We start from the raw sequence: 57064 nt of genomic DNA on the forward strand, positions 1-57064 counted from the left end.
CTGGTCACGCTGTACCGGGACGACGCCACGGAGACCGTCGCCCTGGCCCGCCGCGCCCAGAGCGGCACACTGCCGCCCAGGATCCGCGGGCTCGCCGCCCAACGCGAGGCCCAGGGCCACGCGTTGGCGGGCGACCGCACCGCCTGCCTCCATGCCCTGGACCGGGCCCGCGACCTGCTCGCCCGGCACGAGAGCGATGCCGACGAGCCGGTCATCGGCACCATGCACCTGCCCGACTCCGTCGCCATGGTCACCGGCTGGTGCCTGGTCGACCTCGGCCGGCCGAAGGAGGCGGGCGAGGCGCTCGACCGGCAACTCGCCCTGGTCGGCCCGGACGCGGTGCGCACCCGGGTGCGGTACGGGGTGCGCCGCGCGCTCGCCTACGCCTCCGCCGGAGAGATCGACCACGCCTGTGCGCTGACCGAGCCGCTGCTCGACGGCGTGGCGGCGGTGCGTTCGGCGACCGTCATCACCGATCTGCGCCGCCTCGCCCGCGTGCTCGCCCGCCACGCGGATCACCCTGCCGTACGCCGACTGGGCCCGCGACTCGGCACGTTGTCACGCCTGTCCACTTCCTGAAGGAGACGTCACCATGCACGAGGTTTTCATCAACTACCGCACCGGGGACGGGGACAAGACCGCCGCACTGATCGACGAGGAGCTGAAGCGCCGCTTCGGCCGTGACCGCGTCTTCCGCGCGTCGAGGTCCATCACCCCCGGCGAGGCCTTCCCCGACAAGCTGCTCACCACGGTGCGCCGCGCCTCCCTCCTCCTGGCCGTCGTGGGACCGGACTGGACGAACTTCCGGTCCCGGCTGAACAACCCGGAAGACTGGGTGCGCAAGGAGATCGAGGAGGCGTTCGCCTGCGAGGTTCCCGTCGTGCCCATCCTGGACGGCCGCAAGACCGCCCGGCTGGACAAGGCCGCCCTGCCGGACGCGCTGTCCCGGCTCGCCGACCTCCAGTCCGTCCCGTTCGACACCCAGGACGCCGAGACCGGCCTGCGGCGCGTCGGCGACCTCGTGGCCGACCTGGTCCCCGGCCTGACCGACCTGACCAGGGCCGAGGAGAACGCGTCACCGGGCTCCGTCACCAACTCGATCGACGACATGAGCGGAACCGCCGTACAGAGCCGCGACTTCACCGGAGACGTCGGCGGCACCGTCATCAAGGACGCCCACGGTCCCGTGCACACGGGCGGCGGCAGCATCTACCAGAACTCCCGCCATGTCTCGGGCGGCCGGCACTTCTCCGGCAACGGGATGACGTACTTCGAGGGCGACAACCACGGCGGCGTCCAGCACCGTTACGACGCGCCCGAACGGTGCGGGGACGACGGCCGGTGAGCCGGTTCGGCGGTACCCGCATCGACAGCTCGAACGCCTTCACGCACACGGGCGGCGGCGACTTCCATGTGCACCTGGGCACCGAGTCGCGGAATCCCCATGGACCTGCCTTCCACAAGGTCGCGGACGACCAACTCGTCTGGTTGCGAAGGATGCTGGTGGCCCCGGACAACATGGGCGAGGCCCGCGCCACGCTCGCCGACACCGGCACCGTCATTCTCGACGGAGCCCCGGGCAGCGGCCGTAACTCGGCCGCCAAGGTGCTCCTGTACGAGTACCACCGGGAAAGCGGCGTCTACAGCGAGCTGGTGCCCGGCGATGACGAGCAACTCCCCCTGCACGACCCGAGTTTGGTCGGAACCGGCGACCGCTTGCTGCTCGACCTGTCCGACGCCGCCCGATGGTCCGCCTCGCGGGCCGGCCTGTCCACCCTCCGCAAGTCCGTCCACGAGAAGAACGCACGCCTCGTGGTCGTCATGCCGCACCGCGACACGCTCGACCCCGATCTCCAGCGCTTCCGGGTCGAGATCCGTCGGCCCCCGGGCCGTCAGGTGCTCAGACGGCACCTGCGCGTGCACGGGCTGCCGTACGAGCAGTACATGCAACAACTCGACCCGGAAACGGAAGAGTTCGTCGCCGAGCGGCCGATGCGGGAGATCGCGGACCTCGCCGACCTGGTGCGCCGGGCCCGCGCGTCCGCTCGCCCCGGCGACGGGCTGGCGCAGTGGTGTGCGATCGCGAGGGGCGCGCGGAACGACCGGCGCGAGGAGGTCGCGGGGCTCGTGACCCGGCTGCCAGAAGCGCCCCAGCGCGCGCTTCTGGTGACCGTCGCCCTGCTGCACGACGCACACGCCGACGTCGTGCACCGCGCGGCCGCACTCCTGCTCAAGGCCCTCGGCCCGGGCTCGGGAGAGATCCCGCTGCTCCAGCACAAGGATCTCGCCGAGCGGCTCAAGGAGATCGGGGCCGGCACGGACGCGGACGGTCACGTGCGGTTCACCGAGCTGGACTACGACTCCGCCGTCCGCGCCCACTTCTGGGACCACATGCCCGACCTGCGCCCCTACCTCGGCACATGGGCGGCAGACGTCGTGGAACTCGACGATCCACACCTGACGCCGGCCGTCCGTGACGGACTGGTGGCGCGGCTGGCCGGTCAGTACCTGCGCACCGGGCGCCCGGAGGGGCTCGCGTCGCTCGCCGAGAACTGGAGCGCCGAGTCGGCGGCCCAGGTGCGTCTGGAGGCCGCGGTGCAGGCGCTGACCCGCGGCCTCGACGACCCGGCGCACGGCGGGACGTTCCGGAAGCGGATCTACCAGTGGTGCGCCTACAACCGCCTCACGGCAGAGTTCGCCCAAGTGCTCGTCCAGGTGTGCGCGGATGTCCTCGCGTCCAACCACCCGGACATGGCCCTGGTCCGGCTGTACCACCTGGCCCGGCGCGAACGCGGAACCACCCGCGCCTTGGACGCGCTGCGCGCACTGGTGGCGAAAAGCGGCCGGCTCCACCGCACACTGCTCGACCGCCTCACCAGGTACGGCGGCCCCACGCCCCCCGACCTCACCATCTTCCTGCACGTCAGCGACCCGGAGCTGCTGACGGACACCACCCGTACGGCGTGCGCGCTGGTGGAGGAGGCGGGCGTACGACGCTCCCTGACCGCCTGCTGGTGCGCCGTACTCGCCGGGTTGCCCCGGACGACATGGCAGTCGCAGGCGGCGGCCTGGCTGCACCGGGCCACCGAAGGTGCCGACCGCGTCGACGCGTCGCTGCTCGACCTTCTCGTCGACGCGGCGGAACAAGGCCGGGAAAGGCGCGGTGAGTTGTTCGCCGCGCTGTACGCGGCCGCCCGCGCCGCCGAACGTACGGCTCCGGGGGGACCCGTGCGGGCCGCCGAGACGACCGGGCTGCTGCTGCACAAGATCGGCGCGGCCCAGGGCCTCCGCCCGGCCGGCCCGCCACCGTCATCGACCAGGGGGACACGACCGTGACGACCGCGCGCAAGACGACGACCGTCTTTCTCACCATTCTGTGCGCCCTGCTGCTGGCCATCGTCGGCCTGACCGAGCGGTGGCCCGCCTGGACGTGGGCCACGCTGGCGGTTCTGCTCGTCGTCGTCCCGGCCGCCGCCATGAAGATCGCCGCCGTGCGCCGCGGGCCGGTGCCGGTCGTCTTCGAGGAACAGCTCACGGCACCGCCCGTCGAACGTACGGACTGCCAGGTGAGCCAGGTGGCGTTGCCCAGTCTCTGGGAGGACTACGACTTCGTCTTCTCGGCGACCGTACGGTGGTACCTGGTCGACTCGCCGGGCAACGCACCCGTCCTCAACCCCCCGGGGCTCGCCGCGGAAACGGTCCTGAACCGCGCCCGCGTCCTCACCGAGAAGCGCGAGCCGGGCCAGGCGTCGCTCGTCCAGCACGAACTCGGCGGCCTCCTCAGCCGGATGTTCCCCGACCCCACGGGACAACTCCAGGCCATGGCCGAGAACATCAGCCTCACCCTGCGCCCGCAGGACCAGGAACGCCTGGACCGGCTCGCCGAGGTCCGCAAGGACAAGGCGGTCTGGGAACACCAGCGCACGTACGAGCAGAGCAAACGCCAGTACCTGGGCGAGGACGTGCTCAAGGACACGGGCAGCGCCGTGGTCTGGTGGCTCGCCAAGAACGACGAGCACGTGGAGAAGACGGTCGCCGACCTCGGCCTGCTCGCCCGGCTCACCTCGGCGGCCAACGACTCGGACATCCCCGAGCGTCTCCAGGACCTCCTGTCACCGCCCCGTCCCGACGAGCCGATCGCCCCGGAACACCCCGAGGAACCCACGCGACGGCGGTCGGCGGCGGATCTCGTCGCGGACCTCTTCGACGCCATGGGCTTCACGGACGGAGATCCCCGCCGAGAGATGCTGGCCGCCCAGCTCGCCCACATCATCAAGGAGCAGAACCGCTACGAGACGGCCGAGGAACTGCTCCGCCGCTTCGCCCCTCCGGGGGACGAGGCCGCTTAGAAGGGTGCCGGAGGCGTGTCACCGACGCCGTCGGCGGCGGGCCGCATGACATTCCGGAGGCGCTTTCATCACCATGCGATGGTGCGCGGTTGGGGTGGCGTCGGTAGCGTGCGGTCTCCGGCCCGATCCGGCAGCCTCGGGTGATCCGGGCACGCGGCCGGGAGGAATCGGCTGTGGCGGATGAGTAGGCTGCGGTGCCGTTCTGTCAGGTCTGACATGCACCCTTCGAAAGGTCGCAGTTGAGCACGCCACCGTCGTATCCCGACCCTCGGCAGATGCCGGGACCGTATCAGCAGGGTCCAGGGCCGTATCAGCAGGCGCCCGGTCCGTACGCACAGGCTCCGGGGGCGTACGCGTCCGCGCCGGGGCAGTACGCGCAGCAGCCGGGGCCGGCTGCATACGCGCCCGCGCCCGCGGGACCGTACGGGCAGGCGCCCACGCCTGGTCCGTACCAGCAGGCACCCGCGTCCGGGCCGTATGCGCAGGCACCGGGGCCGTACCAGCAGGCGCAGCCGTACAGCGGTCCGATGGAGGGGTGCCAGATATGCGGGGCGGCGCCCGCGGCGCCCGTCACGGTGCGGGGGCATCAGGGCATGATCGTGGTCATGCGTTCCCTGCGCCGCAAGGGAACGATGTGCCGTACCTGTGGGCTGGCCACCTTCCGGGAGATGCAGGCCAACACCATGGTGCAGGGGTGGTGGGGTCCGATGTCGGTGGTCATCACGCCCATCACGCTGCTGATCAACCTCGCCTCCCTGTCCACGATCCGCCGTATCCCGGAGCCGGTCTCGGCCGGGCACCGGCCTCCGTTGAACCCCGGCAAGTCGGTGTTCGCGCGCCCGCAGGGAATCCTGGGGCTGATCCCGCTGTGCCTGGTGCTCGCCGTGGTGCTGCTCGCCGTCATCGGCATGGCGGCCGGGTCGAGCGAGGACGACGGCGCGGCGCCGGCCGTGAAGGTGGGGGCGTGCGCCGGCGCTTCGTCGTGCGTGGACCCGTTGAGCAGTTAGTCCCCGTTGGTCAACGTGGTCCAGGCCGCAGCCGGGGCCGGTGGGAAGGCCCCGGCTGTTCTCGCCCGGCGGGCGGTTACGCCCGTCGTCCCCGGGGAGGGGATCAGAAGTCGTCCGCGCCGTTGCGGAGTTCCGGGGTCCAGTAGCCGGTGAGGGCCTTCGCCGGGTCGACGGCGATACCCTCGCTGCCCGGGGCGGTGACGGCGATGACCGTCGGGTCGCCCGCGAGCATGACCGAGAACGCCGTCACGGGCTCGTTGTCCTCGTCGCGGCCGCCGTCGGACAGCTTGACCAGGGCGTAGGCCGGAGCGCCCGCCGCGAGCACGACCGGCCCGGCCGGCTTGCTCTTGGCGACGGCCGGGACGTCCTGCTTGTGGCTCTCCAGGAACTGGATGTGCGGGAAGCTCGTCAGCCGGCAGGAGCGGCGGGAGGTGTTCTTCGCCGTGAGCACGATGTGGGTGTAGGGGGGGCCGCCCTGCGTGGCGGCGGTGATGTGGACGTCACGCGCGGCACAGACGGGGGTGGAGGCGGACGCCTGCTCGCCGGTCGAGCCGGTCGAGCCGGTCGAGCCCGATGAAGTCGACGAACCGGTCGTCCCCGTGGAGCCGCCGGTGCCGGTGGAACCCGTGGAACCCGTCGGACTCGCGGAGCCGTTCGAACCCGTCGTGCCCTTGCCGCCGCTGTCGCCGCTCGGCGACTCCACCGTCACCGAAGAGCCCTGCGTGGGCGACGACTTGGTGTCCCCGTCGCCCTGGCAGGCGGTGAGGGACAGGACGAGGGCCGTGCCCGCGGCGGCGAGCAGGGCGGAGCGGTGCAGCGTGTTCATGGAGATCTCCCCCGTGAGTGGTTCGGGGCCGCGGCTCGGTGGCCGCGGCCGAAGTCATACCGCTGGTGTCGGTTCTCGATCGCCCTTGCCCGGCCGTTAGTCGGACGGCGGGCGCACGCGAAAGCGGACGGCAGGTGCACACGGCGTCGGACCGCGGGTGCACCCGGAATCGGACGGCGGGTGCACGCGAACTCGCCGAACCCGACATCGCGGAGTCCGGCAACTCGGTGTCCTGCGCCCTGCCTTGAGTTCACCACCTGCGGGTTCCGCGTCCCAGGCGGTTCTCCCGGCAGAAGTACCGTCGGCCATACTTCTGCCGGGGCTCGCATCCGTACGAGCCGGACGATCGGGGACGTCGACGGTGCGTGATGGCACGCCCCTCACGGGGGACTTCGGGCAGCGGCTGCGCCGGCTGCGGGCCCGCGCCGGGCTGAGCCAGGAGTCGCTCGCGCACACGGCCGGGGTGAGCGTCAGGGCCCTGGCCGACATGGAACGCGGGCGCACCCGGGGGCCGCAGCGCCGTACGGTCCAGGTCCTGGCCGAGGCGCTGGGCCTGGACGACGACGAGGCGGCGGCCCTGGAGAAGTCCGCCGCGCTGGGCCGCCCGCGCCCCCGTGCGGCCACCGGCCCGATCGCCCCCGGCACCCTGGCCCTGCCGCGCGACATCCAGGACTTCACCGCCCGCGGCCCGGCCCTCGCCCGGCTGCTGGAGCTGGCGCGCGACACCGGTCCGGACCGGCCGGCGGTCGCGGTCGTCGCCGGGCAACCCGGGCTGGGCAAGACCGCGTTCGCCGTGCACGCCGCGCACCGCCTCGCCCCGCACTTCCCGGACGGGCAGTTCGCCCTGGACCTGCACGGCATGGATCCGGAGCCGACCGCGCCCCGGGACGCGCTGGCCCGGCTGCTGGGCGCGATGGGGATCGCCGACGCCGCGATACCGGCCGGCACCGAGGACCGCGCGGGCCTGTGGCGATCCCTGGTCGGCGACCGGCGCGTGCTCCTGCTCCTGGACAACGCCGTCGACGAGTCCCAGGTCGGCCCGCTGCTGCCGGGCACCGGCGGGTCGCTGACCGTCGTCACCAGCCGCCATTCCCTCGCCGGTCTGGAGTCCGTCCACCGCAGTGATCTGACCCTGCTGCGGCGCGAGGAGGCGGTGGAACTCCTGACCCGCATCATCGGCCCGGACCGGGTCCGGGCCGAGGCACAGGCCGCACGCGATCTCGCCGACCTGTGCGGACATCTGCCGCTGGCCGTGCGGATCGCCGGGCAGCGGCTCCTCAGCCGCCCGCACGAACGCCTGAGCAAGCTCGTCGCGCGCCTCGCCGCCGAGGGCAGGCGGCTGGACGGACTCCAGGCCGGAAGCCTGCGGGTGCGCGCCGCCTTCGCGCTCTCGTACCGTCAACTACCTCCGGATTCACGGACGTTCCTGCGCCGTGCGTCGCTGGCCGCCGGAGCGGACTTCAGCCCCGAGACCGGCGCGCTCCTGGCCGGGCTTTCCTACGGCGAGGCGGTCGCCTGCGCCGAGGAACTGACCGACGCCGGACTGCTGCAGAGCGACGCCACCGCCGAGCGGTACCGCTTCCACGACCTGCTCAAGCTCTACGCGGCCGAACAGGTCGCCGCCGAGGACGGCCCCGAGATCCGCGACGAGGCCCTCGACCGGACCGCGCGCTGGATGCTGCGCCGGGCCACGGCGGCGGCGCTGCACTTCGACGTCGAACACGACGGGAGCGCCCTCGGCGAGAGGGACGGTGACCCGGACCCGGACGGAGCGCCCGCCGGCCGGGAGGAGGCGCGGGCCTGGCTGGAGGCCGAACGGGCCCAGTGGCTCGCCGCGCTGCGCCGGGCCCACGGCACCGGCCGGCACCGGCAGGTCGTGGACACGGCGCAGGCCATGCACTGGTTCTCCGACCTCAACCAGCACTGGGAAGAGTGGGTCGAGGTGTTCCAGCGCTCCGCCGACTCCGCCCGCCTGCTGGGCAGCAGCCGGGACGAGGCGGTCCACCTCAACTACCTCGCCTGGGCCTACAACATGTGCCTCTACGATCCCCACACCGCCCTGTCGACCGCCGACGCCGCGCTCGTGGCGGCCCGCGACTGCGGCGACGGCCTCCAGGAAGGCTGGGCACTCGGCTACGGCGCGGGCGCGCTGCACCGGCAGGGCCGGATGGAGGAGGCTCACGCGAGGCTGCGCGAGGCGGCCGGCTGCCTGGCCTCCCAGGACTCCCCGCAGGCCCGGCTGGGCGAGCTGACGATCCTCAACTCCCTCGGCACACTGCTCCGCCAGGCCGGCCGGGCGGCGGAGGCCCTGGAGGCCCACCGCCGCAGCGAGCGGATCTGCCGCGCGGGAATCCCGGGCCGTACCGACGAGTTGATCGCGCTCTACCACGCCGTCGCCCGGCAGCAGATCGGCAACGACCTCGCGGCCCTGGAACGCTGGTCCGAGGCCGAACCGCCCCTCCGCCAGGCACTCGCCGCCTTCGAGTCCGCCCACATGCCGGCCTGGGCCGGCCCGGCCCGCCTCGACCTGGGCCACGTCCTCAGCGCCCTGGCCCACCCGGAGGCCCGTGCGACGCTGCGCACCGCCCGCGACGACCTCACCGAGCTACGAAACCCACGCCAGGCCGAGGCCACGGCCGCCCTCACGGCCCTCGACGAGGCGGGCGCCGCCATGTGAGCGGCGGCGGGGGGCTCTGGCGCCGGTGACCGGGCATAACGGCGAATCACCTGGTCAGGCGCCTTTCGCCGCGGGCTCCGGAATCGCCACCCGCTCCGTCTGGTGCGTCGTCCGAGAGGTGTCGGCCCACCCGGGAAGCCGCCTGCGGTCACCGCCGGCGCCGCGAACCGGAGGCCGTCCGGTGCGCGACCGGGCGGCCGCCTCGCGTCCGGGGGCACGGGCCCGAACGGCGGTGTTCTCTAACCCGACTTCCGAGTGGCCGGCGCGCCCTCGGCGATGGCGCGCCACACCTCCGCGCTGAGGTCGGGCATCCGCGCCGCCTGCACCTGGGCGGCCAGTTCCCGCAGCCGGTGGTCCGCGCCCGGGTCGCCGGCGTGGGCGGCGAGCATCTCGCGCAGCAGCCGGAAGCGGATCTGGTCCCGGTAGGTCAGCAGGTGCACATCGCCCTCGGCGGCCGCGACAAGCTCGCTGGAGCGCTCCATGTACCCCTGCCGGTAGGCAAGTTGAGCCTTGAGGAGGAGCAGTTCCTGCACGTTCCTCGGCGGGCCGGCGAGCTTGAGCGCAGGCTCCACCTCGGTGAGCAGGCACTGGGCCCGTTCGAGGCGGGGCGGCAGGGACTGGAGCGACAGGCTTGCCGCGGCCAGCCTGAGGCGCATCCACAGGGTGAGTTCCTCGCGGCTCTCCACAGCCGCGAGCGCCTTCTCGATTAACTCGAAGGCCTGGCCGAAGTTGCCCTGCCTGGCTCGGACCGTCGACGCGGTCCAGTAGGCCTCGGCGGCGAGCACGCCCTCGCCGTGCGGCAGACTCTCGCACACTTCGGTGCTGAGGGCGGCCGCTTCCGCGAGGTTGCCGAGTTCCGCCTCGGCGGAGATGAGCAGGAGCTTGACGCGGACGAGGTCCGCGGTCAGGACGCGCAGTTGGTGCCGCCGGGTGAGTTCCAGCGCTTCCTGGGCCGAGCGCCGGGCCCCCTCCATGTCGCCGAGGTTGCGGCAGCATCGGGCGATGCGCTGGAGGATGTAGACGTGCAGCGCGGGGCGGTTCAACTCGCGGCTCATCACCTCCAGCTTCTCCAGGACGGCGCGCTCCTCCTGGAACTCGCCGAGTGCCGAGTGCTGGCGGGCGAAGAGGTCGAGGGCCTCCCAGCGCGTCGTGGCATCCACGTCGACCGCGGTGCTCAGCGCGTCGTTGAGGAGGTCCCGGATCTCTCCGTCACGCTCGCCCTGGGGCCGTGAGGAGAGGGTCATGACCAGGTCGGCCAGATCGTTCTCGGAGTACTGGGCGAAGCTTTCGACGGGCACGGCCAGTTGTTCGGCCAGGTACGCCACGGCGCGTTCGGTCGGGGGCCGCGCCCCGGATTCGAGCCTGGACAGGTAGGCGGCAGACATTCCGGGCCCGGTCAGCTCCGACTGCGACTTGCCCTGCTGCAGTCGGAGCTGACGCAGACGTCGGCCGAAGCTCGGCTGCTCCAGCATGAGTGGATCCGTCCTCAAGGGTGATGATCACGTTCAGCCGGCGGCGCCCCGCACAGGCGCGTACGGCCCTGGCTCTCAAGGGGGAGCCGCCTCGGCGACTCCCCCCACCCAAGAGTGTGGCAAACCTTGTCTACATTTGGCAAGTTTGCGTTTTTCCAGATCCTGACACGTCAGGGCCAGTCTATGCCGGTGGCCGGGGCCGACTGGGCGCTCACGGACGCGCGCACGGAGGGCTGGGCCGCCGTGTGCCCCGCGGTGAGGAACAGGGAGAGCGCCAGGGCGGCCAGTCCGCCGATGAGAGCCTTCACGATGATCAATCCTTTGCCTTGTTTCCGGATGGGCGCGATCACCGTTGACCGCGGGCAAATGCACTGCAGAGGTGGCCGTTTCCCCCGTGTGGCCCGCCTGATGCCATCAAGCTAGTCCCGACCGATCGGCTTGGCAAGGCTTGCCAAGGATTGGCAATTACCGTTTGTTCACCTGGTCATCACGTTGACGGTCCCCTGGCATGCGGGGCTCCCCTGCCGGAATGTTCGATCCGCCGGTCACGGATACAGACGACGCTCGTAGGCAACCCCGTACCGCTCTTCGAGCACGTCGAGGGGTACGTCCTTCCACTCCGTCTCCCTCGCGATGCGCGCCCTGGACGGCACCGCCTCCGGTGTCCATGACTCCGGGTCCCAGACACCGGCCCGCATGAACGACTTCGCGCAGTGGAAATAGGCCTCGTCGACGTCCACCAGAAGCGCCAGTCGCGGCCGATTGCCCTTGACGGCCATCCCGTCCAGCAGCGTCGGCGAACGGACCAGCCGCGCCCGCCCGTTGACCCGCAGGGTGTCGCCCCGCCCCGGAATCACGAAGACCAGGCCGACGTGCGGGTTCTGCAGGACGTTGCGCCAGCTGTCGAGCCGCCGGTTGCCCGGCCGGTCGGGCAACGCCAACGTCGAGTCGTCGAGGACCCGCACGAAGCCCGGCGGATCGCCCTTCGGGGAAACGTCACAGGTGCCGTCCAGAGCCGCCGTCGCGATCAGCACCAGCGGTGTGTGCCGGATCCACGCCCGCTCGAACTCGCCCAGCAGCCGGGTCGCCTTGCCGAAGACGACCGGGTTCGGCTCGCCGATCAGGCCGCGCAGCTCCTCCTCGGAGGTGATCTCGACATGTCCGGAGCCCGCCGTGGCGTCGGGCTCCCGCACGGGCGGATCCGGTCGTGCGGCGGGGCTCGCCCGGTCACTCGGGGGCATCGGCCGGCACCTCCGTACGGACGACGACGGCCGCGCAGGTCTTCTCGCACAGCGCCAGCGCGGCGTCCGCGTCCGGCCCCACGGCGACCACCTGCCCGATCCGGTCCCAGCTGGAGCGCAGGGGCCGTACGGTGTCGCCGACGGCGACGTCGAGGGCGACGGTCAGCACGTCCGGCCGCTCCGCGGCCGCCGCCGGCCCCTCCACGGCCGTCACCGTGCCCGGCTCCGCGCTCAGGAAGCGGGTCGCCGCGGCCTGCCGCAGCGGGGGCCTGGTCTCCAGCGCCGGCAGTGTGCCGCTCGCCCAGGCGACGGTGTAGCGCTCGATGTCGAAGCCGTACGCCGCCTCCACCAGGTCCCGGATACGGTCGCCGCCCGGCCGGTTGTGCGACTCGATCACCCGGGGCCCGCGTTCCGAGAGCCGCACCTCCGTGTGGCTCGGGCCCTCCTGGAGCCCGATGGCGTCGAGGAAGGTCCGCACACAACGCTCGATCGCGCAGGCCGAGTCCGGGTCCACCCGGGCGGGGACGACATGGCCGAGTTCCACGAAGTTGTCCGAGGTCAGCTTCTCGGTGATGGCCACGATCACGTGCCGGCCGGCGAAGGTGAAGGCCTCGACGCTGAACTCCGGCCCATCCACGTACTCCTCCATGACGAACCGCTCGATGGGGAACGCCGAGGCGAACTGGTGCTCCACGCCGCGCAGTCCGCGGGCCGTCTCCCAGACGTCGTCGAGTTCCGTCTCGTCCGTGACCAGTTGGAGACCGAGGCTGGCGATGCCGTCCACCGGCTTGACGATGAACGGGTATCCATGGGCCGCCGCGAACCGGTCGAGGCTCTCCCGGCCGTCGAGTTCCGCAGCGGCGACGGTGATCTCCGGCGCCACGGAGGCGAGATGGCGGCGCATCCGGAGCTTGTCCCGCAGCAGCAGGGTCACCTCGTGGGAGACACCACCGAGCCCCAGCAGATCGTTGATGCGTGCGGCGGGCTCCACCCCGGCCTCGCTCGTCGTCACGGCGGTCGTGAAGCCGTACACCTGATGGGCCGTGGTGATCAGGGGTTCGAGTACGCCCCAGTCCCGGTAGTCGACCAGCAGCGCGGCGTCCACCAGCTTGGCGTGCTCCGCGAGGAACAGCTCGGGGCGCTGCAGGAAGACCACCTCGCATCCCTGCTCCTTGGCTTTGCGGACGTTCTCGATCCGTCCGCCGACGATCAGGACGCACTGCTTGGACATGGAACTCCTTGTTCGGGTGGAGGTGTCGGGGGATCGGGGCCGCTCCGGCGGATCGGACCCGGGCCGGCGCGAGGCGGTCACGCGCCGGGGGCGGGCGCGTCGGCGGCTTCGATCTCCACCACGGCCTCGGTGACCAACCGCTCGGCCAGCAGGCGCAGTTCACGCCCGGACGGGCACTCAAGCACCGCCCAGGCGAGCCGGTCGCCCGAGTTCTGTGCGGGGCGCACCCGCACCCCGGGCGCGAAGCGGGCGTCGTGCCCGGTGACCTCGGGCCTGGCCGCCCACGCGGCGAGTCCGAGCGTGGCCAGCCGGCCCGGTTCCGGGGCCGAGAGGAAGAGGCTGCCCGCCGCGCGTACCGGCGCCGGGGGCGTGGCCGGAACACCGCCGAGGGCGAGGCGCAGGCAGGCGGCGAAGACATCGAAGTCATGGGCGCGGGCGACGAGTTCCATGATGTGGTCGCCCGGGGTGCGGACGGCCACCTCCATGATCACCAGATCGTGGTCAGCGCGCGCGCGGAACTCCAGGTGGACGACGCCGGTGACGAAGTTCAGCGCCGCGACGACGCCGGCGCACAGCTCGTCCGCGGCCTTGCGCAGAAGGGGGCGGTCGGCGCCGTAGCCGGCCTCGTGGAACAGCTCGACGAAGTACGGCGGGCCGCTGGTCTCCTTGCGGGTCAGGTTGGTGAACAGGACACGGCCCTGGTGCACCAGTGCCTCCACGCTGTACTCCTGGCCCTCCACGTACTCCTCGACCAGCAACGGACCCTCGTTCTCCCGCCTGGCCACCACGTCGTCCCACTCCGCGGCGCTCGCGATCCGTTCCACGCCCTGGCTGCCCTGGAGCGACACGGGTTTCACCACGACGGGCAACCGGGCGAGCGCCCACTCCCGCTGGTCCGACAGCCGCAGCGTGTGCCGGTGCCCGGGCTGCGGCAGGCCCGCGCGGTGGAACTCGGCACGCTGGAACGCCTTGTTGCGGGAGACGGTCGCGGCGTCGAGACCGGGGCCCGGCAGTCCGAGACGGTGCTGCACGATGGCCGCGGCCATGACATGGGCCTCCGCGAACGCCCACACGGCGTCCGGGGCGAGCCGGCCTGCCAGGATCATGGCCGGGGCGAGCCAGCTCTCGTCCCGGGTCGCGGTCGCCTCCGCCACCGGCTCGAAGTCCACGACGCACGGGAAGCGCCCGACCAGGGCCGCGTGCCGGGCGGGCGTCTCGACGACGCCCACGCGCAGGCCGGCCTCCGAGGCCGCGCGCAGGTAGCCCTCGGCCATGACACCCGCGCCGATCAGGAGGAGGGTCTGCTGTTGTCGTGTGTCTGTCATGGGGATCTCCTGATTCGTCTGTGCCGAGGGGATGCCGGATGTCGGGGATCAGCCGGGTCCGGCGGTCGGGCGGGCCGCGGTGTCCGATGCGGCGGCGCACAGCAGGTCTTCCAGGTCGGCCAGCCAGCGTTCGGCCCACCCGGGAGGCCGGACATCCGTGTCGACCTGCAGGAGCAGCCGGACGCCCGAGCCGTCGACGTCGGCGCTGAGGTAGTGGGCGGACTGCCAGAGCATGGCGCTGTCCACCCAGTCCGTCCGGGCGTCGACCGCGGCTCGGCGCAGCTCGTCGGCGTCGGTCTCCCGGACGGGCAGCGGGGTCGCCCGGGGGCGGTAGTTGAGGGTCGGGGCGCCGTCCAGTCGTACGCCCCGCTCCTGCTCCACCATGGTCCGCAGTTCCGCCAGGGCGGCGGGCGGGCAGGGGCCGGCCGCGTAGGCGCGCAGGGACGCGGACGCGGTGCGGCGGACCAGTTCCGCGAAGGACGCGTCCCGCGTGTCCACACAGCACAGCACCGGCTGGGAGCAGGGGACGACCGCGTTCACGGTCTCCGGGCGGAGCCTGTTCGCGGAGATCAACTGGACGACACCGTACCGCTCGACGGTTCGTGCGGCGTCGACGGCCAGCACGGCCGCGGTGAGTACGGAGGCGGGACTCTCCCCGGTGCGTGCCGCCACCGCGCCCACGGCGAGGTCGAGTGCGGCCGACCTGCGGCGCAGGAAGCGGTACCGCTCGCCGGCCCCCGGAGGTTCGACGCCGACGGGCGCCGCGGGCATGCGCCGCAGTGCCCGCTCGGCGTGCCCCAGCGCTCGCCGGGTGGCGCGGGACGCCGCCGCGGACGTCTCGCCCTCGGCCAGCTCGCGTGGCCGCAGTCCCTCGACGGCGGAGCCGGGCGCGGCCCGTGCGACCGGGTCAGCCTGCGCGCACCGGTCGACCAGGAACGCGCCGACCGGCAGCAGCGCGAAGGCGTCCACGGCGACATGGCTGAAGGCCAGGGCGAGAAAGCGGGTCCGCCCCCCGGCGCCGATCAGGGCGGCCCGCAGCGGCCACTCCTCGACCACGTCGAAGGGACGGCGGGCGAGGTCCGCGAGCACGGCCTCGGCCGCCGCTCGGACCTCGTGGTCCGTGGCGGGCCCCGGGACCTCGTGCACCGCCATGCGCAACGAGCCCTGGCGGTGCACGCGTTGGGCGGGAGGGGCGGTCCGGGTCACCCGGCTGCGCAGGGTCTCGTAGCGCTCGACGAGCTCGCGCAGCACCGCCGCCGCCTCCTCCTCGCGGACCCCGGCCCGCAGGGGGTAGAGCCGGGTGATGGACAGGCTGCGGCCGTACGGGCGGGCCGCGTCCAGCTCCGCCAGGTAGTACTGCTGACTCCAGGTCAGGGGAGCCAGGGCGGTCTCGCCCGCCGCGAAGGGCACGTCCACCGTGCGACCGGGGACCGGTCCGGCCGGGCTCGCCGGCCCGTGCTCGGGCGCCATGCCGGCTAGGCCCCCTCGGCCGCGGTGCCGGCCGGCGACCAGGCGAAGGTGAGTTCCCCGCCCGCCGCGCGCGCCCGCCCGAGCGCCTCGTCCCGGTCGGCTCCCTCGGCGATGATCCAGGCCGCGCGGTCGCGGTTGGAGCCATTGGCCTCGTAGGTGATGCCCGCCTGGACTCCCGGGCGCAGGTGCACCTCGTGGACGCCCTTCACCGCCTTGGCCTCCGGCATGCCGTGAACGGCGTCGAGACGGCCGCTGCGCTGCAGCATCAGGAAGTGGATCGCGGCCGTACGGTCGCAGCGCAGGGTCAGATCGGGGGTGCCGCCGAGGAGCGCGATCATGTGCAGACGGCACATGTCGACGCCGCTGGCGATCCGGACCGCCTCGGGGATGCGGTCGCCCGCGATCCGGCCGTTCACCTCGATGACGCGGGCGTCCGCGCCGTCCGCGGTGAGCTTCAGTTCCACGTGCGCGGGGCCCCAGGTGACACCGATCGCCCGCACCGCCTGTTCGGCCTTCTCGATCAGAAGACGTTCGCGCTCGGGCGGCAGGGCCGCGGGGAAGACATGCCCCATCTCCAGGAACAGCGGCGGTTCGCTGCCGATCTTCTCGGTGAGGCCGAGGACCTTGCCGTGCACGATCTCGGCCGAGTACTCGGCGCCGGGCACACACTCCTCCACGACCACCTTCGGGGTCACCGTGTGGCCGAGGTACTCGCCGAGCTCCATGACCTGCCCGGTGATCGCGGCGACGTCGTCGGCCGAGTCGCAGCGGCGTACGTAGAGACTGCCCGTCAGGTCCAGCGGCTTGACGACCACGGGGTAGCCGATGCTCTCGGCGGCGCCCACGGCCTGGGCGACGGACCCGGCGACCCGGAACAGCGGGTTGAGACCCGGTGTGCCGGCCATGGCCTCGCGCATCGCCGCCTTGGAGCGGCAGATCGCCACCGCCTCGGGGTCCGGGCCGGCCAGGCCCAGGCGGGCGGCGACCCGCGCGCCGGTGTCGCAGTAGTACTCGTACACGGACGTCACGCCGACCACCTCGCCCTGTGCGCCGAGTGCGCGGCAGAAGTCCACGACGGCGTCGACGGAGTCCACGTCGCAGGCCCTGATCTCCACGCCCAGTTCGGCGTAGTCGTGCAGCAGGGAGGGATGCAGTGCGGCCGGGTCGGCGGCGACGATGATCGGAGTGATGCCCTGTTCCAGCAGGTAGCGGGCGCAGTCCTGGCCCGCGCCGGTCCACGGCGAGTCGATGAAGACCACGAAACGGGAAGACATGATTGCTCCATTCACTTGCTCAGGGAGGCGGTGTGCGCCGAGGGGAAGTCCTCGGGCGCGGGCAGGTCGCGCATGCTCCGCAGCCGGGAACAGACCAGCCACAGTCCGCCGGTGCTCATCCCCGCCCCGGCGACGAACAGGGCGGTCCGTACTCCGGCCCACTCGCCCAGGGCGCCGCCCGCGAGGGAGCCGAGCGGCAGGATGCCCCAGACCAGGAAGCGCACGCTGGCGTTCATCCGGCCCAGCAGGTCGGGCGGGCACAGTGCCTGCCGGATGCTGGCCTGGCCGACGTTGTAGACGATGATTCCGAAGGCCGTGGCGAACCAGGGGCCGGCGAACAGCAGCGTGGCCCATCCGTCGCCGGCGAACGGGATCAGCAGCGTGGTGGGCACCGTCGTGAGATAGCCCAGCCGCATCGCGCGGACCTGGCCGAGCCTGAGCCCGAGCCGGCCGGAGAGGGCGGCGCCGAGCACTCCGCCGACCCCGCCGATGGTCATGAGGGCGCCGACGAGGGTGCCCGAGAAGCCGATCTCGTCCACCAGCAGCAGCGTCACCAGCGGCACGGTCATGGCGTAGAAGAAGTTGTACGTGGATGCCGAACCCGTGAGGGCGCGGAACACCGGGTGGCGCAGCACGAAACTCAGACCCGCCCGGATCTCGGCTCCCATGCGCCGGTCGGGGCGTCCCTCCGGGACCGGCTCGGCGGTGCTGATACGGGACAGCAGGAACACCGACAGCAGGTACGCGGCCGACTGGGCGCACAGGGTGGCGGTGGCGCCGGCGAGTTCCACGAGGGAGCCGCCGAGGGTGGGGCCGACCGTCCGGGAGAGCGAATTGGTGCTCTCCAGACGGGCGTTGCCCTCGACGAGCCGGTCACGGCCCGCCACGACCGGGATGTACGACTGGTAGGCGATCTCGAAGAACACGGTTGCGAACCCGATCAGCAGCATGCCCGCCAGCAGAACCGGGAAGGAGATCCGGTCCAGGAAGAAGCCCACTCCGATCAGGACCATCAGGACGGCCCGCAACAGATCGCAGACGATGAGGAGGGGACGGCGCCGGGCCCGGTCGACCAGGACTCCGGCGGGCAGCCCGACGAGCAGGAAGGCGAAGGTCTGCGCCGCTCCCAACACCCCCATCTGCATCGGGGTCGCGGCCAGCGCGGTCGCGGCGAGCAGCGGGACGGCGGTCCTGATCGTGTTCGTCCCGACCATGCTGATCGTCTGGGCACCCCAGAACAGCCGGAACCCGGGGCTCTTCAGCAGTGACATCTGGACTCCCCGTGGCCTAGCGGCCGGTCGTGAGGCTGGTGGTCCACACCCCGGGGCCCGCGACGAAGGAGTTGTGGCTGCGGTTGACCCGTATCCGGCCGTCGTGTCCGTCGATGTTCCGCAGCAGCTCGAAGACGTTGCCGGCGAGGGTGATGTTGCCCGCGTTGTCCCGTGTGCCGTCCGGTCCGACGACCACCGCGTTGGCGCCGATGGAGAACTCGCCCGTGATGGGGTTGGAGGTGTGTGCTCCGTTGGCCTGCACCACGTGCAGCACGGTGCGGCCGGGCCGGAACTCGGTTCCGAGGCACGTGGTGTGACGCAGCAGCAGGTAGCCGGGCTGGACGGTGACCATCTCGCCGCCAGGGCCGCGCTGCCCGGAGCCGCTGCCGGTCGTGCCGGCCTCGGCCGCCGTGCGGCGGGCGCTGAGGAAGCCGCTGAGTACGCCGTCCTCGATCAGCGCGGTGGGGCCGCAGGGGGTTCCTTCGCCGTCCCAGGGGACGGGGAGCGGGCTGTCGGGTGCGGTCGGGTCGTCCACGAGGGTGACGCCGGGCGAGGCGACCACCTCGCCGGTGCGGTCCGCGAGCGGGGAACGTCCTTCGAGGACCGAGTCCAGCAGGAAGGCGGGGACGATCAGCGAGAGCAGCTTGACCAGCACCCGGCCGTCGACCAGCAGGTCGTCGTAGGCGAGCCGTGACACGGGCTTCGCGGCCAGCAACCGTGCCAGGCCGATGAGTTCGGGCAGCTCCGTGGTCTCGACCCGGTCGAGCAGGGCCGGCACGGAGCGGCCGTAGGACTGGTGGCCGATGTAGCCGATGCCGTCGCCGCGAGCGGTGATTCGGGTGTGCAGCTGGACGACGCCGGTGTCGTGGCCGAGGGGCCGGGCTCCGGCGCGGTGCAGCCGTATGCGGGAGCGGTCGGCGCGGGTGCGTAGTTCGACGTCGAGGCCGTCGCCGCCCGCGCTGAGTGCCCGGAGCCGTTCGGTGGCCTCGGCGTCCAGGTGCGGCGGCGGGGTGTCCGGCGCCTTGCGCGGCGCCCCCAAAGCGGGCGGTGGCGGCGGGACGGAGCCGGTTGCGGCCAGTGCGCGGCCCACCGCGAGAGCGGCGGTGACCAGGGCGGGGTCGCGGGAGTCGGGGACGTTCTGCACCGCGTAGCCCTCGGTGCCGTCCGCCCATACGGTGAGGGCGGTGGCGCCGGTGGCCACGTCACTGCGGCGTTCGACCGTGCCGAGGCGGCAGACCAGTTCGTCGGTCCGCTGACGCAGCGTCCACACCTCGGCGTCGGCCCCGTGCCGTGCCGCTTCCTCGATCAGGGCGTCGCTCGCCGTCGCGGAGGAAGCGCCTGTGCTCTCCGTCGGGCCGCTCATCGCTCGGTACCGCCCACCAGGAGCGAACCGACCCGGAGGGTGGGGCCGACCACGCCGACCGTCACCCACTGTCCGAACTTGCCGCACTTCGCGGCGCCCACCGTGGTGTCGTCGGCCACGGCGTCGATGTCCCGGAGCACCTGCGTTCCCGTTCCCGTGATGGTCGTCTCTTCTATCGGGTCGGTGACCCGCCCGTTCTCGATGAGGTATCCGTTGGTCACCCGGAAGGTGAACTCTCCGGTGGACTCGATGACTTCGCCGCCGCCGACGTGCTGGGCGTAGATGCCGTGCTCGGTGGAGGCGATGATGTCCGCCACGCTCGACGTGCCGGCCGCCAGGCAGGTGTTGGTCATCCTGGGCTGGGGCGGCTGCAGCGCCGTCGTGCACCGGCCGTTGCCGCTGGAGGCCCGGCCCAGGCGGGCGGCCGACTCCTGGTCCGTCAGATAGCCGGTGAGTACGCCGTTCTCGATGAGGGCGGTCGGGCTGCCCACCGTGCCTTCGTCGTCGTAGGTGTAACTGCCCACCGCCCGGGGCACCGTGGGGTCGTCGACGAGGGTGACGAGGGGGGAGGCGATGTCCTCGCCGAGCCGGCCGGCGTAGACGGAGCCGCGCAGCACCTCGTCGCCCTCCAGCGGATGGCAGCAGGCCTCGTGCAGCAGGACCATGCCCCGGCCGCCCGCCACCACGACGGGGAGCCGGCCGACCGGCGCGGGCCGCGCGTCGAGTCCGGTCACCGCGCGGCGGGCCACCTCCTGTCCGGCCGCGCGGACGTCGATGCCGCTCAGCGGCCCGCTGACGCCGGGGGTGTAGAAGCCGGTGGCGACGCGGCCGTCGCGGCGGGCGATCACCCGGATCGTGAGGTAGCTCAGCAGACGGTGCTCGTCGTACAGCCCGGCGTCGTCGGCGAGCACCAGGTCCTGTTCGCCGAGTTCGAAGTCCACCACCACCTGCGCGACCGACGGGTCGAACTTCCTTGCCGATTCCTCCAGTTCGGCCAGGGCGCCGAGCGCGGAGGACAACTCCATCCACGCCGGCACGGGACCGGCGTCCGCACCGGGCCGGCCGACCGGGTCCCGGTCGTCGTCGGCGGCGAGCCGTGCCACCGTCGGGTCGAGACCGCAGACGGCACGGTGCCGGTAGGAGTCGCGCAGCACATAGCGGGCGGCCGTGGCCTGTCCCCGCTGCACGCTGATGTCGCGGACCCGCCCTTCGGCGTACCGGCCCCCGACGCGGTGCCAGGACTGCACCACGGCCGAGGTCGCGACGCAGTCGTGCGGGCGCTGCCGGCGCATCTCGGCGGCCAGGTCGTGGCCCACCGAGCGGAGGACGTCACTGGGCATGGGTGTTCTCCTCGGCTGAACGTGCTGTGCTTCGTGAGGGCGGGCGGGCGACACGGGGGCTACTTGCTCGACCACATGCGGAACATGTACCGGTTGAGCCGGTCCGGGCTGTCGGTGCCCAGGTCGATCTCGCGGGGCGCGAAACGGTCGTAGAAGGCCGTTCGGGTGTGCAGGAACCGGTCGTCGGCGGAGACCAGGGTCTGGCCGCGCTCCAGACGGATGCGGTACTGCACGGACGACTGGTCCAGCACGGCGTCGAAGAAGTCGAGGGCGGCGCGCTGTTCGTCGGTGATCGGCTCGCCCTTCTTCTCGTGGGCGACCTCGATGTACGTCCGGAAGTAGCGGACCAGCGGTTCGCCCTCGGCGGTGTAGCGGATGATCGGGGAGCGGAAGAAGCCGGCCTCCGCGGTCAGCGACATGCCGCGCTTCTCGAACCAGAAGTCCTGGGTGAGGATCCTGAGGACGTCGGGGTGCCCGGCGAGGACGTCGTGGACGGGCTTCGCGTCGACGAGGATGCTCTCGCCGCCGATGTGGGCGGACTGGCCGCAGGACAGCAGCAGGTAGTCGATGGGGTCCACGTCGTTGACGGCGTCGTTGTGCATGTACGAGCCCTGCTTGGTCTGGTGGTAGCGGGCTCCGTCCTCGATGGTCCTGCGCACACCGCGGTCGTACACCTCGATCAGCCGCCAGCCGTCGGTGTTCTGCACCATGGGCCGGCCCAGCGCGCAACCCAGCACCCAGGCGTACAGGGCCTGTTGGCGCAGCGACCGCACGCCCGCCACACGGTCGTACACGATGAAGTGGGTGCGGGAGTCGATGACGTCGCGGCTGCCGTCGACCTCGGCGGCGAACAGCGGTACGGCGGAAAGGTCCGCCTCGACGGCGTCGACGCGGCCCTGCGGGTGCCGCCGGTCGAGTTCGGCCACGTGAGCGGCCACTTCGCTCTGAGCCTGCTGCGAGAAGGTGTGGAATGCCTCGGCGGGGACTTCCAGAGTGCGTGGGTGAGTAGGCGCGAGCGCGGTGCTCATTCTCTGCTGTTCCTCTCTGCTTCCCTTCGGCCTGACAACCTGGCCAGGACGATTGGAGCATGTTGGCAATGCATTGACAAGCAATTGACAACGTCTCCCCAGCCCGCCTAGCGTCTTGTACTGCACCGATCGATCAGACGCCTCGGCGGACCCGATCTCGTAGCGCATGGCGCGCCGGCACCCGGCTCAGCGCTTTGGCAATCATTGCCAATTTCCTGTCAAAAATTCAGGAGTTTCAGGCGTGCAGCAACCCATATATCCCTCATTCCGCTCCGTTCTGGCGGACAACGACGTCGTCCGGGTCGCGGGAGCGAACCACGCACTGGGCGGACTGCTGGCCGAGGAGGCCGGTTTCCAGGCCGTGTGGTCGTCGAGCCTTGAGGTCTCCGCGTCCCGTGGCCTGCCCGACGCCAGCATCCTGAGCATGACCGAGTACCTCGAAGCCGCCGCGAACATCCAGAAAGTGCTGCGCATCCCGGTCGTGGCCGACTGCGACACCGGCTACGGCGGCAATCTCAACGTGGCGCACATGGTTCACGAGTTCGAGGCGGCCGGCATCACCGGACTCTGCATCGAGGACAAGCTGTTCCCCAAGATGAACAGCTTCGTGGCGGGCGGTCAGACGCTGCTCGGCACCAAGGAGTTCGCGAAGAAGATCAAGATCGCCAAGGAGGCGCAGTCCTCCACGGAGACCTTCGTCATCGCCCGCACCGAGGCGCTCATCAGCGACCTGGACGTGGACGCGGCCCTGGACCGCTGCCGTACCTACGCCGACTCCGGGGCGGACGCCGTGCTCGTCCACTCCAAGGCGAAGACCCGCGACCAGGTCGTCGCCTTCCTGGACGGCTGGGACTTCCGGGTCCCCGTGGTCATCGTCCCGACCACCTACCCCGACTGGCACATCGAGGACATCCGGAAGGCCGGCGTCTCCGTCGTCATCTACGCCAACCACGGCCTGCGCGCCACCGTCAGCGCACTGCGCGCGACCTACCGCTCCGTGTACGAGAACGGCGACACCACGGCACTTGAGGGCTCCATCGCCTCGGTCAAGGACATCTTCGCGCTCCAGGGACTCGACACCTGGCAGAAGCTCGACAGCTGATCGCCAGGACGACCGCGCGGCGCGAGCGGGACGAGCGGACGGCGGCCGTGAGCGGACCAGCGCACAGAAGCGGACAGGACCCTTGGCAATCATCTCTACGGCGGACGACCTGCTCGACAGCGACGTCTACATCGACCTGGACCACACGCTCGGCATCCCGCTGCACCTCAAGTGCGAGGGTTTCAACTTCGCGGGCTCCGTGAAGCTCAGGGCCGCCGCGTCCATGGTCGCCTCCGGCCTGCGGAACGGTCTGATCGACGAAGGCTCCACCCTCGTCGAGTCCTCCTCGGGCAACCTCGGCGTGGCGCTGAGCATCGTCGCGGCGGCGCGGTCGATCCCCTTCGTCTGTGTCACCGACCCCAAGTGCAACCCGGCGACGGTCAAGCTGATGCGGGTGCTCGGCAGCGAGGTCGTGGTGGCGGACAGCCCCGACGCGAGCGGCAGCTACCTCTCCGCGCGCAAGGCCCTCGTACGCGAGCTGTGCGAGCACAACACCGGCTACGTATGGCTCAACCAGTACGAGAACCCGGCCAACTGGCTCGCCCACTACGAGAACACCGCGCCGCTGATAGCGAAACAGTTCCCCGGTCTCGACGTGCTCTTCGTCGGCGTGGGGACCGGCGGGACGCTCAGCGGCTGTGCCGAGTACTTCCGGGAGAACCGGCCGGGGGTGCGCATCGTCGCGGTGGACACCGTGGGCTCGGTCAACTTCGGTCTGACCGCGGGCCCCCGCCATCTGCCCGGGCTCGGCGCCAGCGAACCCATGCCCTTCGTGCACCGGGACCTGGTCCACGACGTGGTCCGGGTGCCGGAACAGGAGGCGGTACGGATGTGCCGACGACTGGCCCGGCACGGATTCCTCCTCGGCGGCTCCACCGGGACCGTCGTCAGCGGCGCCGCCGGGTGGCTGGCCGAGCACGACCCGGGCCGCTCGCTGAACGCGGTGGCCATCTCCGCCGACCTGGGCGATCGCTACATCGAAACGGTTTACGACGACGCGTGGGTCCAGGACACCTACGGCGACCTCCACATGGAACGGGAAGACAGCAATGGCTGAGCAACAGGCCGGACCCCCGGGATTCTCCGTCGTCCCGGGCGAGGCCGTCCACCGAAGCCTGGCGGGACGCCGGGCGGAGATCATCGACCTGGTCGAGGACGCCTACCGGCTCCACGGCGAGGGGCAGACCGTGAACCCGCCGTCCTACTTCCTCCGTTTCCCCGACCGGCCCACCGCCCGCATCATCGCGCTGCCGGCCTCGGTCGGCGGCGAGGTCGGCGTGGACGGCATCAAGTGGATCTCCAGCTTTCCCGCCAACCTCGACCTGGGCATTCCGCGCGCCTCGGCGCTGCTGCTGCTCAACGACCCGCGCACCGGTTACCCGTACGCCTGTCTCGAAGGGTCGATCATCAGCGCGGTGCGCACCGCCGCGTCGGCCGCGTCCGCCGCCCGCCGACTGGCCGAGCAGCGCGGCACTCCGCGCCGCGTCGGCTTCTTCGGCACCGGGCTCATCGCCCGGTTCGTCCAGGACTACCTGTCCGAACTGGGCTGGCGGATGGACGAGTTCGGGGTCTTCGACCTCAGTACCGAGTACGCCGCCTCCTTCGCCGGCCAGGTCCTCGGACCGACCGGCAGGCCGGTGCGGGTGCACCCGGACGCCGAGTCCCTGGTGCGCTCCTCGGACCTGATCGTGTTCGCGACCACCGCGGCCACCCCGCACGTGGTCGATCCCTCCTGGTTCGACCACAACCCCCTGGTGCTGCATGTCTCGCTGCGCGACCTGGGCACCGAGGTCGTGCTGCGCAGCGCCAACGTCGTCGACGACGTCGAGCACGTGCTGAAGGCCGACACCTCCGTGCACCTGGCCGAACAGCGCACCGGCAACCGCGACTTCCTGGACGCCACGCTGTACGACGTCCTCGCCGGCAGGTTCACGGCGCCCGCCGACCGGCCCGTGGTCTTCTCGCCGTTCGGCCTGGGCGTGCTGGACCTCGTCGTCGGCGCCCATGTGCACCGGCTGGCCACCGCCGCGGGCGACACCGTCCCGATCGACGGCTTCTTCCACGAGCTGGACCGCCACCAGAGCGCGGGTGCCTCATGAGCGCGCCCCTGGTGCCGGCGGACCTGCCGCTCGCCCCCGGCGCCGCGGACCGGGCCCGCAGGCTGGGCCTGGGCCGGGACGGCGGCCGCTTCGACACCGCGTCCGGGGTGCTGGCGACGGTGGCCCGCACCGCGGCGACGACGCCGGACCGCACCGCGGTCGTCGACGGTGAGTCCGTCCTGACGTACGCCCGGCTGCTCACCCGCGTGGACCGGTTCCGCACGGTGCTCAGCGCGGCCGGCTGCACGGTCGGCACGGTCGTCGCGGCGGTCGGCGACCGCTCGGCCGACACGATCGCGGCGTTCCTCGCCCTCGAAAGCCTCGGCGCCGTCTATCTGCCCGTCGCCCCTGACTGGCCGGCCCAGCGGGTCGGCGCGGTGCTGGCGCGCGGCGGGGCCGACCTGCTGCTCGACTACTCCGGCGACCCGGGAGGCGGCGGTCCGCGCGGCCGTACGGCCGTGAAGGCGGCGGCCGAGCTGGGTACCGCGGTGGTCGAAGCGCCCGGCGGCGACGCTTCCGTGTCCGGTGCACGGACGGCCGCCGCGTTCGCCCACGACGCCCCGGACCGCTCGCGAGAGCCCCGCTACTGCATCTTCACCTCCGGGACCACCGGGCGGCCCAAGGGTGCTTCGGTGGAGCACCGGGGCATGATGAACCACCTCTGGGTCAAGGTCGAGGACCTCGGCCTGACGGAGGCGGACCGGCTGGCCTTCACCGCTCCGCTGGTCTTCGACATCTCTATCTGGCAGATGCTGGCCCCGCTCCTCGTCGGCGGCACCGTCGTCGTGGTGCGCGAGCCGGAGCTGGCCTTCCCGCGGCGCCTGACGAACGTCCTGGAGCGGTCCGGCGTCACCGTCGTCGAACTCGTGCCGACCGTCGTCGGGTGGATCACCGACCAGGCCGAGCGCCGCACCGGCGTGACCCTGCCCGCGCTGCGCTGGCTGATCTCGACGGGCGAGGAACTGCACACCGGACTCGCCGCCCGATTCCTGGCCGCGGCCCCTCACGTCCGGCTGCTCAACGCCTACGGCCCCACGGAGTGTTCGGACGACATCACCCACCACGAGGTGACCGCCCGGGACACCGCCCGCTCCCGGCTCCCGGTCGGCGCGCCGGTCACCGGCGCCCGTCTCTACCTCCTCGTCCGCGAGGACGGCGGACGGTGGCGGGCCGCCGACCCCGGCGAACCGGGTGAACTGTTCGTCGGCGGAGTGGTCGTCGGACTCGGTTACGTCAACGACCCCGACAACAACGCGGCCGCGTTCTTCACCGACCCCTTCGACGAGGACTCGCCCACCGGGCGGCTGTACCGCACGGGCGACCTGGCGCGCTTCGAGGACGGCGTCGTCCACTACCTGGGGCGCGTGGACCGGCAGGTCAAGGTCGCCGGAGTGCGCATGGAGCTGGACGAGATCGAGATCGTCCTGCGGCGCCACCCCGCGGTGGACGAGTGCGCCGTCGTGGTGCCCGTCGTCGACGGGCGGCCCGAACTCGCCGCCTGCTACACGCTGCTGCGTCCCGTCCCGGCCGAGGAACTGAGGGCCTATCTGGCCGGCTCGCTCCCCGAGGCCATGGTGCCGCGCCGGCTCACCGAGCTCGACGCGCTGCCGCTGACCCAGAACGGCAAGACCAACCACCGTGCGCTGCGCCAGCTGACGCAGGACGGCACAACCCCGGCAAAGGTGTGACATGGCAAGCGAGAACACGATCCCGGTAGCGGCTGCCGACGCTCCCACCGCCCCTGAGGTGACCGTCGACGACCTGCCCACCCACGCCCGGCTGCTGCTCGGGCTGTCCCGGCTGCGGCTGAGCGAGGCCGACGTCGCGGAGATCCGCGCCCTCGCGGCCCGCCCCGACCAGGACTGGGGCGCCTTCCTGGAGGCCGCCGCCTGGCACAAGATGCTGCCCCTGATCGGCCGGCACGTCGACCGGCACCGCCTGGACCGCAAGGCCGGGGACTCCCCGGGCTTCCCCTACGCCTGGGTGTTCGTCGGCGCCTACCTGAGCAACCGCGCCCGCAACCAGGCCCTCGCCGACGAGTTCGGCCGCGTCTTCGCCGAACTCAGCGCCGCAGGACTGCGGTTCGCGGTCCGTAAGGGCTTCTCCCTCGGCGAGGGCGAGTACCACGACCCGGCGCTGCGCCGCATCGCGGACCTCGACGTCCTGCTGGCCCGCGACGACGCGCCCGCCGCCCACGAGGTCCTCACCCGGCTCGGCTACCTCCAGGGCGAGGTCGCCGAGGACGGCGAGCGCATCGAACCGTACAGCCGCCAGACCCAGCTGTTCTGGAAGCTGAACCTCAGCAACCAGCTGCCGTACCGCAAGCCCGGCGGCCGCCCCGACATCACCGACTTCAACGTCGACATCTGCCATGACATCTTCCAGAAGAAGAGCGGCGTCTCCGTCGCCGCCGAGGAACTGCTCGACCGGGCCGTGCCCGCCGTGCTGTGCGGGGTCCCCGCCTGGGTCCCGGCCCCGGACGACCGGCTGCTCGACCTGTGCTCCCACCTCCACAAGGAGGCGGTGAGCCTGCACTTCTTCGAGAACAGACAGGACCTCCAGCTCAGCAAGTTCCTCGATCTGAGCCTGGTGGCCGGGGCCACCGACGACGACGCCTGGGAGCGGTTCCTGGAGCGGGTCCGCCACGTCGGCGCGGAGGCGATCGTCTACTACGCGCTGCACTTCACCGCCGTGCTGTACCCGCGGTCCGTGCCCGCATGGGTGCTCGACGAGGTGCGCCCGGACGACACCGACTACCTGGAGCAGTACGGCTCTCTCGACGGGCAGACCGCCCGCTGGCAGCAAAGCTTCCTCGCCCGTCTCTTCGACCCCGGCCGGCACACCGCGGGCACCGCCTCGAATGTGCCGCTCCGGTGACCGGCCGCGGCGCGCGGGCCGGTGAGCCGGGGCTGCTCGTCCTGAAGGTCGGCGGCAGCCTCCTCTCCGACAAACGGCACACCGGCGAGACCGACTACACGGCGATCGACGACTACGCCGGACTGCTCGCGGACCTGGTCGCCGCCTTCCCCGGCCGGGTGGTCCTGGTGACCGGAGGCGGAGCGCTCTGCCACCCGGTCGGGCTGCGGATCAAGGCGGCCGCGGACGACCCGTACGCCGCCGTCGCCCTGACCGAACCGGCGTTCCTGATGCGCTGGGCCTGGACGACCCGGCTGCGCGCCAGGGGCGTGCGGGCCGTTCCGCTCCAGGTCACCTCCATGCTCGAAGAGCGGCCCGACGGCACCTGGGCCTCCCACACCGCGGTCGTCGGCCGGCTGCTCGCCCAGGGCGCGCTGCCCGTGCTGTCCAGCGACTGCTACCTCACCGCCGAGGGCACCCTGCGCATCCTCAGCAGCGACGACGTACCCGCGGTCCTGCTGGGACCGGGCCTCGGGCCGGTCCGGGTGGTGGCACTCACCGATGTCGACGGCATCCACACCGCGGGCCCCGGCTCCCCGGTGCTCGACCACCTCGATCCGGACGACCTGCCGGCCGCCCGTGCCCTGTTCTGGACGGACGCGTGGGACGCCACCGGTGCCATGGAGGGCAAGGTCGAGGCGCTGGCCGACTCCGCCCGGCGCGGCGCCGAGTGCGTCATCACCCGCGGCGACCGCACGGCGACGGACCTCAGACATCTGTTCGCCCCGCTGCCGGACTGGCCGCACGACGCCCCGCGCACGCTGATCTCGCGGCGCCCCCCGAGCGGTACCCCCTCCTCGCCCGCCCTCTTCCTGGAGAACGCCCCATGACCACCGCGCCCGACCGCCGGGACCGGGTCGTCCTACTGAACCCGGGTCCGGTCAATGTGCACGACCGGGTCCGCGCGGCCATCGCCTCGCCCGACGAGTGCCACCGCGAACCGGAGGCCCAGCAGCTCCTGGTCACCGTGGCCGGCAAGATCGCCGAGGTGTGCGGCGGCGGAAGCTCGCACACCGCCGTGCTGCTCACGGGCTCGGGCACGGCGGCCCTGGAGGCGGTCGTCAGTTCCGTCGTGCCGGCCGACGGACGGCTCCTCGTCCTCGACAACGGCCACTACGGCGAACGGCTGCTGCGCATCGCCCGCGTCCACGGCATCGACGTGGACCACCTCGACTTCGGGTGGGCCAATCCGATCCTGCCCGAGGCGGTCGACCGCTTTCTGGGCGAGAACCCCGGCGTCACGCACATCGGCGTGGTCCACCACGAGACCAGCACCGGCATGCTCAACCCCGTACGGGAGCTGGGCGCCGTCGTCGCCCGGCACGGCCGGTCCCTGATCGTCGACGCCATCAGCAGCCTGGGCGCCGAGGCGCTCGACGTCGTCGCCGACCACGTCGACTGGTGCGTCGGCACCGCGAACAAGTGCCTGGAGGGACTGCCCGGGATCAGCTTCGTCTGCGCCCCGCGGGAACGGTTCGCCGCGCTGGAGCCGCTGCCCGCACGCACCTTCTATCTCGACCTGTTCGCGGGCTACCGCGCCCAGGTCCTGGACCGCAGCCCCCAGTTCACCCCGGCGCTCCAGGTCCTGCACGCCCTCGACACCGCCCTGGACCTGACCCTGGAGGAGGGCGTGACCGCCCGCGGCCGCCGTTACGCGGACCGGGCCCGGGAGATCCGCGAAGGCCTCGAACAGCGCGGCATCGAGCTGCTCCTGCCCCCGCGCCACCGGGCCGGCTCGATCACCAACGCCCACCTCTCGGGCGGCCTGACGTACGACGAGCTCCACGACGGGCTCAAGGAGCGCGGCTACGTGATCTACGCCACCCAGGCGAAGTCCGCCGGAGTGTTCCGGCTGGCCAACATGGGCCAGCTCACCGCGGCCGACATCGCCGGCTTCTTCGCCGCGTTCGACGACGTCCTGAGAAAGCACCAGACCGAGACAGAGGAGTGGTGAACCGGTGACAACCGACAACTCCCGAGCCGTTGCCCCGATTCACCTGGCCATCGTGGGCGGCGGACCCACCTGCACCTACGTGCTGGAACGGCTCGCCGCCCTGGTACGTGCGGGCGACCGGCCCGTGCCCCTGGAGATCGTGATCTACGACCTCTCGGGCGAGTTCGGTCCCGGGCAGGTGCACAGCCCCGACCAGACCAGGACCAGCTATCTCAACCGGGTCGCGGGCCAGGTGGCGTTCGCCGCCGACGAGAGCGTCGTCGAGGCCGGCCCCCTGCTCACGGCCGACGAGCGGCCCACCTTCCTGCAGTGGTGCCGCAGGATGTTCCGGGAGACCGGCGACGCACGCTTCGATCTGGTCGCCGAGGACTGGCCCAAGCGCTATCTGCACGGCCTCGCCCTGAAGGACCAGTTCACCCAGTACGTCGACATCCTGCGGGCGGCCGAGGGCGTCACGGTGACGCTCAAGCGGTCCGAGGTGGTGGACCTGGAGGAGCGCGGCGAGCGATTCGGGATCCTCACCGCCGACGGAGCGACGCCGTACGAGGCGGACTACGTCCTCATGCTCACCGGTCACTCCTCCAACCGGCCCGAGCTCGACCCCACGCAGGCCGCCTGGGCCGACTTCACCGGCCGGCACCAGGCCCATCTGGTCCCGAACGCCTACCCGTTGGAGCGCTCCCTCGACCCGGCCCGCACCGGCCCCGGGACCACCGTGGCCTGTCTGGGCATGGGGCTCACCGGTATCGACGTCCTGCTGTACCTCACCGAGGGCAGGGGCGGCTCCTTCGAACGGGGCGCGGACGGCCGGCTGGAGTACCGGCCGTGCGGACAGGAGCCCGACTCCGTCGTCGCCTTCAGCCGCTCCGGACTGTTCACCTTCGCGCGCCCGTACAACGAGAAGGAACGCGACATCGCGACCCTGGAGTACAAGGGCACGTTCCTCACCACGGACGCCGTGGCCCGACTGCGCGCCACGGTGGGCGTGCCCAACGTCATCGGCGGCCACGAGAAGCGCCAGCTCGACTTCGAGGCACACGTCTTCCCGCTGATCCTGCTGGAGATGTCGCTGATCTACTACGGCACCCTGTACGGCACCGGGTTCCGTGCGGCGGCCGTCCGGGCGGCCCGGCCGGCGTACGAGAAGTTCCTCGCGGACGCCGACGCGTTCGCCGACCACCAGGAGGCATCCGCGTTCCTGCTCACCCCGCTGGAGGAGCTGGCGCGGTCCGCCGCCGCCCGGGTGGACGAGGCGCTGGCGGGCCGTACGGCCCCGACCGGCGCACCCCAGGACGGGCAGCCGCCGCTCGCAGGCCTGCTCGGTTCCTTCCTCACCGTGGTCTACGGCGCCGACCAGGCCGCCGAACTGCTCGAACTCGCCGACGGCCCCGAGCGGTTCGCGGCGGCCGTGGCCGCCGCCGAGTCCCCGTGGCAGCACGCCACGCGCGCCGCCGAACACCGCTTCTCCTGGGAGCGGACGATCGCCCCCGTCCCCCGCAGCGGCTACGCGGACGCCGAGGCGTACGTCGAGGCCTTCCTCGACTTCCTCGACGTGGACATCCGCTGGGCGGCCCAGGGCAATCTGAGCAACCCGGCGAAGGCCGCCGCCGACGCGGCCTGGCGCGACCTCCGCGGTGTGGTGATCGACGCCGTCGACTTCGGCGGCCTGCGCGCCTCCTCGCACCGCACCTTCCTCGGCGTGTACACCCCGCACCACAACCGGCTCTGCCAGGGCGCCTCGGTCGAAGCCATGGAGAAGGTGACCGCGCTCATCCGCTCCGGCCACGTCGACATCTCGGCCGGCCCCGGCGCCCGCGTCGAAACCGACGAGGACAGCGGCCGGTTCCGGGTGAGCGGACCGGTGACCGGCACCGAACGGCAGGCCGACGTGCTGGTGGACGCCCGCGTGCACTCCTTCGACGCGGAGCGCGACGTGATGCCGATCTACCCCAACCTGCTGCGCCGCGGACTGGTGCGGAAATGGACCAACCCCGGTGTCGCGGAACCCGACTTCGTCCCCGGAGGCCTGGACCTGACCCCTGAGTTCCACCCGGTGCGGGCGAATGGCACCGTCGAGTCGCGGATCACCTTCCTGGGCCCGCCCAGCGAAGGTGTGATGTACCACCAGATCGGCGCTCTCCGTCCGAACAAGGACCACCACGTCATCCGGGACATCCTGTGCTGGATCAACGCGTTCATGCCGCAGGAGGCCCCTGTCGGCACGGAGAAGAAGGACATCGAAAGGACCCCGGCATGAGCAACACCCCTGACAACGCCCCGGAGTACGGCGGCATCGACATCCCGGAGCGGCTGAAGGAGATCACCGCGGCGCACGAGCGGATGCGCGCCGCGGCGGCCGGACTCACCGAGCAGGACGCCCGCGGGGCGATCGAACTGCCCGGCTGGACCCGGGGCCACGTCCTGATCCATCTGGCGGACCTCTCCCGGGCCTTCGCCCGGCAGGCCCGGTACGCCGTCGAGGGCCGCACCATCGAGGTGTACGACGGCGGCCGGCCCACCCGCGACCGGCGCATCGAGGAACTGCACGACCGCCCCGTGGAATGGCTGCGCGAGCAGCTGGAGGAGGGCCTGACCGCCCTGGAGGAGGCGTGGGCGGCGCTCGGTCCCGACGGCTGGGACCTGCCCTGCTCGTACCGCGACTCGACGCTGTTCGCGACACAGTTGGCGTGGTGGCGGGAGACCGGACTGCACGAGGTCGACCTCGCCGCGGGCCACCGCTCCGAGGACTGGAGCGCCGCGCTCTCGGCCTACGTCGTCGCCTTCCTGCAGCCCCGGCTGCCCGAAGGCACCGTCCTCGTCTCCGAGGACACCGGGCAGGAATGGCGCAAGGGAACGGGTGACGGCGCAGAGGTCCGTGGCTCCCTGCGCTCGCTGGCCGCCTGGATCTCGGGCCGCCCCCACTGCGCGCCGCCCACCACGACAGCCGCCGCTCTGCCCGAACTGAACGCCTGGCCGTAACCGGCCCGTGCCGCGCGTCCGTCGGGGCGCGTCCGTCGGGGCGCGCGGCACCCGTACCCCCGGAAGTGAGTTCACGTCATGACCGTCACCCAGACCGACCCGGCACCGGCCGGGCAGCTGGAAACCCCGGCACAGCAGCTTGTCCGGGCCTTTGCCGAGCGGGGGTTCACCCACTTCACCGGGGTGCCCTGTTCGCTGCTCAAGGGCGTGTTCAAGGTGCTCGAAGGCAAGGAGGCACCACTCGCCGACGGCCTCACCTATCTGCCGGCGCCGCGCGAGGACTCCGCACTCGGCGTCGCCTCGGGTCTCGCCGCCGCCGGAGCCAGGCCGGTGGTCCTCATGCAGAACTCCGGTCTCGGCTACTCGCTGAACGTGCTGACGTCGCTGAACCTCATCTACGACCTGCATGTGCCGTTGATCGTCAGCTGGCGCGGCCATGACGGCAACGACGCGGTGGAGCACGACGTGATCGGCCGTGAACTGACCAATCTCCTGGACGTGTTCGACCTGAAGCACACGGTCTTCGATGCGGAGAAGCCCTACGCCTCCGTCGACCGGTGTCTGGCGAAGGCCGAGGACGGCCGGTTCACGCCCGTCCTCATCGTGAAGGAAGGGATCTGAGCGTGTTCGGCATCCAGGACGCGATCCGCGCGGTCACCGAGAAGTACCCCGCCTCGCTGTACGTGTCGACCTGTGGGTTCATCACCCGCGACCTCTACAACATCGCCGACCGGCCCCAGAACCTCTACCTGGTCGGCTCCATGGGCATGGCCGCCCCCGTCGGTCTCGGCGTGGCCCTGGCCCGCCCCGACAAGCACGTCGTGGTCCTCGACGGCGACGGCTCCTTCGCGATGAACCTCAGCGTGCTGCCGATGATCGCCGAGCACGCCCCCGACCTGGTCCACGTGGTGCTCGACAACGGCCTGCACGAGAGCACCGGCGGCCAGCGCCCGGTCCGCGTCGGCGACCCCGTCGCTCTCGCCCTCGCCGCGGGCTACCCGGCCGCGTACGGCGTCGACTCGGCCGAGGGCCTGGCGGCCGCGCGGCCCGAGCGCGGTGCCACGTCCCTGCTGCACGTGCGGTGCGCCCCGCGCGGCGCGCAGGCCGGGCGGCGCGTTCGGTGGACCCCGCAGCAGGTGGTCGAGCGCTTCCGCGCCGAAGCCGTCGCCTGACCCCCGGCACGAAAGGAACACGCGTCATGGAAGAGACGACCACGGCCCTGGAGCCGGCGGTCCGGGAGATCCTGCTGCCCCTCCTCGGCCCGTCCGCGGACCCCGGCGCCATCGGCCCCGACACCGACCTGTGGCAGGCCGGCCTGGACTCGCTGGGCAGCGTGTCCCTGATGGCGGGGCTGGAGGACACCTTCGACATCGAGTTCCCCGACGCCCTGCTCACCCGGGAGACCTTCTCGACCGTCGGCCGGATCGTCGCGGCGGTCGACAGCCTGGTGCGGTCATGACCTTGAACCTGCGCGAGCTGCCCCGGCGTTCGTCGAAGCTGGTGGACCTGAACCTCCTGAAGATCAGGATCTCCTCCAACCTGCCCGAGTTCGACGCCTACGCGTACTTCTCCCGCGAAGTGCCACCCGAGAAGGCCGACGAACCCGCCGACTACGAGATCCACTGCGTGGACCTCGGCCGGGACGCCTTCGACACGGAGGAACTGCGGGCCCGCGCCGACCGCACGCTGCGGGCCAAGCGGTTCGGGGACGGGTACTACCTGAACCACATCTTCGGCGCCCCCGCCCACCTGATCACCGAGGGACACCGGTCGTACGTCTTCGGACACCGTCTGGAGCGCACGGTCTGGCCCTGCTTCGTCAAGCGGATCCTGACCGACTTCGCCGTCGACCACGGCTATCTCCACCTCAAGGCGGGCGGGTTCACCTTCGACGACGGCAGCGCCACGCTCCTCGTCGGCCCGAACGGCGGCGGCAAGACGGTCTTCCTGACCCAGGCGTGCCGCGCCGGGGCACGATTCCTGACGAACACCCACGTCCTGATACGGGACGGCATCGCCCACGCCGTCCCGTCCTCGGTCCGGATCCGGCGCGACGCGCAGTTCGAAGAGCTGATCGAACAACACCGGCTCACCCCCCATGTGGAGAGCGGCGACCACCTCGCGGCCCCGGAGCTGCTGTTCCCGGGCACACCCGCGGACACCGGCCGGATACGCAACATCGTGATCACCGACCACAATCCGGCCGGTCACCGGGGCTTCGAGCGCATCTCTCCCGACCAGACCGCCCTGTTCCTCGACCAGTTCGCGTCCGCGGTGACCAACTACGGCCTCAAGGACGACCTCCTCGCGCACTTCGGCAGGGACTTCGACACGTTCACGAGCGCGTTGGGCACGATGAGGAGCCGACTGGCCGAACTGGTGGCCGGGGCCCGCTGCTTCCGGGCCAACGTCGACATGCTCGACCCGTCGTGCAGGTCCGAGGTGCTCGCCGCGCTCGCCGCCGGGCCTGCCGGGTGACGCCGCTGGTCGCCCTGGTGGTGCTGCTCGCGGCGGTCACCCACGCGAGCTGGAACGCGATCACCCACCGCGTCAGGAACGAACTGGCCGGACTGACCCTGGTCGGCGTCGGCCGCACCGCGTCGGGAGCGCTCCTCGCGGCATGGGCCCCGCTGCCGGCGGCGGCCGTCTGGCCCTTCCTGATCACCTCCGTCGTCCTGCACGTCGGATACCAGGTGGCGCTGATCCGATCCTTCCGGCTCGGCGACTTCGGCCAGGTGTATCCGATCGCGCGCGGGGTGGCCCCGACCGTGGTGACCCTGTTCGCGACCTTCGTCCTCGGGGAGCGGATGGGCGTCGCGGCCACCACCGGCATGGTCCTGGTGACCCTGAGCCTCGTCGGCCTCGCGCTGTGGGGCGTCCGCGGCCGGTCGCGGCGGGCGCCGCAGTGGCCGGCGATCGCCATGGCGGCCACGACCGGGCTCACCATCGCCGCCTACACCCTCGTCGACGGGGTGGGGGTGCGCACGGCCGGGGCAGCCCTCGGCTACATCGGCTGGCTGATGGTGCTCGACGGCACGGCGATCCCCTTCTACGCCGCGGTACGGCTGCGCGGCGGGCTCGCCGAACGGCTGCGGCCCGTGGCCGTGCCCGGACTGCTGGGCGGGGTGCTGTCGGTCGTGTCGTACGGCCTCGTGCTGTGGGCCCAGACCCGGGCCCCGCTGGCGCCGGTCGCCGTATTGCGAGAGTCCAGTGTGATCGCCGGCGCGGCCATCTCCGTCTTCCTCTTCAAGGAGCGGTTCGGCGGCGCCAGGATCGTCGCCGCGGGCGTCATGATGGCGGGCATCGCCCTGATGCTCGGCACCACCTGAACGGCGCGGCATGGACCGGCTCCGAAGTCGCCGCGCACTCCACATGGTGCGTCACCGAAACAGGTCCACACACAGCAGGTCGGTCGCGTTTCTCGTCCAGAGGAGCGGGACCGCCCCGCCCCTCTGGGCTCACCGTCAGGCGCCCTTCGCAGCCGGCTCCAGAATCGCCACGCACTCCACGTGATGCGTCATCGGAAACAGATCGAACGCCCGCAGCGTCCGCACCCGGTACCCGCCGTCCCGGAAGTACCCCAGGTCCCGGGCCAGGGCCGCCGGGTCGCACGCCACATACGCGATCCGTCGCGCCCGCAGGGAGGCGAGGTGCTTGACCGTGTCCCGGCCGGCGCCCGCACGCGGCGGGTCGAGGACGATCAGGTCGACCTCGGTGATGCCCGTGCGCGGCAGGACGGACTCGACCTTGCCCTGCTCGATACGGACGCGGGGGAAGTCGGCCAGGTTGTGCCGCGCGTCCTCGACCGCGCGCTTGCCGGACTCGATGCCGAGGACCGCGCCCTTGTCGCCGAGGCGGTCGGCGAGGGCGCCGGCGAAGAGGCCGACGCCGCAGTAGAGGTCGAGGGCCATCTCGCCCTTGCGCGGGAGCAGGCCCTGCATCACCGCGGTGACGAGGGTGTCCGCCGCCTTCGGGTGGACCTGCCAGAAGCCGCCGGCCCCGACGCGGTGGGTGCGGCCGTCCGCGCGCTCGCGGACGAAGGGGCGGCCGTGGACGCGGTGCACGCCGCCGGACTTCTCGTCGACCCGAAGGACCGAGACCGGCTTGTCCAGCTCCACCAGCGGGAGGCGGCCACCCGGACGCGGGGTGAGGATCACCTGGCGGTCCTGGGAGCCCGTCGCCGCGATCGCCTCGACCGACTCCATGCCGGTCCAGTCGTGCTTCTCGATGCCCAGCTCGGACACGCCCGGAGCCGCGATCATGCAGTGGTCGATGCGCTCGACCTCGTGCGAGCGGTGGCGGCGCAGGCCCGCGTGGCCCTCGGCGTCGACGGCGTACTGCACCCGGGTGCGCCACTGCGGCACCTCTCCGGCGGGCAGCTTGTCGCCCTCGGCCGGGACCACCGTGCCGTCCCAGCCGGCCTCCTCCGGGGTGAGGCCGGCCAGCCGCCTGAGCTGCTCGGCGAGCACGTCCGCCTTCAGCCGCCGCTGGGCGCCCGGCTTGGCGTGCTGCCAGTCGCAGCCGCCGCAGCGTCCGGGGCCCGCGAAGGGACAGGGGGCCTCGATGCGGTCCTTGGACGCCTCCAGGATGCGTACGGCGTCCGCGCGCAGGAAGCGGGCACCCTCCTCGCCCTCGGTCACCTTCGCCACCACCCGCTCGCCGGGCAGCGCGTGCCGGACGAAGAGGACCTGGCCCTCGGCGGTGCGGGCGATGCAGTGGCCGCCATGGGCGACGGGGCCGATCTCGACCTCGTACTCCTCGCCCACCAGAGACGTGGTCGGTTCTGCCTGCATGGTGGATGACTCCAGAGGATCGAGTTTGAGACAGAGGGACAGCAAACAGGGGACCGCGAAACGCAGACGAGCCGCGGAGACGGGTCCGGGGCGGCGAGCGCAGCCCGGTGGACCGACAACAGCCCACCAGTCTACGGCCTCGCCGCCCCGGCCCCGACCCGCGCTCCCGCGCCGGTCCCGCGTCAGTCCTTCGCCGACGGCGCCTTCGGCCGCTCCCCCGCCGGGCCGCGGCGGACCGCGCCGGGCGCGTTCCACTCCTGGCGCCTGCGGGCCCGGACGCGGGCCACCTCGGAGGAGGCCAGCTGGTAGGGCACGGAGGTGACCATCACGCCGGGCGTGAACAGCAGACGGCCCTTGAGGCGCAGGGCACTCTGGTTGTGCAGCAGGTGCTCGTACCAGTGGCCGACCACGTACTCGGGGATGATCACGGAGACCGCGTCACGCGGGGACTCCTTGCGCAGCCCCTTGACGTACTCGATCACCGGCCGCGTGACCTCGCGGTACGGCGAGTCGAGGACCTTCAGCGGCACGTCGATGCCGCGCCGCTCCCACTCCTCGTGCAGTGCCCTGGTCTCGGCCGGGTCCACGTTGACCGTGAGCGCCTCCAGGCTGTCGGAGCGCATCAGCTTGGCGTAGGCCAGGGCCCGCAGGGTCGGGCGGTGGATCTTGGAGATCAGCACCACGGAGTGCACCCGGGAGGGGCGCACCAGGTCGTCGTCCGGCTCCTCGGGCGCGGCGATCTCCTCGGCGACGCGGTCGTAGTGCTTACGGATCGCGGTCATGGTCGCGTAGAAGATGCACATGCCGAGCAGGGCCACCCACGCGCCGTGCGTGAACTTGGTGACCAGGACGACGACCAGCACCAGACCGGTGAGGAAGGCACCGAAGGTGTTGATCGCGCGCGAGCGCAGCATGTGGCGGCGCTTGGCCTGGTCCTTCTCGACCGAGAGGTGGCGGTTCCAGTGCCGGACCATGCCGGTCTGGCTCAGCGTGAAGGACACGAACACGCCGACGATGTACAGCTGGATCAGACGCGTGGAGTCCGCGCCGTAGATCACGGTGAGCAGCGCGGCGGCGCCGGCGAGCAGCACGATGCCGTTGGAGAAGGCGAGCCGGTCGCCGCGGGTGTGCAGCTGGCGGGGCAGGTAGCGGTCCTGGGCGAGGATCGAGCCGAGCAGCGGGAAGCCGTTGTACGCCGTGTTGGCGGCGAGGAACAGCACCAGCGCGGTCGCGGCCGCCAGCAGGACGAACAGGAAGCTGCCCTTGCCGAAGACGGCCTCGGCGACCTGGGAGATCACCGGGTTCTGGACGTACCCGGAACCGATCGGGTGGCCGTTGTGCAACAGGTCGGTGGCCGGGTTCTCGGCCATGCGGACCTTGGTCGTCATGGCCAGGGCGATGATGCCGCAGAACATGGTGACGGCCAGCAGGCCCATCGCCGCGAGCGTGGCCGCGGCGTTCTTCGACTTGGGCTTGCGGAAGGCCGGGACACCGTTCGAGATGGCCTCGACGCCGGTCAGGGCGGCACAGCCGGAGGAGAAGGCGCGCAGCAGCAGGAAGACCAGCGCGAAGCCCGCGAGGCCCTGGTGCTCGGCTCTGATGTGGTACTCGGCGGTCGGCGCCCGCATGGCGTCGCCGAGCACCAGGCCGCGGAACGCGCCCCACAGGATCATGATGAAGACGCCGCCGACGAACACGTACGTCGGGATCGCGAAGAGCTTCCCGGACTCCTTGACGCCGCGCAGGTTCATCAGCGTCAACAGGACGATGACGGTGGTCGCGCAGAGCACCTTGTGCTCGACCACGAACGGGACGGCCGAGCCGAGGTTCTCGATGCCGGAGGCGATGGAGACCGCGACCGTCAGCACGTAGTCGACGAGCAGGGCGCTCGCGACGGTGAGGCCGGCCTTGGGACCGAGATTGGTCGTCGCCACCTCGTAGTCGCCGCCGCCGCTCGGGTACGCGTGGACGTTCTGGCGGTAGGAGGCGACCACGGTGAACATCAGCACGACGACCGCGACCGCGATCCAGGGGCTGAAGTGGTACGCCGACACGCCCGCGATGGACAGGACCAGCAGAACCTCCCCCGGCGCGTAGGCGACGGAGGACAGCGGGTCGGAGGCGAAGACGGGCAGTGCGATGCGCTTCGGCAGGAGGGTTTCCCCCAGCCGGTCACTGCGCAATGCGCGCCCGATCAGGATCCGTTTGGGCACGTCGGTCAGTTTGGACACGAGAGAGGATCGTAAGCCTTCGAACTGGCAGCCGCCCACCCTGTCCGCAATATCTTCCCCATGGGTGAACTCGGCGGCGGAGTGATGTACGGATTCCGTGGTCCTGACACGGGTCGTGCCTAGATGGCAGACCCCGCCAGTAGCCGACCCGTGGAGGCCCGATGCCGCCCACCGCTGAGCTGATCGGGGCCGTGCTCGCCATGACCGGCCTCGGAATCCTGACCCTGTGCAGCGTGCGCAGCATCACTCGCAGATGAGCGGATGAGGCCGCGCGGCGGGCCCGACCCGGGTACGGGGGTGCCCGCCGGGGGTGATGCGTGTGTAGCTTGGGCGACGGTCTGAGAATCTTTTCAGGCCAAGCCAACGACTCTTGACTTCGGAAGGACGGTCGTGCACATCGTCATCATGGGCTGCGGGCGAGTAGGCTCCGCTCTCGCCCAGACCCTGGAACAACAGGGGCACACGGTCGCCGTGATCGACCAGGACCCGACCGCCTTCCGTCGGCTGGGACCGGGATTCGGGGGCCGCCGGGTCACCGGAGTCGGCTTCGACCAGGACACCCTGCGCGAGGCGGGAATCGAGGAGGCGGGCGCCTTCGCGGCCGTCTCCAGCGGCGACAACTCCAACATCATCTCCGCGCGGGTCGCGCGCGAGATGTTCGGCGTGGAGAACGTGGCCGCCCGCATCTACGACCCCCGGCGCGCCGAGGTCTACCAGCGCCTCGGCATCCCGACCGTGGCCACGGTCCGCTGGACGGCCGACCAGATGCTGCGTCGGCTGCTGCCCTCGGGGGCCGAGCCGCTGTGGCGCGACCCCACCGGCGGGGTGCAGCTCGCCGAGGTGCACACCTCCCCGAAGTGGGTCGGCCACAAGATCAGCAAGTTGCAGGAGGACACGGGCGTGCGGGTCGCGTTCCTGACCCGGCTGGGAGAGGCGATCCTGCCCACCTCCCAGACGGTGTTGCAGGAGGGCGACCTCGTGCACGTGATGATGCGGACGGACGACGTGGAGCAGGTCGAGGCGGCATTCGCCGGGGGCCCGGAAGAGGAGGGCGGTCACTGATGAGGGTCGCCATTGCCGGAGCCGGCGCCGTCGGCCGCTCGATCGCCACCGAGCTGCTGGAGAACGGCCACGAGGTCCTGCTCATCGAGAAGGCCCCGACCGCCATCTCGGTGGAGCGGGTGCCGCAGGCGGAGTGGCTGCTGGCCGACGCCTGCGAGATCACGTCCCTGGACGAGGCGGCGCTGCAGCGCTGCAATGTGGTGATCGCCGCCACCGGTGACGACAAGGTCAACCTGGTGGTGTCGCTGCTCGCCAAGACGGAGTACGGCGTTCCGCGTGTCGTCGCCCGCGTCAACAACCCGAAGAACGAGTGGCTGTTCAACGAGGCGTGGGGCGTGGACGTGGCCGTCTCCACCCCGCGTCTGATGTCCGCCCTGGTCGAGGAGGCGGTGAGCGTCGGCGACCTGGTACGGCTGCTGCGCTTCAGCCACGGCGACGCCAACCTCGTGGAGCTGACGCTGCCCGAGGAGTCGGCCCTGGCCGGCACCCAGGTCGGGGACGTGCACTGGCCCGAGGACACCTCGCTGGTGACCATCATCCGCGGCACCCGGGTGCTGACCCCCTCCCGGGAGGACTCCCTGGAGCCGGGCGACGAGCTGCTCTTCGTGGCGGCGCAGGCCCGGGAGCAGCAGTTGGAGGAGCTGCTGTCGGTGCGGAAGCGGGAAGAGTCCTGACGGCCCGGCCGTGAACGTACGAAGGGCGCCCTTGGTGACAAGGGCGCCCTTCGTCGTCGTGGCGACGCGCTGTGCGTACGGCGGTCACGCCTGCCTGCGGTGCCGGCCCGGCTCGGGGTGGCCGCCCTCGGCGGCCAGCGCGGCCTCGCGCTCCTTCTCGGCCTCGCGCTCCTTCTCGGCCTCGCGCTCCTTCTCGGCCTGCTCCTCGGCCTCCATCTCCGCGAAGACGTCGATGGGCGCGGGCGCCTTGGCGAGGAAGACCCAGGTGAGCCAGACGGCCAGCAGGAAGGGCGGGATCTTCAGGGCCACCAGGACCCAGCCGAGCCGGGTGGTGTCGGACCACCAGTAGAGCGGGAAGAGGATCGCGCACTTGGCGAGCAGGATCAGGCCCCAGGCCCAGCTCGCCTTGGCATACGCCTTCTTGCGGCCCGGGTTGCGGGTACGCCAGGAGAGGTTCTCCTTGAAGACCGGGCCGAGGATCAGGCCGATCAGCGGGACCCCGGCGAGGGTGGTGACGATGTACGCGACGGCCAGGCCCAGCGTGTACAGCATGCCGGGCAGGTAGAAGTCCTTGGCATTGCCGGTGAACATCGCGAACACCACGCCGAAGGCCACACCGAACACACCGCTGAAGGCGTGCTTGACGGTGTCCTTCATGGCGAGCCGGACCACGACCAGCACCAGGGAGACGGCCAGCGCGGCGATCGCCGAGAGGTGCAGGTCCTTGTCGATCGTGAAGATCGCGACGAAGAGCAGGCCCGGCACGACCGTCTCGACCATGCCGCGGACGCCGCCGAAGGCCTCGAACAGCGCCGCCTCCGTCACCGCACGGGCGTCGCCTTCGCCGGACGCGCCGGGCGGGGTCTGGTCGGTGTCTTCGGTCGGCTTGTCGAGGGACGTCACCGGCTACTCCCGTCCGAGGGGTCGCAGTTCGTACTTGGGGTTGAACAGCACCCGGCGGCCCCGGCTCAGCGAGATCCGGCCCGATGCGATCAGCTTGCGCCCTGGTTCTATGCCCACGATGGAACGCCTGCCGAGCCACACCACGTCCAGCGCTGCGGACCCGTCGAACAGCTCGGCCTCCAGGGCCGGGACGCCGGCGCGCGGACGCAGGGTGACCGTGCGCAAGGTACCAGTTACGGTGACGATCTGCCGGTCCTGGCAGTCGCCGATCTTCGTACAACCAGCCGTCTCGGCGTCCTCGCGCAGCTCCTCGGACTCCAGGTCCGCCTGGGACGTGGAGAGCCGGTCGAGCATCCGCCGGAACCGGCCGGCCGGCTTTTCGGAACGAGGAACAGCGCTCATATCTGAAGCGTACCGGGACCCGCGGACAGCGCCGCGTCCCCGTTCACACTTCCCGGTGCGCGGCTCCTCATGTCTCGAACCGGTACCCCATCCCGGGCTCGGTGATGAAGTGCCTCGGGTGCGAGGGGTCGGCCTCCAGCTTGCGCCGCAGCTGGGCCATGTAGACGCGCAGGTAGTTGGTCTCCGTGCCGTAGGACGGCCCCCAGACCTCCTGGAGGAGCTGCTTCTGGCTGACCAGGCGGCCGGTGTTGCGCACCAGCACCTCCAGGAGGTGCCACTCCGTGGGGGTGAGCCGGACGTCCCGGCCGCCGCGGTTGACCTTCTTCGCGGCCAGATCGACGGCGAACCCCTCGGTCTCCACGGTCGTCACGCCGTCCTCGCCGGCGCCGACCGGCTCGGCGCGGCGTACGGCCGCCCGCAGCCGGGCCAGCAGTTCGTCCATGCCGAAGGGCTTGGTGACGTAGTCGTCGGCGCCCGCGTCCAGGGCCTCGACCTTCTCGTCGGAGGAGTGCCGGGCGGACAGCACCAGGATCGGCACCCTGGTCCAGCCGCGCAGACCCTTGATCACCTCGACGCCGTCCATGTCGGGCAGGCCCAGGTCGAGAACGACCACGTCGGGGTGGCGGGAGGCGGCGATGTCGAGGGCGGACCTGCCGTCGGCGGCCGCGTCGACCTCGTACCTGCGTGCCTTGAGGTTGATCACGAGGGCCCGCACGATCTGCGGCTCGTCGTCGACCACGAGGACCCTCGTGGGGGTCTGGGCCCCGCTCGGGCTCAGCATAGGGTCTGCCTTTCTGGTTCCGCGCCGCCCGCTCCGCCGTCGCCGGGGGCGGGGGTGGCCGCCGTTTCGGGGTACTGCGTCACCGGTTGCGTCCCGTGGACGCTGCGCAGGCTCAGGACCATGGTGAGGCCGCCGCCGGGCGTGTCCTCCGCGTTCAGGGTGCCGCCCATGGACTCGGCGAAGCCCCGGGCCACGGCGAGGCCGAGTCCCACGCCCGCGCCGCGGGGGGCGTCGCCGTACCGCTGGAAGGGTTCGAAGATACGGTCCTTGGCCGTGTCCGGCACGCCCGGTCCGCGATCCACCACGCGGACCTCCACCCGGTCGGCGAGGGCGCTGGCGGAGACCAGGACGCGCCGGCCGTGCGGGCTGTACTTGACGGCGTTCTCCACGAGGTTGGCCACCGAGCGCTCCAGCAGCCCGGGGTCGGCCAGGATCATCGGCAGGGACTCGGGCACGTCCAGGTCGACACTGTTCTCCGGTACACCGCCCAGGGCCATCGGTACGACCTCGTCCACGTCGATCTCGCGGATCAGCGGGGTGACGGTGCCGGTCTGCAGGCGGGACATGTCCAGGAGGTTGCCGACGAGGTGGTCGAGCCGGTCGGCGCCCTCCTCGATGCCCTCCAGCAGCTCGGCGCGGTCCTCCTCGGACCAGTCGACGTCGGCGGAGCGCAGCGAGGAGACGGCGGCCTTGATCCCGGCCAGCGGGGTGCGCAGGTCATGGCTCACGGCGGCCAGCAGGGCGGTGCGGATGCGGTTGCCCTCGGCGAGCGCCCGGGCCCGGTCGGCCTCCTCCTGCAGGCGCCTGCGGTCGAGGACGACGGCGGCCTGGGCACCGAAGGCGGCGAGCACCCTGCGGTCCTCTGCGGGCAGTACCCGGCCGGTCAGCGCGAGCGCCATGTGGTCGCCGACGGGCATGTCGACATCGGCGTCCTCGGGACGCTCCAGGGTGGGCCCGAAGCCGGCGCGGCCCGCGCACGTCCACGGCTCGACGTCGCTCTTCCGCTCCAGCAGGGCGGCCGACTCCATGGCGAAGGTCTCGCGGACCCGCTCCAGCAGCTCCTCCAGGCTGGTCTCGCCGCGCAGCACGTTGCCGGCGAGGAAGGAGAGGATCTCGGACTCGGCCCGCAGTCTGGCCGCCTGGTGGGTGCGGCGGGCGGCGAGGTCCACCACGGAGGCGACGGACACGGCGACGCCGAAGAAGATCACTATGGCGACGATGTTCTTCGGGTCGGCGATGGTCCAGCGGTGCAGGGGCGGGGTGTAGAAGTAGTTCAGCAGCAAAGAGCCGAGCGCCACCGAGGCCAGGGCGGGCAGCAGGCCGCCGAGCAGGGCCGCGGCGACCGTGACGGCCAGGAACAGCAGCATGTCGTTGGCGAGGCCGATGTCGACGCTGTTCAGCAGCAGCGCGAGCACCGACGGACCGGCGACCCCCATGGCCCAGCCCGAGATGATCCTCGTACGGCCGAGCCGCGCGCCGCGGGCCACGGGCAGTCCGCGGCCCTTGGCGACCTCCTCGTGGGTGACGATGTGGACGTCGAGGTCGGGGCCGGAGTCCCGGGCGACGGTGGCGCCGACGCCGGGCCCGAAGACGTACTGCCAGGCCTTGCGGCGCGAGGAGCCGAGCACGATCTGGGTGGCGTTGACGCCGCGGGCGAAGTCCAGGAGCGCGGCCGGGATGTCGTCGCCGACGACGTGGTGGAAGGTGCCGCCGAGGTCCTCCACGAGGGTGCGCTGGACGGCGAGTTCCTTCGGGGAGGCGGCGGTCAGGCCGTCGCTGCGGGCGATGTAGACGGCGAGCACCTCGCCGCCCGCGCCCTTCTCGGCGAGCCGGGCCGCCCGGCGGATGAGCGTGCGTCCCTCGGGCCCGCCGGTCAGCCCGACCACGATCCGCTCCCGCGAACCCCAGATCTTCGAGACCCGGTGCTCGCTGCGGTACTGGTTCAGGTACTCGTCCACCCGGTCGGCGACCCACAGCAGCGCGAGTTCGCGCAGCGCGGTGAGGTTGCCGGGGCGGAAGTAGTTGGACAGCGCCGCGTCGACCTTGTCGGGCTGGTAGATGTTGCCGTGTGCCATCCGGCGGCGCAGTGCCTCCGGCGACATGTCGACCAGCTCTATCTGATCGGCCCGCCGCACGACCTCGTCGGGCAGGGTCTCGCGCTGGCGCACCCCGGTGATGGACTCGACGACGTCCCCGAGGGACTCCAGGTGCTGGATGTTGACGGTCGAGACGACGTCGATCCCGGCCGCGAGCAGCTCCTCGGCGTCCTGCCACCGCTTGGCGTTGCGCGAGCCGGGGATGTTGGTGTGCGCGAGTTCGTCCACCAGAGCGACGGCGGGCGCCCTGCGCAGCACGGCGTCGACGTCCATCTCCCCGAAGACTCCCCCGCGGTACTCCAGCGCCTTGCACGGCACCTGCTCAAGCCCGTGCAGCATCACCTCGGTACGCGGCCGCCCATGGTGCTCCACGAACGCCACGACGCAGTCCGTGCCGCGCTCGACCCTCCGATGCGCCTCGGCCAGCATCGCGTAGGTCTTCCCGACCCCCGGCGCCGCCCCGAGATAAATCCGCAGCTTCCCGCGTGCCATGGCTCCATTGTCTTCCGTTCACCCCTGCCTACGCAGCGTCGACCTTACGGCCAACGATGCGGACAAAGGGGGCGGGAGACGAGGGGCGAGGGGCCTTTGACGGAATTCTGACGGGGGGTCCGTGGAGGTCGGGAGCGGGTGGCGGGCCACCGGGCGCAGGGCCACCGCGCGCAGGGCCACCCGCAGCTCCAGCCGACGGTGCCACGGCACCGCCCGGGGGAAGACCGCGCGAGGGGCCACGGCGGACCCGCGCCCGGCGACGACGAACTCGCCCCGACGGCGCGCGCCCGCGAAAAACGGGCCGCACCTCTCGAAGGCGCGACCCGTCTGCTGAAGCCGTCAGCGGACCTCGGTGATCTCCGGCCCCCGCTGCAGCTGCCCCATCCCTCCGGAGAACCGCGAGCCCTCCTCCTGCTGGACCCCCTCGGGGACCATCTGGGCGTCGTTCGGCAGCTTGAGGACGATCGGGTCGCGGGGCGCCATCGGGCCCTCGCCGCGGACCACGACCGTGTCCCGGAAGATCTGCTCAAGAAGCCCGGCGGCCTGCGGCTGCACCGCGCCCTGCCCGGAGATCACACCGCGCAGGAACCAGCGGGGCCCGTCCACGCCGACGAACCGGACCACCTGGAAGCCGCCCGTGCCGTCCGGCAGCTGCACCGGCACCTGGGCCCGCAGCTCCCAGCCGAGCGGCCCCTCGACCTCGTCGACGATGCCGCCCTGCTGGGTGATCCCGGCCGCGATCTCCTCGCGGACCTCGCCCCAGATACCCTCGCGCTTGGGCGCGGCGAAGGCCTGGAGCTGGACGGCGCTGTCGTGCAGGACGACGGTCGCGGCGACGATCGCGTCACCCGCGACCTCGACCCGCAGCTCCATGCCGTCCACGCCCGGTACGAACAGACCGCCGAGATCCACGCGGCCCTCGGCCGGCTCGCGCACCTCGGTGCTGTCCCACGGTCCCTCGGGCCGCGGGCCGGGCTCCAGCCGGACGCGCTCGCGCTCGGCCTCCGCCTCCTCGTCCGCCTCGGTGTCGACGCTGTCGACGACCTGCTCGGCCTCGCCGGCCGCGTCCTCGGCGGCACCCTTCTTGTTGCGACGTCCGAACACGTCACTGTCCTTCCCGGTCGGATACGACCGAAGCGTATCGATTCCCACCCGTCGGACCGCCCTCGGCGGACCGACCGCTTGTGCCGCTCTCGTCGCCCACCGCGGCATGGCCACCGGTGGACCCGAAGCCCCCCTCGGCCCGCGCGGAGCCGGGAAGTTCCGCCACCTCCTGGAAGCGGACCCTCTCGACCTGCTGGACGACCAGTTGGGCAATCCGGTCGAAACGCTCGAACCGCACGCTCTCGCGCGGGTCGAGATTCACCACGATCACCTTGATCTCCCCACGGTACCCGGCATCAACCGTCCCCGGAGCATTCACCAGGGCGACACCGCAGCGGGCGGCGAGACCGGAACGCGGGTGCACGAAGGCCGCGTACCCCTCCGGGAGGGCGATCGACACCCCCGTGGGCAGAACCGCCCGCTCGCCGGGGGCCAGCTCGCGGGCCTCGGTGGTGCGCAGATCGGCGCCGGCGTCCCCGGGATGCTCGTACGCCGGAAGCGGTACGTCCGGGTCCACGCGCCGGATCCGCACGTCCAGCGGGGGACGGCCGGCGGCGCTCACGGATTCACCTCGAAGGCGCGGGCCCGCCGGACCTGGTCGGGGTCGCTCATGGCGGCCCGGATCTCCTCCGGGCGGCCGTGGTCGACGAAGTGGTCGACCTTCACCTCGATGAAGAGGGCGTCGGCGCGGACCGCGACCGGCCCCTCGGGGCCGTCGAGGCGGCCGACGGCGCTGGAATAGATCTTCCGCCCGGCGACGGCGGTGACCTCGGCCGCCAGGTGGAGGGTGGTGCCGACCGGGACGGGCCGTATGTAGTCGGTCTCCAGCCGTCCGGTCACGGCGATGGTCCGCAGCAGCCAGTTCAGCGATCCCAGGGTCTCGTCCAGGGCGGTGGCCAGGACGCCGCCGTGCGCGAGGCCGGGAGCGCCCTGGTGGGCGGTCTGGACGGTGAACTCGGCGGTCAGGGTGACACCTTCGCCGGCCCGCGCCTCCAGGTGCAGCCCGTGCGGCTGCCCGGGGCCGCAGCCGAAACAGTGTTCGTAGTGGGCACCGAGAAGTTCCCCGGGCGCCGGCGCGTCGGGGTGCCGTACCGGTTTCACCGCGTCGGCTGGGGGCTGAAGGCTTGCGGAACTAGCACTCACGAGCGCAGACCTTACCCGCCCGCCCGTCTCCCATCACCGCCCCGCGTGACGCGCTCCGCGCCCGCCCCCTCGTTCCGGCGCCCGGAGGATCCCGTGCCAAGCTTGGCTCCATGCAGCACTCCGCCACCCCGTACGAAGAACGCCTCACCGCCCCCCGCTCGTGGTGGCTGATCAGTTTCTTCGTGGGCGTCTCCTTCGCCCTGATCCTGTTCCCGTTCGGCACCCTGCCGATCCTGGGCGGCCTGGTCGGCGGTACGGCCGCGGCCGCGGTGGTCGCCAGTTCGTACGGCTCTCCGCGCATCCGCGTGGTCGGCGACTCGCTGATCGCGGGCGAGGCGAAGATCCCGGTGTCGGCGCTGGGCGAGACGGAGGTGCTCGACCCGGAGGAGGCCCGCGCCTGGCGCACGCACAAGGCCGATGTCCGCGCGTTCCTGCTGCTGCGCGCGTACATCCCGAGGGCCCTGCGGGTGATCGTCACCGACCCCGAGGACCCCACGCCGTACCTGTACCTCTCGACGCGGGAGCCGGAGCAGCTGGCGGCGGCGATCGAGGCGGCGCGGAAGGCGAACGCGCGCGGTTCCGCGGAGGGCTAGGAACCCGTAGGCGGGAAGCCCCTCAGGAGGCCCCCCGGGGGCGCGAGGGAGGGCTCGGGGCGGGTCAGCGCCCCTTCGGCAGGTCGCGCAGTCTCAGGGGCTCGGCGGGCTGCTCCAGGGGCGGCAGCTGCTCCAGCTGCTCCCAGGGCACCTGGATCTTGCGCAGGTCGGCGCGGACACGGGCCGCGAGTCTTCTGGTGTCCCGGCGGTTCAGCACCGCCCCGACCACGGCGCCCACCATGAACGGCATCAGGGTCGGCATGTCCCGCACCATTCGCTTCATGATCTGCTGGCGCAGTTGGCGCTTCATGCGGCCGCCGAGGGCCGCGTCGTAGGTCGACGGCCTCATCACGTCGACGCCGCGCTCCCCCGACCAGGAGGACAGATACGCGGTGCTGCGGTCCTTGAGGCTGCCGGGCGGGCGAACGCCGTAGACCTCGTACAGTTCCGCGATGAGTTTCAGTTCGACCGCAGCGACCCCGGTGATCTCCGTGGCCAGTTCGGTCGGCAGGGCGGGCGGCACGGGCAGCATCGCCGCCGCGCCGATGCCGGCCCCGATGGTCGAGGTCCCGGCCGCGGCGCCCGCCACCAGCTTGTCCGCGAGCTCCTCGGGCCCCAGGCCCGGGAACTGCCCGCGCAGGGTCGCGAGGTCGCGTACGGGCACCCGCGGCGCGATGTCGATGACACGGTCCGCGAGGTACGCCAGACCCGCGCGAGCGCGGTCACCGCTCCTGCGGACGCCTTCCCGGGCGATGACCCGGGCTTTGCCGCGGACGACCCGAACCCTTCTGGCGACGGGCGCGGGCCTCCGTTTCGGCCCCGGGTGGTAGGCCCGGTCCGCCGTCGGTTCGAGCGGGGCTCCCGCGTCCGGGGAGCCCCGCTCGTCGTCACGCGCACCGAGTGGGTCGCCGGGCGACCCTTGGTCCGCTTTCCGCGAGGGGAAGCGGCGCTTCCGGGGAGGGGTCGAGCCAGTCATGGCCGACCCGTCCTCAGTCGCAGTCGCGGCAGATCGGCTGACCGTTCTTCTCGCGGGCCAGCTGGCTGCGGTGGTGGACCAGGAAGCAGCTCATGCAGGTGAACTCGTCCTGCTGCTTGGGCAGGACCCGGACGGCCAGTTCCTCGTTCGAGAGGTCCGCTCCGGGCAGTTCCAGGCCCTCGGCGGCCTCGAACTCGTCGACGTCCACCGCGGAGGTGGTCTTGTCGTTCCGCCGTGCCTTCAGCTCTTCCAGGCTGTCCGAGTCGACGTCATCGTCGGTCTTGCGTGGAGTGTCGTAGTCGGTTGCCATATCGCTCTCCCCCTCTGGGTGTCTGCGGTGTCTCCAGCGCACGTAACGCGTGAGAGGCCGGACTTGTGCCCGACCTGAGGCGGAGATTTTGCCTCACATCAAGGGCTGTTACTCAATCGACACCCAACCCGATCCCTCAAGAGTGATCGGCTTGGATGGCGGTGAGGACCGTACACGCTTCGAATACCGCACCTCAAAGGCGCCTCATCGTGTACTTCCCGTGATCAAGATGCCTGAAAACCAGGACTTTCCGGGCTTTCTGCCATCTGTCATGATCACTGACAGTACATGGCCGGAAATCCGCCCATGTGATCGATCACACAAGAAGAAGCCCATTCAGCCCCTGGAAAATTCCGCGTGAAGCGAACATCTTCCGCGCGTGTCGGCGGAACGGGCGGTGGATCACAGCGGAAGTGTCACACGCATCACGAGACCACCGCCCTCACGGGGTCGCGCCACGATGTGCCCGCCGTGTGCCCGGGCGACGGAGCGCACGATGGACAGGCCGAGGCCCACGCCCTTGTCGCTGCCCGTGCGCTCGGTGCGCAGCCGTCTGAAGGGCTCGAAGAGGTTGTCGATCTCGTACGCCGGCACCACCGGACCGGTGTTCGAGACGGTGAGCACCGCCTGTCCGTGCTGGACCTCGGTGTCCACCTCGACCCATCCCCCCTCGGCCACGTTGTACCGCACCGCGTTCTGTACGAGGTTCAGCGCGATCCGCTCCAGGAGCACGCCGTTCCCCTGCACCACGGCGGGTTTCCGCTCACCGCGGATCTCCACGCCCTTGGCCTCGGCCTCGGAACGCACCTGGTCGATGGCCTGGGTGGCCACCTCGGCCAGGTCGACCGGTTTGCGCTCCACGATCTGGTTGTCGCTGCGGGCGAGCAGCAGCAGGCCCTCGACCAGCTGCTCGCTGCGCTCGTTGGTGGCCAGCAGCGTCTTGCCGAGCTGCTGGAGCTCCACCGGCGCGCCCGGATCGGAGAGGTGGACCTCCAGGAGGGTGCGGTTGATCGCGAGCGGGGTGCGCAGTTCGTGCGAGGCGTTGCCGACGAAGCGCTGCTGGGCGGTGAAGGCCCGCTGCAGGCGCTCCAGCATCTCGTCGAAGGTGTCCGCCAGCTCCTTGAGCTCGTCGTCCGGGCCGTCCAGCTCGATCCGGCGGGAGAGGTCCGAGCCGGCCACCGCGCGGGCGGTGCGGGTGATCCGGCCGAGCGGGGACAGCACCCGGCCCGCCATCGCGTACCCGAACGCGAAGGCGATCACGGCGAGGCCCAGCAGGGCCAGCAGCGAACGGCTGAGCAGGTTGTCCAGGGCCACCTGGCGCTGGTGGTCCACACACTGGCTGATCGCGTCGTTGAAGTCCGCCAGCGGCAGGCTGGTGGTGTTGATCGCGGGGCAGTTGTCGCTGGAGACCTTCAGCTCCTGGAAGCTGACGATCTTGAACAGCGGCTGGTTGCCGGTGCTGATCGCCTGCGCGGCGAGCAGGTAGATGATCGACAGCAGCAGGATGCCGGCGATCAGGAACATGCCGCCGTACAGCAGCGTGAGGCGTATGCGGATGGTGGGGCGCAGCCAGGGGAAGGGCGCCTGGGGCCGCCGGGGGTCCCAGGTGGGCTTCGGGGGCGCCTGCGGAGGTGCGGGGGTCGTGGCCATGGTCGATCAGATCCGGTAGCCGGAGCCGGGCACGGTGACGATCACCGGGGGCTCGCCGAGTTTGCGGCGCAGGGTCATGACCGTCACCCGGACCACGTTGGTGAACGGGTCGGTGTTCTCGTCCCAGGCCTTCTCCAGCAGTTGCTCGGCGGAGACGACGGCGCCCTCGCTGCGCATCAGCACCTCCAGGACCGCGAACTCCTTGGGCGCGAGCTGGACCTCCTTGCCGTCGCGGAAGACCTCGCGGCGGTTGGGGTCCAGCTTGATGCCGGCGCGCTCCAGGACCGGCGGCAGGGGCACGCTGGTGCGGCGGCCGAGGGCGCGCACGCGGGCGATCAGCTCGCTGAACGCGAACGGCTTGGGCAGGTAGTCGTCGGCACCGATCTCCAGGCCCTCGACGCGGTCGCTGACGTCGCCGGAGGCGGTGAGCATGAGCACCCGCGTGGGCATGCCCAGCTCGACGAGCTTGCGGCAGACGTCGTCGCCGTGCACCAGCGGGAGGTCGCGGTCGAGGACGACCACGTCGTAGTCGTTGACGCCGATGCGCTCCAGGGCGGCCGCACCGTCGTACACGACGTCGACGGCCATGGCCTCCCGGCGCAGTCCGGTGGCCACCGCATCGGCGAGCAGCTGCTCGTCCTCGACGACGAGTACGCGCACGTCGCTGTCCTTCCTGTGTCCACCCGCGCGGCGCGCCGGGGCGCTCGCACGGGCAGGGGTGTTCGTGGAGTGTGACCTCCATCCTGCCCTTTTCGGCCATAAGTCGGCTGTAAGCGGCCTCCGGCCGCAGGGAGGGGCGCCCCGGGGCGGGAATACGAGATTTTCTCCACCGTTCAGGTTTCCCGGGAAGGGAGCGGGGGGAGGACGGGTTTACACCCCGCGATCACGCTCTGCATGTGCCGCAGCACCATGCGGTACCTCGCGATCCGCTTGTGCAGGGCGGGCGCGGGTGTCCGGCACCGTAGCCGCCCGGCCGGGCGCGCCGGGCACCTGCGAGACGTGATCGTCCTTTCCCACGGCACACCCCCGTGCCACCGACCCACCGACCCAGGACGAGGGGGCGCAGCATGGACGCTTTCACCGCAGGACTTCTCCAGCGCATAAAGACGACCGAGTCCGACCTGTCGCGGGCTCGTGACGAGGGCGACGACTTCCTCGTGGAGGTGGAGCAGGCAGAGCTGGACGACCTGCGCCGCCTCGCCGCCGAACACGGTGTGGAGGTCGGCGCGTCACGCGTCTGACTCGGCCCGCGCGCGCAGGCGCGACCACGGCACGCGAAGGGACCCCGGCGAATCCAGCGCCGGGGTCCCTTCGCGTCGGGCGGGGCGGGGCGTCAGTCGTGCCAGGCCCCGAAGCCCTCCAGCAGCCCCTGGAGGGGCTCGAAGACGCCCGGGGTGCCCGCGATGGTCAACTCCCGTGACGGGCCCTCTCCGGGCCGTCCACCGGTCAGCGCGCCCGCCTCCCGGGCGATGAGGTCCCCCGCCGCGTAGTCCCACGGGTTCAGTCCGCGCTCGTAGTACCCGTCGAGCCGGCCGCAGGCCACGTCGCACAGGTCGATGGCCGCGGAGCCGCCGCGCCGGATGTCCCTGACCAGCGGGACGACGCGGGCGGCCACCTCGGCCTGGTGGGTCCGCACGTCGGTGACGTAGTTGAAGCCCGTGGAGACCAGCGCCTGGTCCAGCGGGGGCGCGGGGCGGCAGGCGAGCGTCCGTTCGCCCTGCCACGCGCCGGTGGCCCAGGCGCCGCCGCCGCGGACCGCCTGGTACGTCTCGCCGCGCATCGGGGCCGCGACGACCCCGGCGACGGTCTCGCCGTCCCGCTCGGCCGCGATGGACACCGCCCAGGTGGGCAGGCCGTAGAGGTAGTTCACGGTGCCGTCGAGCGGGTCGATCACCCAGCGCACGCCGCTGGTGCCGGCGGCGGACGCGCCCTCCTCGCCGAGGAAGCCGTCGTCGGGGCGCTGCCCGGAGATCAGATCGGTGATCAGCTTCTCCGCCGCGATGTCCATCTCGGTGACGACGTCGATCGGGCTGGACTTGGTCCGCGCCACGGCGAGGTCGGCCGGGCGGCCGTCCCGCAGCAGTTCGCCGGCGCGGCGGGCGGCCTCCTGGGCCAGCCGCAGCAGGTCCCGGTGCAGGGCGTCGGTCACGGGTCTCCTCACGCGTAGGGGCTGTCGGCGCCGGCGGCGGCCGGGCGGGGCGTCCGGGAGGGGCAGCAGCCGACCGGGCAGACGTTGTGGCTCGCGCCCAGGGTGCCCAGGGCGCAGGGGGTGATGTCCTGGCCGCGCTCGATGGCGGCGCGCTCCAGGATCAGCTCGCGCACGGCGGCGGCGAACCGGGGGTCGGCGCCCACGGTGGCCGAGCGCCGCACCGGCAGGCCCAGCTCCTCGGCCTTGGCCGTGGCCTCGGTGTCGAGGTCGTACAGGACCTCCATGTGGTCGGAGACGAAGCCGATGGGGGCCATGACGACCGCGGGGACGCCGGCCGCGTGCCGCTCCTCCAGGTGGTCGCAGATGTCGGGCTCCAGCCACGGGATGTGCGGGGCGCCGGAGCGGGACTGGTAGACCAGGCGCCAGGGGTGGTCCACTCCGGTGCGCTCGCGGACGGCGGCGGCGATCAGCCGGGCCACGTCCAGGTGCTCCTCGACGTAGGCGCCGCCCTCGCCGTGGGCCTCGACGGGGCCGGAGGTGTCGGCGGCGGCCAGGGGGATGGAGTGGGTGCTGAAGGCGATGTGGGCACGGTCGCGGACGTCCTCGGGGAGGTCGGCGAGGGAGCGCAGCACACCGTCGATCATCGGTTCGACGAAGCCGGGGTGGTTGAAGTAGTGCCGCAGCTTGTCGATCCTCGGCAGCTCCAGGCCCTCGGCCCGGAGCGTGGCCAGCGCGTCGGCGAGGTTCTCGCGGTACTGGCGGCAGCCCGAGTACGAGGCGTAGGCGCTGGTGGCGAGGACCAGGACACGGCGGCGGCCGTCGGCGACCATCTCGCGCAGGGTGTCGGTCAGGTACGGCGCCCAGTTGCGGTTGCCCCAGTAGACCGGCAGCTCCAGGCCGTGCCCGGCGAAGTCCTCGCGCAGGGCCTCGATCAGGGCGCGGTTCTGGCCGTTGATGGGGCTGATCCCGCCGAACCGGAAGTAGTGCTGCCCGACCTCCTTCAGGCGTTCTTTCGGGATGCCGCGCCCCCGCGTGACGTTCTCCAGGAACGGGACCACGTCGTCCGGGCCTTCGGGGCCGCCGAAGGAGAGCAGGAGCAGGGCGTCGTACGGGGTGGCATCGAGCGCGTCTGGCATGTCTCGATCCTGCCACCCGGCACCGGCACCCCGGCAACCGCGGGGTGAAGAGCCGAGATCAGTATGGTTTATGACGAAATTTTCTACCGATAACCGGATGCGTTTAGGTTCGCCTAACTCGTAAGCTGTATCCGCCGCATTCGCGCCTTACCGGAACCGCCTCGGAGACCACGTGCCCAGCCCCTACAGAGCCCTCTTCGACGTGCCCGGCACCAAGGCCTTCTCGGCCGCGGGGCTCCTCGGCCGGATGCCGCTGTCCATGATGGGCATCGGCGTGGTCACGATGATCTCCCAGCTCACCGGCCGCTACGGGCTCGCGGGCGCGCTGTCGGCCACCATCGCGCTGTCCGCCGCCGCGGTCGGACCGCAGGTCTCCCGCCTGGTGGACCGGCACGGGCAGAGCCGGGTGCTGCGCCCGGCGACCCTCGTGGCCCTGGTCGCGGCCGCGGGGCTGCTGCTGGCCGCGCACTTCGGGTGGGCGGACTGGGTGCTGTTCGCCTGTGCCGCAGGGATCGGCGCGGTGCCGAGCCTGGGCGCGATGGTCCGGGCCCGCTGGGCCGCCCTGTACCGGGGCACGCCCCGGCTGCACACCGCCTACTCGTTCGAGTCGGTCGTGGACGAGATCTGCTTCGTCTTCGGGCCGATCCTCTCCATCGGGCTGTGCACGGTCTGGTTCCCGGAGGCGGGTCCCCTGCTCGCCGCGGTCTTCCTGGCGGCCGGCGTGTGCTGGCTGACCACCCTGCGCGCCACCGAGCCCGCGCCGCACCCGCGCGAACATCGCGGCGGGGGCACCGCGCTGCGCTCGCCGGGGCTCCAGGTGCTGGTGGCGACCTTCGTGGCGACCGGCGCGATCTTCGGCTCGGTGGACGTGGTCACGGTCGCCTTCGCCGACGAACGCGGCCACAAGGGCGCCGCGAGCGTGGTGCTCGCCCTGTACGCGGCCGGTTCCTGCGTGGCCGGTGCGGTCTTCGGCCTGCTGCGCCTCGCCGGGGCGCCGGAACGCCGCTGGCTGCTGGGCGTGTCCGCCATGGCCGTGAGTATGATCCCCCTCCTACTGGTCGGAAACCTGCCGCTTCTGGCCGCGGCGCTGTTCGTTGCGGGGCTGTCCATCGCACCGACGATGATCACGACGATGTCCCTCATCGAAGAGCACGTACCTCGCACGCAGCTCACCGAGGGCATGACCTGGGTGAGCACCGGCCTCGCGGTCGGCGTGGCGCTCGGCTCCTCGCTGGGCGGCTCGGTGATCGACGCCGCCGGTGCGCGCGCCGGGTACGGGGTCCCGGTGCTGTCCGGGGCCGTCGCGGTCGTGGTCGGTTTCCTCGGGTACCGCCGGCTGCGCAGGCCGGCCGCGGGTCGGGGAGGAACCGTTGAGCAGCACGGCGAACGGCAGGACGAGCGGCACGAGCGGCACATGGCGTAACTGGGGCGGGAACGTCGCGGCCCGCCCCGCCCGGCAGGTCGCGCCGGTCTCGGTGGAGGAGCTGGCCGCGGCGGTGCGCCGGGCGCGGGAGGACGGGCTGGCGGTGAAGGCCGTCGGCACGGGGCACTCCTTCACGTCGATCGCGGCCACCGACGGAGTGTTGATACGCCCTCAACTGTTGACCGGCATACGCAAGATCGACCGAAAGGCCATGACCGTCAC

53 protein-coding genes (2 of these 53 only partly in view) are annotated in these 57064 nt (G+C 71.8%); 26 read left to right on the forward strand and 27 right to left on the reverse strand.

From position 1 onward, the window contains the following. From ACWDD7_RS20845 to ACWDD7_RS20865, 5 genes are all read left to right on the forward strand, one after another. Positions 1–579 carry the final stretch of a helix-turn-helix domain-containing protein gene (locus ACWDD7_RS20845; RefSeq protein ID WP_450458422.1) on the forward strand. The gene continues 714 nt to the left of window position 1, outside the view, so only the last 579 of its 1293 coding nucleotides appear in the window; its start codon lies off the left edge, out of view; its stop codon occupies positions 577–579. Positions 580–592: 13 nt separating this feature from the next. Then, positions 593–1345: a toll/interleukin-1 receptor domain-containing protein gene (locus tag ACWDD7_RS20850; RefSeq protein WP_450458423.1), complete on the forward strand. Its 753-nt coding sequence runs from the start codon at positions 593–595 to the stop codon at positions 1343–1345. After that, complete coding sequence (locus ACWDD7_RS20855) at positions 1342–3336, forward strand: hypothetical protein (RefSeq protein ID WP_450458424.1); 1995 nt, start codon at positions 1342–1344, stop codon at positions 3334–3336. The genes ACWDD7_RS20850 and ACWDD7_RS20855 overlap by 4 nt, the downstream gene beginning before the upstream one ends. After that, positions 3333–4349, forward strand: coding sequence for a hypothetical protein (locus ACWDD7_RS20860; protein ID WP_450458425.1), 1017 nt, complete (start codon positions 3333–3335; stop codon positions 4347–4349). Before ACWDD7_RS20855 ends, ACWDD7_RS20860 begins: the two co-directional genes overlap by 4 nt. 605 nt (positions 4350–4954) lie before the next feature. Next, the gene (locus ACWDD7_RS20865; protein WP_450458426.1) at positions 4955–5356 is read left to right on the forward strand and encodes a hypothetical protein; all 402 of its coding nucleotides are present in this window, start codon (positions 4955–4957) and stop codon (positions 5354–5356) included. 103 nt (positions 5357–5459) lie between these two features. On the opposite strand, the gene ACWDD7_RS20870 is transcribed toward ACWDD7_RS20865, so the two are convergent. Next, positions 5460–6182, reverse strand: a complete 723-nt coding sequence (locus ACWDD7_RS20870) for a DUF4232 domain-containing protein (RefSeq protein ID WP_450458427.1) — start codon at positions 6180–6182, stop codon at positions 5460–5462. 361 nt (positions 6183–6543) lie between these two features. Here ACWDD7_RS20870 and ACWDD7_RS20875 point away from each other — a divergent pair, with 361 nt between their 5' ends. Next, complete coding sequence (locus ACWDD7_RS20875) at positions 6544–8859, forward strand: ATP-binding protein (RefSeq protein WP_450458428.1); 2316 nt, start codon at positions 6544–6546, stop codon at positions 8857–8859. Between the two features lie 239 nt (positions 8860–9098). Here ACWDD7_RS20875 and ACWDD7_RS20880 read toward each other — a convergent pair whose 3' ends face one another. From ACWDD7_RS20880 to ACWDD7_RS20930, 11 genes are all read right to left on the reverse strand, one after another. Further along, on the reverse strand, positions 9099–10331 hold the full coding sequence (locus ACWDD7_RS20880; protein ID WP_450458429.1) for a helix-turn-helix domain-containing protein: 1233 nt from the start codon (positions 10329–10331) through the stop codon (positions 9099–9101). A 170-nt stretch (positions 10332–10501) separates the two neighbouring features. Then, complete coding sequence (locus ACWDD7_RS20885) at positions 10502–10639, reverse strand: hypothetical protein (RefSeq protein ID WP_351864719.1); 138 nt, start codon at positions 10637–10639, stop codon at positions 10502–10504. Between the two features lie 237 nt (positions 10640–10876). Beyond that, the gene (locus ACWDD7_RS20890; protein WP_450458430.1) at positions 10877–11524 is read right to left on the reverse strand and encodes a pyridoxamine 5'-phosphate oxidase family protein; all 648 of its coding nucleotides are present in this window, start codon (positions 11522–11524) and stop codon (positions 10877–10879) included. A gap of 34 nt (positions 11525–11558) precedes the next feature. Beyond that, positions 11559–12803: an ATP-grasp domain-containing protein gene (locus ACWDD7_RS20895; protein WP_450458431.1), complete on the reverse strand. Its 1245-nt coding sequence runs from the start codon at positions 12801–12803 to the stop codon at positions 11559–11561. Positions 12804–12880: 77 nt separating this feature from the next. Continuing rightward, a complete protein-coding gene (locus tag ACWDD7_RS20900) occupies positions 12881–14128 on the reverse strand; it encodes an ATP-grasp domain-containing protein (RefSeq protein WP_351864726.1) in 1248 nt (415 codons plus the stop codon). Between the two features lie 48 nt (positions 14129–14176). Continuing rightward, positions 14177–15598: a hypothetical protein gene (locus tag ACWDD7_RS20905; RefSeq protein WP_450458432.1), complete on the reverse strand. Its 1422-nt coding sequence runs from the start codon at positions 15596–15598 to the stop codon at positions 14177–14179. Between the two features lie 5 nt (positions 15599–15603). Beyond that, entirely contained in the window at positions 15604–16872 is a 1269-nt protein-coding gene (locus tag ACWDD7_RS20910; protein WP_450458433.1) for an ATP-grasp domain-containing protein, read from the reverse strand. Between the two features lie 11 nt (positions 16873–16883). After that, the gene (locus ACWDD7_RS20915; RefSeq protein WP_450458434.1) at positions 16884–18143 is read right to left on the reverse strand and encodes an MFS transporter; all 1260 of its coding nucleotides are present in this window, start codon (positions 18141–18143) and stop codon (positions 16884–16886) included. A 16-nt stretch (positions 18144–18159) separates the two neighbouring features. Then, complete coding sequence (locus ACWDD7_RS20920; protein ID WP_450458435.1) at positions 18160–19506, reverse strand: metallopeptidase TldD-related protein; 1347 nt, start codon at positions 19504–19506, stop codon at positions 18160–18162. Further along, positions 19503–20846 carry a TldD/PmbA family protein gene (locus tag ACWDD7_RS20925; protein ID WP_450458436.1) on the reverse strand — a complete coding sequence of 448 codons (1344 nt, stop codon included), beginning with the start codon at positions 20844–20846 and terminating at the stop codon, positions 19503–19505. The genes ACWDD7_RS20920 and ACWDD7_RS20925 overlap by 4 nt, the downstream gene beginning before the upstream one ends. 59 nt (positions 20847–20905) lie before the next feature. Continuing rightward, positions 20906–21874, reverse strand: coding sequence for a TauD/TfdA family dioxygenase (locus ACWDD7_RS20930; RefSeq protein WP_450458437.1), 969 nt, complete (start codon positions 21872–21874; stop codon positions 20906–20908). A 241-nt stretch (positions 21875–22115) separates the two neighbouring features. Between ACWDD7_RS20930 and ACWDD7_RS20935 the strand changes: the two genes are divergently transcribed. The 14 genes from ACWDD7_RS20935 to ACWDD7_RS21000 all read left to right on the forward strand — a co-directional run bounded on the left by ACWDD7_RS20935 (position 22116) and on the right by ACWDD7_RS21000 (position 36253). After that, a complete protein-coding gene (locus tag ACWDD7_RS20935; protein ID WP_450458438.1) occupies positions 22116–22976 on the forward strand; it encodes an isocitrate lyase/phosphoenolpyruvate mutase family protein in 861 nt (286 codons plus the stop codon). A gap of 82 nt (positions 22977–23058) precedes the next feature. Further along, positions 23059–24033, forward strand: a complete 975-nt coding sequence (gene sbnA / locus ACWDD7_RS20940; RefSeq protein WP_450458439.1) for a 2,3-diaminopropionate biosynthesis protein SbnA — start codon at positions 23059–23061, stop codon at positions 24031–24033. Next, complete coding sequence (sbnB, locus tag ACWDD7_RS20945) at positions 24026–25075, forward strand: 2,3-diaminopropionate biosynthesis protein SbnB (protein WP_450458440.1); 1050 nt, start codon at positions 24026–24028, stop codon at positions 25073–25075. Before sbnA ends, sbnB begins: the two co-directional genes overlap by 8 nt. Beyond that, the gene (locus ACWDD7_RS20950) at positions 25072–26763 is read left to right on the forward strand and encodes an amino acid adenylation domain-containing protein (RefSeq protein ID WP_450458441.1); all 1692 of its coding nucleotides are present in this window, start codon (positions 25072–25074) and stop codon (positions 26761–26763) included. The genes sbnB and ACWDD7_RS20950 overlap by 4 nt, the downstream gene beginning before the upstream one ends. Before the next feature lies 1 nt (position 26764). After that, positions 26765–27952, forward strand: coding sequence for a nucleotidyltransferase domain-containing protein (locus ACWDD7_RS20955; protein WP_450458442.1), 1188 nt, complete (start codon positions 26765–26767; stop codon positions 27950–27952). Next, positions 27949–28821, forward strand: coding sequence for an amino acid kinase family protein (locus ACWDD7_RS20960; RefSeq protein ID WP_450458443.1), 873 nt, complete (start codon positions 27949–27951; stop codon positions 28819–28821). Before ACWDD7_RS20955 ends, ACWDD7_RS20960 begins: the two co-directional genes overlap by 4 nt. Further along, a complete protein-coding gene (locus ACWDD7_RS20965) occupies positions 28818–29945 on the forward strand; it encodes a pyridoxal-phosphate-dependent aminotransferase family protein (RefSeq protein WP_450458444.1) in 1128 nt (375 codons plus the stop codon). The genes ACWDD7_RS20960 and ACWDD7_RS20965 overlap by 4 nt, the downstream gene beginning before the upstream one ends. A gap of 4 nt (positions 29946–29949) precedes the next feature. Continuing rightward, positions 29950–32202, forward strand: a complete 2253-nt coding sequence (locus tag ACWDD7_RS20970) for an FAD/NAD(P)-binding protein (RefSeq protein WP_450458445.1) — start codon at positions 29950–29952, stop codon at positions 32200–32202. After that, positions 32199–32924, forward strand: coding sequence for a maleylpyruvate isomerase family mycothiol-dependent enzyme (locus ACWDD7_RS20975; protein ID WP_450458446.1), 726 nt, complete (start codon positions 32199–32201; stop codon positions 32922–32924). Before ACWDD7_RS20970 ends, ACWDD7_RS20975 begins: the two co-directional genes overlap by 4 nt. Positions 32925–33002: 78 nt before the next feature. Beyond that, positions 33003–33545 (forward strand): thiamine pyrophosphate-binding protein, encoded by a 543-nt coding sequence (locus tag ACWDD7_RS20980; RefSeq protein ID WP_351864770.1) that lies wholly within the window; start codon positions 33003–33005, stop codon positions 33543–33545. 2 nt (positions 33546–33547) lie between these two features. After that, positions 33548–34096, forward strand: coding sequence for a thiamine pyrophosphate-dependent enzyme (locus ACWDD7_RS20985; RefSeq protein WP_351864773.1), 549 nt, complete (start codon positions 33548–33550; stop codon positions 34094–34096). 26 nt (positions 34097–34122) lie between these two features. After that, positions 34123–34383, forward strand: coding sequence for a phosphopantetheine-binding protein (locus ACWDD7_RS20990; protein WP_351864774.1), 261 nt, complete (start codon positions 34123–34125; stop codon positions 34381–34383). After that, positions 34380–35402: a FomB family phosphonate monophosphate kinase gene (locus ACWDD7_RS20995; protein WP_450458448.1), complete on the forward strand. Its 1023-nt coding sequence runs from the start codon at positions 34380–34382 to the stop codon at positions 35400–35402. The genes ACWDD7_RS20990 and ACWDD7_RS20995 overlap by 4 nt, the downstream gene beginning before the upstream one ends. Then, positions 35399–36253, forward strand: a complete 855-nt coding sequence (locus tag ACWDD7_RS21000; RefSeq protein WP_450458449.1) for an EamA family transporter — start codon at positions 35399–35401, stop codon at positions 36251–36253. Before ACWDD7_RS20995 ends, ACWDD7_RS21000 begins: the two co-directional genes overlap by 4 nt. Positions 36254–36388: 135 nt before the next feature. Here the strand turns inward: ACWDD7_RS21000 and ACWDD7_RS21005 are convergent, their stop codons facing one another. Together ACWDD7_RS21005 and ACWDD7_RS21010 are read right to left on the reverse strand one after the other, a co-directional pair. Further along, a complete protein-coding gene (locus tag ACWDD7_RS21005) occupies positions 36389–37717 on the reverse strand; it encodes a class I SAM-dependent RNA methyltransferase (RefSeq protein ID WP_450458450.1) in 1329 nt (442 codons plus the stop codon). A gap of 182 nt (positions 37718–37899) precedes the next feature. Further along, positions 37900–39948 carry an APC family permease gene (locus ACWDD7_RS21010; protein WP_392211556.1) on the reverse strand — a complete coding sequence of 683 codons (2049 nt, stop codon included), beginning with the start codon at positions 39946–39948 and terminating at the stop codon, positions 37900–37902. A 390-nt stretch (positions 39949–40338) separates the two neighbouring features. Here ACWDD7_RS21010 and ACWDD7_RS21015 point away from each other — a divergent pair, with 390 nt between their 5' ends. After that, positions 40339–41010, forward strand: coding sequence for an NAD-binding protein (locus tag ACWDD7_RS21015; protein WP_450458451.1), 672 nt, complete (start codon positions 40339–40341; stop codon positions 41008–41010). Then, on the forward strand, positions 41010–41684 hold the full coding sequence (locus ACWDD7_RS21020; protein ID WP_351864787.1) for a potassium channel family protein: 675 nt from the start codon (positions 41010–41012) through the stop codon (positions 41682–41684). Before ACWDD7_RS21015 ends, ACWDD7_RS21020 begins: the two co-directional genes overlap by 1 nt. Before the next feature lie 84 nt (positions 41685–41768). Here ACWDD7_RS21020 and ACWDD7_RS21025 read toward each other — a convergent pair whose 3' ends face one another. The 7 genes from ACWDD7_RS21025 to ACWDD7_RS21055 form a co-directional block, all read right to left on the reverse strand. Next, positions 41769–42587 (reverse strand): DUF3159 domain-containing protein, encoded by an 819-nt coding sequence (locus ACWDD7_RS21025; protein ID WP_450458452.1) that lies wholly within the window; start codon positions 42585–42587, stop codon positions 41769–41771. Between the two features lie 3 nt (positions 42588–42590). Next, positions 42591–42989 (reverse strand): OB-fold nucleic acid binding domain-containing protein, encoded by a 399-nt coding sequence (locus ACWDD7_RS21030; protein WP_285553226.1) that lies wholly within the window; start codon positions 42987–42989, stop codon positions 42591–42593. Positions 42990–43056: 67 nt separating this feature from the next. After that, positions 43057–43770: a response regulator gene (locus ACWDD7_RS21035; RefSeq protein WP_450458453.1), complete on the reverse strand. Its 714-nt coding sequence runs from the start codon at positions 43768–43770 to the stop codon at positions 43057–43059. Next, entirely contained in the window at positions 43764–46358 is a 2595-nt protein-coding gene (locus tag ACWDD7_RS21040; RefSeq protein ID WP_450458454.1) for an ATP-binding protein, read from the reverse strand. Before ACWDD7_RS21040 ends, ACWDD7_RS21035 begins: the two co-directional genes overlap by 7 nt. A gap of 339 nt (positions 46359–46697) precedes the next feature. After that, positions 46698–47462 (reverse strand): DUF3710 domain-containing protein, encoded by a 765-nt coding sequence (locus tag ACWDD7_RS21045; protein WP_285553231.1) that lies wholly within the window; start codon positions 47460–47462, stop codon positions 46698–46700. Position 47463: 1 nt separating this feature from the next. After that, on the reverse strand, positions 47464–48024 hold the full coding sequence (gene dut / locus ACWDD7_RS21050) for a dUTP diphosphatase (RefSeq protein ID WP_351864796.1): 561 nt from the start codon (positions 48022–48024) through the stop codon (positions 47464–47466). Further along, the gene (locus ACWDD7_RS21055; protein ID WP_450458455.1) at positions 48021–48605 is read right to left on the reverse strand and encodes a PaaI family thioesterase; all 585 of its coding nucleotides are present in this window, start codon (positions 48603–48605) and stop codon (positions 48021–48023) included. The genes dut and ACWDD7_RS21055 overlap by 4 nt, the downstream gene beginning before the upstream one ends. Positions 48606–48715: 110 nt before the next feature. On the opposite strand from ACWDD7_RS21055, the gene ACWDD7_RS21060 reads away from it, so the two are divergent. Beyond that, entirely contained in the window at positions 48716–49198 is a 483-nt protein-coding gene (locus ACWDD7_RS21060) for a DUF3093 domain-containing protein (RefSeq protein ID WP_351864802.1), read from the forward strand. A 64-nt stretch (positions 49199–49262) separates the two neighbouring features. Here ACWDD7_RS21060 and ACWDD7_RS21065 read toward each other — a convergent pair whose 3' ends face one another. The 4 genes from ACWDD7_RS21065 to ACWDD7_RS21080 form a co-directional block, all read right to left on the reverse strand. Then, the gene (locus ACWDD7_RS21065) at positions 49263–50174 is read right to left on the reverse strand and encodes a hypothetical protein (RefSeq protein WP_450458456.1); all 912 of its coding nucleotides are present in this window, start codon (positions 50172–50174) and stop codon (positions 49263–49265) included. Positions 50175–50187: 13 nt separating this feature from the next. Then, positions 50188–50484, reverse strand: coding sequence for a DUF4193 domain-containing protein (locus ACWDD7_RS21070; protein WP_037654155.1), 297 nt, complete (start codon positions 50482–50484; stop codon positions 50188–50190). Positions 50485–50886: 402 nt separating this feature from the next. Further along, on the reverse strand, positions 50887–52134 hold the full coding sequence (locus tag ACWDD7_RS21075) for a sensor histidine kinase (RefSeq protein WP_351864807.1): 1248 nt from the start codon (positions 52132–52134) through the stop codon (positions 50887–50889). A gap of 6 nt (positions 52135–52140) precedes the next feature. Continuing rightward, positions 52141–52794: a response regulator transcription factor gene (locus ACWDD7_RS21080; protein ID WP_189310174.1), complete on the reverse strand. Its 654-nt coding sequence runs from the start codon at positions 52792–52794 to the stop codon at positions 52141–52143. A gap of 407 nt (positions 52795–53201) precedes the next feature. Between ACWDD7_RS21080 and ACWDD7_RS21085 the strand changes: the two genes are divergently transcribed. Further along, on the forward strand, positions 53202–53375 hold the full coding sequence (locus ACWDD7_RS21085) for a hypothetical protein (protein ID WP_285553251.1): 174 nt from the start codon (positions 53202–53204) through the stop codon (positions 53373–53375). 92 nt (positions 53376–53467) lie between these two features. On the opposite strand, the gene ACWDD7_RS21090 is transcribed toward ACWDD7_RS21085, so the two are convergent. Then, positions 53468–54283: an inositol monophosphatase family protein gene (locus ACWDD7_RS21090; RefSeq protein ID WP_450458457.1), complete on the reverse strand. Its 816-nt coding sequence runs from the start codon at positions 54281–54283 to the stop codon at positions 53468–53470. Positions 54284–54291: 8 nt separating this feature from the next. Then, on the reverse strand, positions 54292–55419 hold the full coding sequence (locus ACWDD7_RS21095) for a ferrochelatase (protein WP_450458459.1): 1128 nt from the start codon (positions 55417–55419) through the stop codon (positions 54292–54294). Positions 55420–55591: 172 nt separating this feature from the next. Between ACWDD7_RS21095 and ACWDD7_RS21100 the strand changes: the two genes are divergently transcribed. Together ACWDD7_RS21100 and ACWDD7_RS21105 are read left to right on the forward strand one after the other, a co-directional pair. After that, positions 55592–56842: an MFS transporter gene (locus ACWDD7_RS21100; RefSeq protein WP_450458460.1), complete on the forward strand. Its 1251-nt coding sequence runs from the start codon at positions 55592–55594 to the stop codon at positions 56840–56842. Beyond that, positions 56790–57064 carry the 5' portion of a D-arabinono-1,4-lactone oxidase gene (locus tag ACWDD7_RS21105; RefSeq protein WP_450458461.1) on the forward strand. The gene runs 1057 nt beyond the window's last position, so 275 of the gene's 1332 nt are visible here — the first part of the coding sequence; it begins with the start codon at positions 56790–56792; its stop codon lies beyond the right edge, outside the window. The genes ACWDD7_RS21100 and ACWDD7_RS21105 overlap by 53 nt, the downstream gene beginning before the upstream one ends.

It is taken from the genome of Streptomyces sp. NPDC001056, from assembly GCF_053598955.1.

Coding starts and splice junctions, on each gene's coding strand:
- ACWDD7_RS20870 (WP_450458427.1), bottom strand. CDS start 6,182: ATGAACACGCTGCACCGCTCCGCCCTGCTCGCCGCCGCGGGCACGGCC.
- ACWDD7_RS21040 (WP_450458454.1), bottom strand. CDS start 46,358: ATGGCACGCGGGAAGCTGCGGATTTATCTCGGGGCGGCGCCGGGGGTC.
- ACWDD7_RS21020 (WP_351864787.1), top strand. CDS start 41,010: ATGAGGGTCGCCATTGCCGGAGCCGGCGCCGTCGGCCGCTCGATCGCC.
- ACWDD7_RS20925 (WP_450458436.1), bottom strand. CDS start 20,846: ATGCCCAGTGACGTCCTCCGCTCGGTGGGCCACGACCTGGCCGCCGAG.
- ACWDD7_RS21005 (WP_450458450.1), bottom strand. CDS start 37,717: ATGCAGGCAGAACCGACCACGTCTCTGGTGGGCGAGGAGTACGAGGTC.
- ACWDD7_RS21085 (WP_285553251.1), top strand. CDS start 53,202: ATGGACGCTTTCACCGCAGGACTTCTCCAGCGCATAAAGACGACCGAG.
- ACWDD7_RS20920 (WP_450458435.1), bottom strand. CDS start 19,506: ATGAGCGGCCCGACGGAGAGCACAGGCGCTTCCTCCGCGACGGCGAGC.
- ACWDD7_RS21030 (WP_285553226.1), bottom strand. CDS start 42,989: ATGAGCGCTGTTCCTCGTTCCGAAAAGCCGGCCGGCCGGTTCCGGCGG.
- ACWDD7_RS20880 (WP_450458429.1), bottom strand. CDS start 10,331: ATGCTGGAGCAGCCGAGCTTCGGCCGACGTCTGCGTCAGCTCCGACTG.
- ACWDD7_RS20905 (WP_450458432.1), bottom strand. CDS start 15,598: ATGGCGCCCGAGCACGGGCCGGCGAGCCCGGCCGGACCGGTCCCCGGT.
- ACWDD7_RS21070 (WP_037654155.1), bottom strand. CDS start 50,484: ATGGCAACCGACTACGACACTCCACGCAAGACCGACGATGACGTCGAC.
- ACWDD7_RS20910 (WP_450458433.1), bottom strand. CDS start 16,872: ATGTCTTCCCGTTTCGTGGTCTTCATCGACTCGCCGTGGACCGGCGCG.
- ACWDD7_RS20930 (WP_450458437.1), bottom strand. CDS start 21,874: ATGAGCACCGCGCTCGCGCCTACTCACCCACGCACTCTGGAAGTCCCC.
- ACWDD7_RS21065 (WP_450458456.1), bottom strand. CDS start 50,174: ATGACTGGCTCGACCCCTCCCCGGAAGCGCCGCTTCCCCTCGCGGAAA.
- ACWDD7_RS20900 (WP_351864726.1), bottom strand. CDS start 14,128: ATGACAGACACACGACAACAGCAGACCCTCCTCCTGATCGGCGCGGGT.
- ACWDD7_RS20995 (WP_450458448.1), top strand. CDS start 34,380: ATGACCTTGAACCTGCGCGAGCTGCCCCGGCGTTCGTCGAAGCTGGTG.
- ACWDD7_RS20975 (WP_450458446.1), top strand. CDS start 32,199: ATGAGCAACACCCCTGACAACGCCCCGGAGTACGGCGGCATCGACATC.
- ACWDD7_RS20955 (WP_450458442.1), top strand. CDS start 26,765: ATGGCAAGCGAGAACACGATCCCGGTAGCGGCTGCCGACGCTCCCACC.
- ACWDD7_RS20865 (WP_450458426.1), top strand. CDS start 4,955: ATGCGTTCCCTGCGCCGCAAGGGAACGATGTGCCGTACCTGTGGGCTG.
- sbnB (WP_450458440.1), top strand. CDS start 24,026: ATGGCTGAGCAACAGGCCGGACCCCCGGGATTCTCCGTCGTCCCGGGC.
- ACWDD7_RS20915 (WP_450458434.1), bottom strand. CDS start 18,143: ATGTCACTGCTGAAGAGCCCCGGGTTCCGGCTGTTCTGGGGTGCCCAG.
- ACWDD7_RS20895 (WP_450458431.1), bottom strand. CDS start 12,803: ATGTCCAAGCAGTGCGTCCTGATCGTCGGCGGACGGATCGAGAACGTC.
- ACWDD7_RS21035 (WP_450458453.1), bottom strand. CDS start 43,770: ATGCTGAGCCCGAGCGGGGCCCAGACCCCCACGAGGGTCCTCGTGGTC.
- ACWDD7_RS20980 (WP_351864770.1), top strand. CDS start 33,003: ATGACCGTCACCCAGACCGACCCGGCACCGGCCGGGCAGCTGGAAACC.
- ACWDD7_RS21060 (WP_351864802.1), top strand. CDS start 48,716: ATGCAGCACTCCGCCACCCCGTACGAAGAACGCCTCACCGCCCCCCGC.
- ACWDD7_RS20965 (WP_450458444.1), top strand. CDS start 28,818: ATGACCACCGCGCCCGACCGCCGGGACCGGGTCGTCCTACTGAACCCG.
- ACWDD7_RS20990 (WP_351864774.1), top strand. CDS start 34,123: ATGGAAGAGACGACCACGGCCCTGGAGCCGGCGGTCCGGGAGATCCTG.
- ACWDD7_RS21075 (WP_351864807.1), bottom strand. CDS start 52,134: ATGGCCACGACCCCCGCACCTCCGCAGGCGCCCCCGAAGCCCACCTGG.
- ACWDD7_RS20850 (WP_450458423.1), top strand. CDS start 593: ATGCACGAGGTTTTCATCAACTACCGCACCGGGGACGGGGACAAGACC.
- ACWDD7_RS20950 (WP_450458441.1), top strand. CDS start 25,072: ATGAGCGCGCCCCTGGTGCCGGCGGACCTGCCGCTCGCCCCCGGCGCC.
- ACWDD7_RS21095 (WP_450458459.1), bottom strand. CDS start 55,419: ATGCCAGACGCGCTCGATGCCACCCCGTACGACGCCCTGCTCCTGCTC.